General features: G+C 39.6%; 41 protein-coding genes (1 of these 41 only partly in view). 23 read left to right on the top strand and 18 right to left on the bottom strand.

The window, feature by feature from the left end:
* On the top strand, positions 1–712 hold the 3' portion of the coding sequence (gene fdhD / locus C9J45_RS06415; protein WP_107290803.1) for a formate dehydrogenase accessory sulfurtransferase FdhD. The gene continues 170 nt to the left of window position 1, outside the view; the window shows 712 of its 882 coding nt (coding positions 171–882); its start codon lies off the left edge, out of view; its stop codon occupies positions 710–712.
* Complete coding sequence (locus tag C9J45_RS06410; protein ID WP_107208196.1) at positions 712–1,623, top strand: helix-turn-helix transcriptional regulator; 912 nt, start codon at positions 712–714, stop codon at positions 1,621–1,623. The genes fdhD and C9J45_RS06410 overlap by 1 nt, the downstream gene beginning before the upstream one ends.
* 124 nt (positions 1,624–1,747) lie before the next feature.
* Here C9J45_RS06410 and C9J45_RS06405 read toward each other — a convergent pair whose 3' ends face one another.
* Entirely contained in the window at positions 1,748–2,206 is a 459-nt protein-coding gene (locus tag C9J45_RS06405) for a hypothetical protein (RefSeq protein ID WP_107260301.1), read from the bottom strand.
* Positions 2,207–2,814: 608 nt separating this feature from the next.
* Between C9J45_RS06405 and pbpG the strand changes: the two genes are divergently transcribed.
* Entirely contained in the window at positions 2,815–3,711 is an 897-nt protein-coding gene (gene pbpG / locus C9J45_RS06400) for a D-alanyl-D-alanine endopeptidase (RefSeq protein WP_107246631.1), read from the top strand.
* A gap of 418 nt (positions 3,712–4,129) precedes the next feature.
* Here pbpG and C9J45_RS06395 read toward each other — a convergent pair whose 3' ends face one another.
* Both C9J45_RS06395 and C9J45_RS06390 read right to left on the bottom strand, forming a co-directional pair.
* Positions 4,130–6,124: a cache domain-containing protein gene (locus tag C9J45_RS06395; RefSeq protein WP_107246629.1), complete on the bottom strand. Its 1,995-nt coding sequence runs from the start codon at positions 6,122–6,124 to the stop codon at positions 4,130–4,132.
* Positions 6,125–6,183: 59 nt separating this feature from the next.
* Positions 6,184–7,635, bottom strand: coding sequence for a sigma-54 dependent transcriptional regulator (locus C9J45_RS06390; RefSeq protein ID WP_107246628.1), 1,452 nt, complete (start codon positions 7,633–7,635; stop codon positions 6,184–6,186).
* A 273-nt stretch (positions 7,636–7,908) separates the two neighbouring features.
* Between C9J45_RS06390 and C9J45_RS06385 the strand changes: the two genes are divergently transcribed.
* From C9J45_RS06385 to C9J45_RS06360, 6 genes are all read left to right on the top strand, one after another.
* On the top strand, positions 7,909–8,733 hold the full coding sequence (locus C9J45_RS06385) for a substrate-binding domain-containing protein (RefSeq protein ID WP_107287408.1): 825 nt from the start codon (positions 7,909–7,911) through the stop codon (positions 8,731–8,733).
* A 128-nt stretch (positions 8,734–8,861) separates the two neighbouring features.
* Positions 8,862–9,563: an ABC transporter permease gene (locus tag C9J45_RS06380; RefSeq protein ID WP_107208190.1), complete on the top strand. Its 702-nt coding sequence runs from the start codon at positions 8,862–8,864 to the stop codon at positions 9,561–9,563.
* 15 nt (positions 9,564–9,578) lie between these two features.
* Positions 9,579–10,280 (top strand): energy-coupling factor ABC transporter ATP-binding protein, encoded by a 702-nt coding sequence (locus tag C9J45_RS06375; RefSeq protein WP_107246625.1) that lies wholly within the window; start codon positions 9,579–9,581, stop codon positions 10,278–10,280.
* Positions 10,267–10,860 carry a molybdenum cofactor guanylyltransferase MobA gene (mobA, locus tag C9J45_RS06370; RefSeq protein ID WP_107246623.1) on the top strand — a complete coding sequence of 198 codons (594 nt, stop codon included), beginning with the start codon at positions 10,267–10,269 and terminating at the stop codon, positions 10,858–10,860. Before C9J45_RS06375 ends, mobA begins: the two co-directional genes overlap by 14 nt.
* Positions 10,847–12,625: a bifunctional molybdopterin-guanine dinucleotide biosynthesis adaptor protein MobB/molybdopterin molybdotransferase MoeA gene (locus C9J45_RS06365; RefSeq protein ID WP_107292314.1), complete on the top strand. Its 1,779-nt coding sequence runs from the start codon at positions 10,847–10,849 to the stop codon at positions 12,623–12,625. Before mobA ends, C9J45_RS06365 begins: the two co-directional genes overlap by 14 nt.
* Before the next feature lie 506 nt (positions 12,626–13,131).
* Entirely contained in the window at positions 13,132–13,857 is a 726-nt protein-coding gene (locus C9J45_RS06360) for a DUF3581 domain-containing protein (RefSeq protein ID WP_107208186.1), read from the top strand.
* A 54-nt stretch (positions 13,858–13,911) separates the two neighbouring features.
* On the opposite strand, the gene C9J45_RS06355 is transcribed toward C9J45_RS06360, so the two are convergent.
* From C9J45_RS06355 to nagE, 3 genes are all read right to left on the bottom strand, one after another.
* Positions 13,912–15,240 (bottom strand): HAMP domain-containing sensor histidine kinase, encoded by a 1,329-nt coding sequence (locus tag C9J45_RS06355; protein ID WP_107208185.1) that lies wholly within the window; start codon positions 15,238–15,240, stop codon positions 13,912–13,914.
* Entirely contained in the window at positions 15,221–15,898 is a 678-nt protein-coding gene (locus C9J45_RS06350) for a response regulator transcription factor (RefSeq protein WP_107208184.1), read from the bottom strand. Before C9J45_RS06350 ends, C9J45_RS06355 begins: the two co-directional genes overlap by 20 nt.
* A gap of 183 nt (positions 15,899–16,081) precedes the next feature.
* The gene (gene nagE / locus C9J45_RS06345; protein WP_107208183.1) at positions 16,082–17,467 is read right to left on the bottom strand and encodes an N-acetylglucosamine-specific PTS transporter subunit IIBC; all 1,386 of its coding nucleotides are present in this window, start codon (positions 17,465–17,467) and stop codon (positions 16,082–16,084) included.
* Positions 17,468–17,816: 349 nt separating this feature from the next.
* Between nagE and C9J45_RS06340 the strand changes: the two genes are divergently transcribed.
* Positions 17,817–18,530 carry a phosphatase PAP2 family protein gene (locus tag C9J45_RS06340; protein ID WP_107260295.1) on the top strand — a complete coding sequence of 238 codons (714 nt, stop codon included), beginning with the start codon at positions 17,817–17,819 and terminating at the stop codon, positions 18,528–18,530.
* A gap of 47 nt (positions 18,531–18,577) precedes the next feature.
* On the opposite strand, the gene C9J45_RS06335 is transcribed toward C9J45_RS06340, so the two are convergent.
* Positions 18,578–18,937 carry a helix-turn-helix transcriptional regulator gene (locus tag C9J45_RS06335; protein ID WP_105060270.1) on the bottom strand — a complete coding sequence of 120 codons (360 nt, stop codon included), beginning with the start codon at positions 18,935–18,937 and terminating at the stop codon, positions 18,578–18,580.
* 221 nt (positions 18,938–19,158) lie between these two features.
* Here C9J45_RS06335 and C9J45_RS06330 point away from each other — a divergent pair, with 221 nt between their 5' ends.
* Positions 19,159–19,596, top strand: a complete 438-nt coding sequence (locus C9J45_RS06330) for a hypothetical protein (protein ID WP_107292313.1) — start codon at positions 19,159–19,161, stop codon at positions 19,594–19,596.
* An 81-nt stretch (positions 19,597–19,677) separates the two neighbouring features.
* On the top strand, positions 19,678–20,124 hold the full coding sequence (locus tag C9J45_RS06325; RefSeq protein WP_107292312.1) for a DUF411 domain-containing protein: 447 nt from the start codon (positions 19,678–19,680) through the stop codon (positions 20,122–20,124).
* A 120-nt stretch (positions 20,125–20,244) separates the two neighbouring features.
* Here the strand turns inward: C9J45_RS06325 and C9J45_RS06320 are convergent, their stop codons facing one another.
* Entirely contained in the window at positions 20,245–20,559 is a 315-nt protein-coding gene (locus C9J45_RS06320; RefSeq protein WP_107208179.1) for a heavy metal-binding domain-containing protein, read from the bottom strand.
* Between the two features lie 178 nt (positions 20,560–20,737).
* Here C9J45_RS06320 and C9J45_RS06315 point away from each other — a divergent pair, with 178 nt between their 5' ends.
* From C9J45_RS06315 to C9J45_RS06305, 3 genes are all read left to right on the top strand, one after another.
* Positions 20,738–21,010 carry a DUF3081 domain-containing protein gene (locus tag C9J45_RS06315; protein WP_107292311.1) on the top strand — a complete coding sequence of 91 codons (273 nt, stop codon included), beginning with the start codon at positions 20,738–20,740 and terminating at the stop codon, positions 21,008–21,010.
* 80 nt (positions 21,011–21,090) lie between these two features.
* The gene (locus C9J45_RS06310) at positions 21,091–21,579 is read left to right on the top strand and encodes a CIA30 family protein (RefSeq protein WP_107290815.1); all 489 of its coding nucleotides are present in this window, start codon (positions 21,091–21,093) and stop codon (positions 21,577–21,579) included.
* Between the two features lie 285 nt (positions 21,580–21,864).
* Positions 21,865–22,950: a methyl-accepting chemotaxis protein gene (locus C9J45_RS06305; protein WP_107292310.1), complete on the top strand. Its 1,086-nt coding sequence runs from the start codon at positions 21,865–21,867 to the stop codon at positions 22,948–22,950.
* A 174-nt stretch (positions 22,951–23,124) separates the two neighbouring features.
* On the opposite strand, the gene C9J45_RS06300 is transcribed toward C9J45_RS06305, so the two are convergent.
* Positions 23,125–24,090, bottom strand: coding sequence for a hypothetical protein (locus C9J45_RS06300; RefSeq protein WP_107208176.1), 966 nt, complete (start codon positions 24,088–24,090; stop codon positions 23,125–23,127).
* Between the two features lie 207 nt (positions 24,091–24,297).
* Between C9J45_RS06300 and C9J45_RS06295 the strand changes: the two genes are divergently transcribed.
* The 4 genes from C9J45_RS06295 to C9J45_RS06280 all read left to right on the top strand — a co-directional run bounded on the left by C9J45_RS06295 (position 24,298) and on the right by C9J45_RS06280 (position 29,530).
* Positions 24,298–25,542 (top strand): NADH:ubiquinone reductase (Na(+)-transporting) subunit B, encoded by a 1,245-nt coding sequence (locus C9J45_RS06295; protein ID WP_107208175.1) that lies wholly within the window; start codon positions 24,298–24,300, stop codon positions 25,540–25,542.
* Between the two features lie 228 nt (positions 25,543–25,770).
* Positions 25,771–26,469, top strand: a complete 699-nt coding sequence (locus C9J45_RS06290) for a DUF2786 domain-containing protein (RefSeq protein ID WP_107208174.1) — start codon at positions 25,771–25,773, stop codon at positions 26,467–26,469.
* A 296-nt stretch (positions 26,470–26,765) separates the two neighbouring features.
* Positions 26,766–28,070: an inosine/guanosine kinase gene (locus tag C9J45_RS06285; protein WP_107208173.1), complete on the top strand. Its 1,305-nt coding sequence runs from the start codon at positions 26,766–26,768 to the stop codon at positions 28,068–28,070.
* Positions 28,071–28,252: 182 nt separating this feature from the next.
* Positions 28,253–29,530 (top strand): GlyGly-CTERM sorting domain-containing protein, encoded by a 1,278-nt coding sequence (locus tag C9J45_RS06280; protein ID WP_233217649.1) that lies wholly within the window; start codon positions 28,253–28,255, stop codon positions 29,528–29,530.
* A 31-nt stretch (positions 29,531–29,561) separates the two neighbouring features.
* Here the strand turns inward: C9J45_RS06280 and C9J45_RS21735 are convergent, their stop codons facing one another.
* Positions 29,562–29,726 carry a hypothetical protein gene (locus C9J45_RS21735; RefSeq protein ID WP_233217648.1) on the bottom strand — a complete coding sequence of 55 codons (165 nt, stop codon included), beginning with the start codon at positions 29,724–29,726 and terminating at the stop codon, positions 29,562–29,564.
* 1,300 nt (positions 29,727–31,026) lie between these two features.
* Between C9J45_RS21735 and C9J45_RS06270 the strand changes: the two genes are divergently transcribed.
* Complete coding sequence (locus C9J45_RS06270) at positions 31,027–33,216, top strand: LruC domain-containing protein (RefSeq protein WP_107287414.1); 2,190 nt, start codon at positions 31,027–31,029, stop codon at positions 33,214–33,216.
* Positions 33,217–33,307: 91 nt separating this feature from the next.
* Here the strand turns inward: C9J45_RS06270 and C9J45_RS06265 are convergent, their stop codons facing one another.
* From C9J45_RS06265 to C9J45_RS06230, 8 genes are all read right to left on the bottom strand, one after another.
* Positions 33,308–33,916, bottom strand: a complete 609-nt coding sequence (locus C9J45_RS06265) for an OmpA family protein (protein ID WP_107208171.1) — start codon at positions 33,914–33,916, stop codon at positions 33,308–33,310.
* On the bottom strand, positions 33,916–35,286 hold the full coding sequence (locus tag C9J45_RS06260) for a TolC family outer membrane protein (RefSeq protein ID WP_107292309.1): 1,371 nt from the start codon (positions 35,284–35,286) through the stop codon (positions 33,916–33,918). The genes C9J45_RS06265 and C9J45_RS06260 overlap by 1 nt, the downstream gene beginning before the upstream one ends.
* A 30-nt stretch (positions 35,287–35,316) precedes the next feature.
* Complete coding sequence (locus C9J45_RS06255; protein WP_107287416.1) at positions 35,317–36,699, bottom strand: HlyD family type I secretion periplasmic adaptor subunit; 1,383 nt, start codon at positions 36,697–36,699, stop codon at positions 35,317–35,319.
* Positions 36,692–38,866 carry a type I secretion system permease/ATPase gene (locus tag C9J45_RS06250; protein ID WP_107292308.1) on the bottom strand — a complete coding sequence of 725 codons (2,175 nt, stop codon included), beginning with the start codon at positions 38,864–38,866 and terminating at the stop codon, positions 36,692–36,694. The genes C9J45_RS06255 and C9J45_RS06250 overlap by 8 nt, the downstream gene beginning before the upstream one ends.
* 64 nt (positions 38,867–38,930) lie before the next feature.
* Positions 38,931–46,649, bottom strand: coding sequence for a tandem-95 repeat protein (locus C9J45_RS06245; protein WP_107292307.1), 7,719 nt, complete (start codon positions 46,647–46,649; stop codon positions 38,931–38,933).
* Positions 46,650–46,908: 259 nt separating this feature from the next.
* Complete coding sequence (gene hrpA / locus C9J45_RS06240; RefSeq protein ID WP_107208793.1) at positions 46,909–50,823, bottom strand: ATP-dependent RNA helicase HrpA; 3,915 nt, start codon at positions 50,821–50,823, stop codon at positions 46,909–46,911.
* A gap of 217 nt (positions 50,824–51,040) precedes the next feature.
* On the bottom strand, positions 51,041–53,095 hold the full coding sequence (locus tag C9J45_RS06235; protein WP_107287420.1) for a metallophosphoesterase: 2,055 nt from the start codon (positions 53,093–53,095) through the stop codon (positions 51,041–51,043).
* A 261-nt stretch (positions 53,096–53,356) separates the two neighbouring features.
* The gene (locus tag C9J45_RS06230; RefSeq protein WP_107287421.1) at positions 53,357–54,751 is read right to left on the bottom strand and encodes an MATE family efflux transporter; all 1,395 of its coding nucleotides are present in this window, start codon (positions 54,749–54,751) and stop codon (positions 53,357–53,359) included.
* A gap of 124 nt (positions 54,752–54,875) precedes the next feature.
* On the opposite strand from C9J45_RS06230, the gene C9J45_RS06225 reads away from it, so the two are divergent.
* The 3 genes from C9J45_RS06225 to C9J45_RS06215 all read left to right on the top strand — a co-directional run bounded on the left by C9J45_RS06225 (position 54,876) and on the right by C9J45_RS06215 (position 57,415).
* On the top strand, positions 54,876–55,736 hold the full coding sequence (locus C9J45_RS06225) for an AraC family transcriptional regulator (RefSeq protein WP_107208449.1): 861 nt from the start codon (positions 54,876–54,878) through the stop codon (positions 55,734–55,736).
* A gap of 128 nt (positions 55,737–55,864) precedes the next feature.
* Positions 55,865–56,839: a zinc transporter ZntB gene (locus C9J45_RS06220; protein ID WP_107262206.1), complete on the top strand. Its 975-nt coding sequence runs from the start codon at positions 55,865–55,867 to the stop codon at positions 56,837–56,839.
* Positions 56,840–56,959: 120 nt separating this feature from the next.
* Positions 56,960–57,415, top strand: coding sequence for a TerB family tellurite resistance protein (locus tag C9J45_RS06215; protein WP_107208451.1), 456 nt, complete (start codon positions 56,960–56,962; stop codon positions 57,413–57,415).
* Positions 57,416–57,671 lie beyond the last annotated feature (256 nt).

Here is a 57,671-nt window from a genome sequence, read left to right as displayed (position 1 = left end):
ACGACCTTCTGCACTTGTGCTCGGTTATCTAAAGAACCAAGGCTTTATCGAAGATATTGATGCCATTGAATCTGTGATTATTGATTGGGATACCAATTCAGCGGCGGTGATCACCCGTGAAAATACCCATGGCTTAGAAAAGAAATTAGAGAAAAAAACCGTTACCTCTGGCTGTGGTCAAGGCACTATGTTTGGTAACGTAATGAAAAAGCTAGAAAACGTGACACTACCGCAAGTACAAATAAAACAATCTATGTTGTATGGGCTGCTTGAAGCGCTAACTCACCACAATGAAACGTACAAGGCTGCAGGTGCCGTTCATGGTTGTGCCGTTTGCCGTAATACAGAAATCTTATCGTTTGTCGAAGATGTAGGTCGCCATAACGCTGTTGATACCCTAGCCGGTGAAATGTGGCTAAAAGGCGAAACGGGCGAAGATAAGATTTTCTACACCACAGGCCGCTTAACCTCAGAGATGGTAATTAAAGTCGCACAGATGGGTATTCCCGTACTTCTATCCCGCTCTGGTGCAACACAAATGGGCTATGAGTTAGCGCAGAAGCTCGGTATTACTATGATAGCCCGCGCTAAAGGTCATCGCTTCCAAGTTTATAATGGCGGTCAGAATCTTATTCTTGATGTGAAAGGTGCTGATACCTCTCAGCAATCGAAGAAAACAGAGCAACCTTCTTCTAATAAAGAGCAAAATTAATGGCTGACTTTCCTGAATTCATGAACGCGAAACTTGTCGCAGAATATTTAGATCTTAATGAGAAGAAAGTCTATGCCCTTGCTAACGATGGCTTACTTCCAGCAACAAAAGTGACAGGGAAATGGTTATTTCCTAAAGCAATGTTGGATAAATGGCTATTAGAGTCTTGCCATAACGGTGTGTTAACCGATCGATTATTAATTGCCGGCTCAGACGATCCACTATTACAAATGGTGGTAGGTAAGATGGCTAACCAATTAGGCAGTACCGCATTAGTTGGTTATACCTCAACGGGTACACGACAAGGTTTAGCCATGTTAAGTAAAGGCCACGTTGATATGTGCGCCATTCACTGGGGAAATGCAGAAGAAGCTAGCCTGCGTCACCCTGCACTATTACAACAATACCAAGGGCATAAAAACTGGGTATTAGTCCATGCCTTTGAACGTGAACAAGGCTTAGTGGTCAGTAAAGAATTAGCAGAAGCGGTAAATTCAAAATCTATCCAACTGCCTGAATTACTATCTTCTCGCTGGCGCTGGGCACTACGTCAAGAAGGTGCAGGTAGCATGCGTGCGTTAGATGAATGGTTACACGGTCACGCTTATAATCTTTCTATGCTTAATCAATCAGATGTGTGTAACAGTGAACGTGAACTTGCCTCGTCTGTTGCTCGTGGTAAGGCTGATGTGGGCTGCGCTAGCCAAAGTACGGCGGGTGAATTTGGCTTAGGCTTTATTCCGCTATGTACCGAAGCGTTTGAATTGGTGATCCCAAAGAACATTTACTTTAGAACACTACAGCAACAATTGCTGCAAGCGATTTCAGAGGAAGATGTTCAAGCTCACGGTAAAGCACTCGGTGGTTATAACTTTGCACGTACAGGTAAACAGGTATGGAGTGCTAACTAAGTCAGCTAATAGCTAACAACATACCCTGAAAGTCGCTGGATAATAAAAAGCCCTGATAATGCATGATGATTATCAGGGCTTTTTCCATTCAGTTTAAAACCGCATCACTATTAGTTAAAAAGAATTAATAAGAACGAGTAAGCAAACCAATAATAGAAGCGTCTGTTTCACCAAAATACAAGGTCACTGACTTTGTTTCACCTTGTGCAAATTTTCCCTTTTGCTCAATTCGTGTCGGTTCAACATAGGTATTATTGCTGAAATACGCTTTGACCTGCTTAGGTTTAAGTGTAATACCGCCGCCGGAATGGTTTGTGATTACCGCTTGGATCATACGCTTTCCACCTTGACTACTATAAATGTCATAAGAGACGATTTCATAGTAACTATAAGCTGGTTTATCTTCATTATGTTTAGGCATAGGTACAGGGATCGAGCCCGATACAGTCCGAACGTAATGCATTGTATCTTGTGACTTTTCAATACTGTTTTTAATATCATTTAAATCTGAATCGTCAATTGATGCGTTAGATGATAACGACATCAGTGATACAGAAGCGATAAGTAAACAACGAGCAAGCATAGTAAGTCCAATGAATAGAATTTAATTGAAAGACCCTAACTAATTGACCGCTATTTCTCACCTTTCGTTTGTTAATTTTATGTCAATAGATATTTATATTCGTAATAGATCACATTATATCGACTCTTTATCTAGTCTAGAAATATCTGTGTTTCTTTAAGTCCTTCACACGATTGTTCAAACTTACACTTCAGACAATCTACTTAATGACTTAATCATAATTATCCTATGTTTAATTCGTATCTACTTTTTAAATAGTCACAAAAATGCAATCAAAACACCATAACCCACGAAATACGCCCTCAGAATTAAACCATTAAAATGATAAAAATTAATGAGCAGCAACAATAGTATGCAATCATAAATTAAGATTTGCTCACTCAAAACTGATAGCCATTGCCTTGTTTACAACGATCTCCTGTATTACTCAGTCACTTTTTATTTTATTGAATAATGTTTCATTACAAATATTCACTCATTGATAATTTTTGGTGCGAATAAATGGCCTATTTACATAAACATGACTTGCCTAACAGTACAGGTTAAGTCGACAATAGCGACATTAACAATACTGTTATTATTTCCCTTTGCATTTTCAAGGAGCCGTTGTGCGTAACGCTTTTATTCTGTTTTTTACTCTTGCTAGTATAAGCTTCTCTTCCGTGGCTAGCATCAACACCAGTAAGCTGGATCCTAATAAGTTACAAACGGCATCAGTCAGTAATTATGTGATAGACCTCAGTACAGGAAAGACACTGTACAAAAAAAATTCAAATGTAAAAATGCCAATTGCTTCATTAACTAAGTTAATGACAGCGATGGTAACACTGGATGCAAAACTCCCACTTAACGAAAAACTAACGTTTACTCCTACTGATAAAGAGCACATGTACAATACATATACACGTATTCGTATGGGCTCTACCCTAAGCCGTGGTGAGACAATTCATATTGCTTTAATGTCATCTGAGAACCTAGCAGCAGCAACACTTGCAGGAAACTACCCTGGCGGCTACAAGGCATTCATTAAAGCGATGAACCGAAAAGCTAAATCTTTGGGGATGACCAATACGCATTTTGTTGATAGCTCAGGCCTTGACCCTCATAACCACTCGACAGCATCAGATGTCGCTAAGATGGTACGAGCTGCTTACAAATACCCTGAAATTCGTAAGTACAGTACAACACCTGTGCATACCGCTTACTTTGGTAAACCTAATTACAAACTTGGCTACACCAATACAAACGCCTTAGCGCGTGGTAAGAAGTGGACGGTTAACTTAACCAAAACAGGTTACCTAGATGAAGCTGGTCGTTGCTTAGGTATGGTAACAACAATTGATGGTAAGAAAATCCTAATGGTTATGTTAGATTCTCAAGGCAAATTAACACCTATTGGTGATGCAGGCCGTATTAAGCAATGGCTACAAACGGGTAAAAGCAAACCAATTAGTGCTGATGCAAAATACTACCAACAACAGAAACTAAAAGAATTAACGAAATAATCATTACTGTTAATTGATATAAGTAAAAGCCAGCATATATTGCTGGCTTTTTGCATTTAAAACTATCATGAACATAGCATTAAAAACCTTCGATGTTTGTGGTGATGCTGCTTAGCCCGTAATAAGAATTTTCCTTACCAATTACCTAGCCTTTTATTTTTTAACAAAAAACGCACGCCTATAACACTCTTCAACTATGCTTAAGTTAGAGTAAATAAAAGGAGTGTCTATGCAGCATCAAGAAATGATTAATCCCACCCATCTTAGTTTAATAACTCGTATCTCTCTTACCTCTCTAGCCATTCTGGTTATTGGCTTATCGTTTATGTAATTTCTAAATAGACATATAACAAAAAGCCCCTTGGTATTTTCTCTCACTTAAATGAAAAAATACCAAGGGGCTTTTGTTGTAATGAAACTAAGACATCATCAATAAATCTAGATCATTATTTGTTGACGCTTTTTGTCTTAAATAGACAGAGAACGTTGTCCCTTTACCCACCTCAGATTCAACCGTTATCTCTCCACCAATATCTTCAATTAAACTTTGGCTAACAGAGAGACCAAGCCCAGTACCTGAACGACGAGTAGTAAAGAATGGATCAAATATTCGCTCTAAATTTTCTTTCGCAATACCACAGCCATGATCAGTTATACGAACAATTGCACCAATAGACTTCCCCTGCTCATCAATCCAATCTTCAGTTCTAATGATTAATCGCCCCTTATCGTCCATGGCATGAATACCATTCATTTGAAGGTTCACTAGCACTTGCAATAATTGGTGGCGATTAACTTCCACGCTGCATTTCGCATTTAGTTCAACAACAAAAGTAACGGATAGTTTTTTTGTGCCTGAACGTACTAAGGTTAAACTCTCTTCAACAATCTGGTTCAGGTGATGCCATGTCACTTCATTTTGTACGCCACCTTGACGACTGTATTGCAACAAACTTCGAGTAATATTACGTATACGGTCAATTTGTGCATGGATTGCATCTAACTCTTCTTGAACTTGAAGCGTATTATCCCCTAACTCAAATTGGATCAATTCCACATTACCCAAGATAACCCCTAATGGATTATTAATTTCATGGGCGATACCAGCAGTCAGTTCACCCAAGGCGGCTAATTTTTCACTCACCACCAGCTTAGATCTTGCTTGATTCAGCAATTTAATATGTTGCTCTAGTTCTTCAGTTTTATGATGTAAACTATGCGTACGTTGCTCAACCTTTTCTTCTAATTCCACTGCAGCCTGCTTTATCACTTGATTACGCTGTTCAAGCTGATCCAGCATGGTATCAAACTGATTCCCCAAAATTTGCAGTTCGTGATCAGGGTAAACATCTAATTTACCTACTCGACGCTCAAATCCCATCTGTACTAATTTGGCTACCTGATAAATTTTTTCAATCGGTAAAAACAGATCACGAGAGCCCCGATAAACGACAAAACCAGAGATAATCAGCACCAAAATAATACCAATGCCAAGCTCAATAATATTCGTTAAAAAGGTTCTGATCAGTGGCCATTGTAAATAGCCCGCATAAAGCATACCAATCACTTTACCGTTTATATCGCGTAACGGTTCATAAGCAGAAACATACCAACTGTCATAGACATAAGCTCTATCAACCCAGGTTTTTCCAAACGTAATCACTTCACGGCTCACTTCATCTGATACCCGAGTACCAACCGCTCGCCCAACCAGATTTTTACTATCTAATGGTACATTCGTACTAATACGAACATCATTCATAAAAATAGTAACAGTGCCAATACTGCCCGTCGGTAACGTATCAGACGCAAAAACTAAATCACGAATTCGATCAACCAGTTCCGTACTATTATTGAGTAATATACCGCCATCAAGAATCCATTGAAGATGCCCTTTATCATTAAAAATAGGGATCAAACTTCGACTCACTAACCCCTTCTGCTCTATCTTATGTTCTTTGAGCAATGGCACTTGCGCACGAGCAGGTAAATCACTATTCAATGCAGCTAGTGCTCTACGATCTAGTACCTGAAAAAATGTTTGCACTTTTCCTTCGAGTAAAAAACGGCGCTCTTGCTTAGAGAACTCGCCTAATGCTGATGCAGGATGAAGCACGATAAAATCCAGATTATATTGCTGGTTTTCAGTGCGTACCCAGTGACTTAAAGAGGATTCATCAAAACGTAAACGATATTGGAAATCGTAAGAGTCAGCCATTGACTGCAATTTCATACGCTGCTCTTTTTGTAATAATTCCATACTATGATGAGCAACAGCTAAATCCGCTCTTACGTTCATTAACGCATTTTGCCAAGTGTAAGTGACTGTCCAATAAAAAGTTAAGGCAATTAACGCAATTAATGTGATGATAATAGGTACAGACGTTAGGACTAATAGACGATAACGAACCATAGTTCGAAACCGCCTTAGCCATAACAATATAAAAGCTTTAGGATGCATTAATGCTTTGGTTATTCGCATGATGCCGACTCTTCAGCCCATTCTTTATATTTACGCTCTAACGTTTTACGCGCTACACCAAGCTGACGAGCTGCCGCAGACTTATTACCCTCGTTTGAATCTACTACCTGCATAATATGTGCTTTTTCGACATCTTTTAACGTCCAATCTACTGGGTAACAATATTGCTCTTGTTCACCATCGTGACACTGACATGGTCGCTTCTCATCACTCCTCAATACGATCGACGTTTTCTCGGGCGATGGTATTACAGGTACATCCCCATTTAATTCCTGCCAATATTCAGAAGGTGATTTACCCAATAAAATACAACGTTCCATCATATTACGTAATTCACGAATATTACCCGGCCATTGATAAGCTTGCATTGCTAGAATATCTTCATGTGCCCAATTAATTGGCTTCATTCCTAAATCTTTCGAAAGCTGCTGTGTAAAGTGGTGAGCTAACGCTGGAATATCTTCTATACGTTCACGTAATGCGGGTAATTCAATGGTGAGCACATTTAAGCGATAGTACAAATCTTGACGAAAGCGCCCTTCTTCTACTTCTTTTTTCAAATTCCTATTCGTTGCTGCCACAATACGCACATCAACATTCACTTCTCGCTCAGCACCTACAGGTCGTATTGCTTTTTGCTCAAGCGCGCGTAATAACGAAGATTGCATGGATAACGGCATTTCACCAATTTCATCTAAAAACAGTGTGCCGTTATTTGCTACCCGAAATAGACCATCACGCCCTTTTTTAGCACCTGTGAATGCACCAGAAACATGACCAAACAGTTCACTTTCCAGTAAATCAGGTGCAATCGCGCCACAGTTAAGAGGTACAAATGGTCCGGTACGTTTACTTAACTGATGAAGGGCACGCGCCACCAGCTCTTTACCGGTTCCAGATTCCCCTTCAACCAATACCGCGGCAATTGATGGTGCTAATTGAGTGATCAGTTTTTTCATTTTTTGCGTGCTTGCTGCATCCCCGATAATATCAACGGGATAACTGCGCTCTACATCGCGTTGGAGTGCAAAGTTTTGACGTTCGACTAATCGACGTTCAATACAACGGCTTACTGACTGCATCATTTGTTCTAAATTGAACGGCTTTAAGATGAAATCTGACGCCCCCGCGCGTAGTGCTTGAATCGCCATGTCTAAATCTGCATAGCCTGTCATAAAGATAACATCGCTACGGCGTGTATTTGGATCAAACGCTTCATGCCATTCAATGCCTGAACGCCCTGGTAGATTTATATCTACTATTAATAAATCAAAGTGGCAGCGTTTTCTTATTTCTTCCGCTTCTTCAATACTGCCTGCAGTATCAACCTGAGCAAACTTTTTACTTAATGCTTTTTTTAAGATGGCACGCATTCCCGGCTCATCATCGACAACCAATACAGAAACAGCAGTCCAAGGTGTATTTAATTCAAGATCAGACATAAAGGGACATTATTACCCATAAAAAAGATGCGACATTTTGTCTCACCATGAAGATAAAAGTCAAAATAGATTTGAAGCAGAATAATGACGCAGCGCAAAAAACAAAAAATAGCAGTTTATAATCAAAGTATTATGAAATAAATATTCACATATTTTAAATCCTATCGCTTCTGGCATTTTATTTGCTTATAGGCGCATAAGCTATTTATTGGGACGAAAGGTCTCAAATTGTCTCTTTTTATTTGACGTTGAATCTGTAAATCAAGGAACCTTATGAATTTTTTTAAAACGAGTTTAGTTGTTTTAAGCTTAGCCGCAGCAAGCCTTAGCCATGCTGCAACCGATAACAAGGAAAACAAAACAATTCGTTTAGCAACGACAACCAGTACTTACCACTCAGGGCTTCTTGACTACCTTTTACCAGCGTTTAAAAAAGACACGGGCTACACTGTTGAAGTTCTAGCTGCGGGTACAGGCAAAGCATTGCGCATGGGCGAAAATGGTGATGTTGATTTAGTCATGACTCACGCCCCTAAAGCAGAGGCCAAATTTGTTGATGGTGGTTTCGGTATCCTTCCTCGCAAGCTAATGCACAACGACTTCGTACTTGTTGGTCCAAAGGCAGATCCTGCAAAGATCAAAGGTGATAAAGACGTTGCTAATGCACTGGTTAACATTGCCGAAACAGATGCTGTGTTTGTTTCTCGTGGTGATGATTCTGGTACCAATAAAAAAGAACTTAACCTTTGGGCACAGACAAAAATGGAACCAAACTTCGGTGGTTACAAAGCGGTTGGTCAAGGTATGGGGCCTACATTAAACATGGCGTCTGAATTACAAGCGTATACTTTAACTGACCGTGGTACATGGCTTGCTTACCAAAATAAACTGCACCTAGAAATCATGGTTCAGGGTGACAAACGTCTATTTAACCCATACCAAGTGATCTTAGTGAACCCTAGCCGTTACCCTGACATTAACTACCAAGGTGCAAAAACATTCAGCGATTGGTTAGTTAACGCTAAAGCACAAAAAATGATTAACGATTACCAACGTCATGGTGAACAACTATTTGTTGCAGATGCGATTACGCAATAAACAATCAACTTTATTTGATTTTATAGCATTTTGCGCCGAACACTTCCTCTTATCTAATTAACACTTCTGTTATAATAAAATAAGGCCATGTTCGGCGTAACCAATTAAATATTAGAAATAAAATAACAATGAATATTTGGCAAACAACGCAACAAGCAATCCAACTTTTGTTTAGTGGAGATAGTTCGCTATGGGGCATTGTTGGTGTTTCTTTTTCAGTTTCTCTGTTAGCCATTGCTATTGTATTAATTCCCTCTTTATTGGTTGCTTTCGCCCTTGCTTATGGCAAATTTCCAGGTCGATGGCTAATCCTTTCTTTTGTTAATACACTGCAATCCGTTCCTACTGTTGTTATTGGCTTATTGTTGTATATGTTGCTATCGCGTTCAGGGCCTTTAGGTGACTGGCAAATGCTGTTTACACAGCGAGCGATGATTCTTGGGCAAATATTAATTTGTTTTCCAATCTTGATATCTATGATGCATGCCGCCTTCCAAAATAGTGACCGTCGCGCATGGGAAACCGCTATTTCATTAGGTGCAAGCTACCCTCGCGCGCTAATGAGCCTTATGTGGGAAAGTCGTTTTCCACTATTAGCTGCCATTGTTGCGTCTTTTAGTCGCATCATCACTGAGGTGGGTTGCTCAATGATGGTGGGTGGCAACATCTTAAATTCAACCAGAAATATTCCGACAGCCATTGCATTGGAAAGCTCTAAAGGTGCGTTTGCACAAGGTGTCGCCTTGGGAATGGTCTTATTACTTCTCGCTCTCGGACTAAACTTTATTTTATCGTTCTCTCGTGGCAAAGCCCACTTGCGTACGAACTAAGCTGAGGGTATTGATATGATGCATATTTCAATTGAGGCAACAGATCTTTCTGTTCGCTTTAAACATCGTCTACTTTTCCATATTCCTCAGTTAAAGTTAGAGCCGCAAGATGCGATTTATCTTACTGGTGATAACGGTGTTGGAAAAACAACGCTATTAAAAGTACTCGCAGGATTACAAAAGCCGACCACTGGAAAAATTAATACTCAACACCATTGGTTAAGTCGTTTGTTTGGAGGCTGTTATCAAAATGGCATTATCTACATGCATCAAACCCCTTATATGTTTGATGGAACAGTGTTTGATAATGTTTGTTATGGCTTAAAATATATTGTTAGAGATCGCCAACAACGCCGTAATGAAGCCATTAATGCCTTAAGAATGGTTGGCTTAGAAACCCTTGCCGATGAACATGTCTCGGTATTATCGGGCGGCGAACGACAACGTGTAGCAATGGCACGTGCATGGGTATTAAAACCAAGTGTATTATTGATGGACGAATCCAGTGCAAGTATGGATAAAGAATCCATCAGCCGACAAGTTGTATTAGCAAAAGATTTATTAGAGCGAGGCTCTAGCCTTGTCATCACTAGCCACCAACATAATGAGCTAACCGACTTATGTCGTCGCCAGTGGACAATCAATGATACAAAATTAATTGAGCGTGCAGATTTGCAGCTTGTTAAAAAAGATAAGGATAACTATGCCTACGCCTGAGCAAACTCAGTGGGTTATTTTGGCTGGTGGACAAGCCAGTCGCATGGGAGGCAATGATAAAGGTTTAATTAAATTGGCTGATAAGCCATTAATTCAACATGTTATCGATACGCTGCGCCCACAAACATCACATGTCACCATCAATGCAAACCGCAACCATGAACGTTATGCTGAATTTGGTGAAGTCTTTGGGGATACCATTAAAGACTACCCCGGCCCTTTGGGGGGGATGCATGCCGCACTTTCTCATATCGATAACGACTGGATCGGTTTTGTGCCTTGTGATTGCCCACAGCTTCCACATGATTTAGTCGCAAGAATGGCAAACGCTTGTACAGAAGAAACCGATATTGCTGTTGCTCATAATGGTGAGCATATTCAACCGGTAGTCACACTTGTTCACCGCCGCATTTTACCTAAGCTTGAAGCCTTTCTCGCTAATGGTGATAGAAAAATCATTCTGCTTTACCGTCAATGTAATATGATCACGGTTGATTTTAGTGATCAAGCCGATGCTTTTGTAAACCTTAATACCCCTGAAGAACTCTCTCAATTTGGAGTGCTACATGAGTCAAATTAACGCTTCTTTACCGCTACTTGGTTTCGCTGCATTTAGCGGTACAGGTAAAACCACTTTACTTGAAGCAATGTTGCCTAAACTTGTAGAGCGAGGACTTCGTGTAGCTGTGGTAAAACACGCTCACCATAATTTTGATATCGACCAAGAAGGCAAAGACAGCTACCGCCTTCGTAAAGCAGGCGCAAGCCAAATGTTGATTTCTTCTCGCTACCGTCGCGCACTGGTGACAGAAACACCAGAAGAAGAAGCACAACTTCCCTATTTACTCAGCCAACTAGATCAAACCCAATTAGATCTCATTTTGGTGGAAGGTTTTAAAAAGCTCGATTTCCCTAAGATTGAATTACACCGCAAAGAAGTCGGCAAACCTTGGCTACACCCAGAAGATAACAACATTATTGCTATCGCTGCGAACATCCCTGCTGAAAGTACACTGCCACAAATGGATATCAATAATCTTGATCAACTGACTGACTTTGTTATTGATTACGTGAAAAACAGTGCGTTCACTGAAGCGCAAACATTAAGCTGTAGCGATATCAATCCAGCAGGTATGTTATCGGTTACTCAAGGTCGAGAAAAAATTCTTGAACAGATTAAGCCATTACATATCAGCGAATCTGTGAGTCTACATCAAGCGCTAGGGCAAATTGTCGCACAAGATATTTTATCGCCAGTCAATGTCCCCCAACATACTAATTCTGCAATGGATGGTTATGCTATTGCTGGTGATGATATAGGGCGTGACAGCTATCAGGTTGTTGGTCAAGTACTTGCTGGTCATAGTTACGATGAGCCACTACATCATGGTGAAGCTGTTCGTATCATGACAGGCGCACCTATTCCGCAAGGTGCGGATACCGTCATTATGCGTGAACAAGCAACCCAAAAAGGTGACACGGTCACGTTTGATAAAGCAATGGGTAACATTAAAGCTGGTCAAAACGTACGTCAAGCAGGTGAAGATCTGGCATTAGGTCAAATTGCCGTTGCTGCAGGAACAACCATCACAGCGCCAGAGCTTGGTATGGTAGCGTCACTGGGTATTGATAAAATCATAATCAACAAACCTATCCGGGTTGCAATTTTTTCTACCGGTGATGAAGTTCAGCAACCGGGTGACGCACAGAAACAAAACTGCATCTATGACTCAAACCGCTATACATTATATGCCCTACTCACTCACTTAGGCTGTGAAGTCGTTGATCTCGGTATTATTGATGATAACGAAGCATCGCTTGAAAAAACGTTAATACAAGCGAGCACGAAAGCTGATTTGATCTTATCTTCTGGTGGTGTATCTGTCGGCGATGCGGACTATATAAAAAGCGTGTTAGAGAAGTTAGGTCGAATTAACTTTTGGCGTATTAATATGCGTCCAGGTCGTCCGCTTGCTTTTGGAACCATTGGTAACGTGCCATTCTTTGGCCTACCGGGTAATCCTGTCGCGGTAATAGTTGCGTTCTTACAATTTGTTGAACCAGCAATTAGAAAACAGCAAGGCATTATCAATTGGCAGCCGAAAACGCATCAAGCTATCGCGATTGAAAAACTTCGCTCTCGTCTAGGACGTACTGAGTATACTCGCGGTATTTCGAGTTTTGATGCTAATGGCCGTTTAGTGGTGAAAAGTACAGGCTCGCAAGGTTCTGGCATACTTCGTTCGATGAGCGAAGCAAATTGCTTAATTGAAATAGCACCAGAGCAAGTAAATGCAGAAATCGGTGATAAGGTTACCATCATTCCATTAGATATACGCATGTAACGTTTCAGCTCTCCATGATAAAAAAGCCAAGCTACTTAAAGTATCTTGGCTTTTTTATTTTTATATGTAGCTTCCATGCTACCTTTTTATTTCCCATCTTCTACACGTTAGAAGTCGACACAAACCTTTCGTTATATGTTAAGTTGTAACAAAAGGTTTCTTTATTCTCTAGATAAATGATAATACCGAATAATTTATCGATATACACGACAATCATAGATTTACTGGGTAAAACATTAAAAAAATAGCGGTTAAGTATATTATGCAATCAAGATTATATGTTTTATTGAAATTTTCATAAAATACTGTAAACATTTCTATATAATTAAACTAGAACAAATATGGCATTGTATACTATTCACAATCATTGAATATCAATGGTGAATAGAAGCACTTGCATTTACACATAAGTTAAGAACAACTCGTTTTTCATCTGGCTAGACCATTACACAACATTTTATGTTGTAGAATAGGCGCAGTCTCTATTTTAGGTATTCATACGTAACATGTTTTTAGATACATACTATTCAGATAAAAGTGGTCAGTTTTCTTTTACTCGTGAACAAGCAAGTGATTTTGCAAAACGAATTGCGGGTGACTTCAACCCTATTCACGATCCAGATAATAAGCGCTTTTGTGTTCCTGGTGATCTACTTTTTTCTGTCTTACTTGCCAATGTTGGTATCAGCCAAAAAATGCGTGTGACGTTTGCAGGTATGATAAATGAGAGTACAGAACTGAGTATTTTAGCCGAATCCGATACCGATTTATCATTAATCGATAGCAAAGGTAAGGAATTTCTTCATCTTGCACGTTCTGGTGAAATTACCCATAACCAAGATTTAATTGCTCAAATAACTAAAAGTTACGTTCAATTTTCAGGAATGAATTTTCCTCATATCATGGTGCCTTTGATGAAATCTAAAGACATGATGATCAACCCTGCTCGACCATTAGTTATTTACGAAAGCATGGAACTTGAGTTCTGCCGACTAGATTTAACAGCACCCCATGTAGAGCTAACAAGTTCAAATATTGATGTTGATGGCAAACGTGGCAGCGTAACGCTGAATTTCTGTTTTAAAGAAAATGGAGAGATTGTGGGTACTGGGCGTAAGCGTATGCTGATGAGTGGCTTAAAGCCTTATTGCCAAGATGGTATCGATGATTTGGTTTCTCGTTTCAACGCAAAAAAAGAACACTACAATAATCTTCAAACAGAAAAAGTTTAAACAGAAGAAATCATATTTTGTATTTCAAAAAGCCCGCCATTAGCGGGCTTTTTCTTAATGATCATTTATTCTATGATCATGTTTTAAAGGAAAATATAATCGTGCTCGTAAACCAGGATTATTATCACTAAACACCAAATCGCCACCATGACGTTTCATCACCGCTTCAACAAGCGATAATCCTAAACCAAAACCTTGATGCGTCCTGCTTTTATCAGCACGGTACATCGGCTCTTTAATGCGTCCTTTATCTTCATCGGATACGCCAATTCCATTATCAATCACTACCACACCAAAATGATCGACGACAACATCAATACTTCCTTCATCAGGTGTATATTTAATCGCGTTTTCAACCACATTATAAATGGCACGAAAGAGTAAACTAGGTTCACCTTTTACATGGTATGGCTCGTCCTCACGAAATGATAAAACTTGTTTCTTTTCATCCGAAATAGGCAATAGAAAATCAACAACATCTTGGCAAACTTGAGATAGACTTACCCATTGCTTATCAATTTTATGTTTCCCCGTGTTGATATGAGAAATTTCCAACATCCCATTGAACATGCTAAGGAGTACTTCCAAATCATCATGGCAAGCTTCTAAGTCTTTGGTAAACGGTGTCGTATCTTTTTCGAGTAAGCTTTCAAGCCGAAGTTTCATTCTTGCAATTGGTGTACGCAAATCGTGCGCCATACCAACCGAGAGTTCCTTTAATGACTCTTCTTTTTTCTCGACTTGTTCAATAAGAAAATTAAGGTGGATAGTCAGTACATCAAATTCATCATCATTTTTACTGACTGGGAGTTTCACCCCTTTTTCGCCAAGGCTAACTCGGTTCATACCATGGTTAACACGCTCTAATTTCCTTAAAATAGAAATTGCAAATAATAGAGCGCCCGCAAGCATCAAAATCACGGGAACCACAATGCCTGAAACTAACATTGGTGTCATGTTTTCTCGGTATGAGCGCATTATTTCAGGATTAACACTAATAATAAGCATCTTATTATTAGGTAAATTTAATGTCTTTTGAAGGTGATTAACACTAAGCTCGGTATCTGATAATACTGCTGGATACGATAGCGTAGTATTCATCTCTGGTCTGTTGATAATCCTATATTCAAGCTCATTTTGGATTTGCTGATGCTCTTTAACAAGATCAGGAATCGCATTAATATGACCTTTTTGAACCATACGCTCAAACAATGTCATTTCAATATTTAACTCTTTTGTTAACTGTTTATTGTAAATAGTTTCTGAATTAACATAAACTTGGTTAATAAACAGTATAAATATAATAGCAACACAACAAATAAAATAGAGTAGAACTTTAAGAATACTCGAACGCGATAACCGATCAGAGCCTGCGTAAGACATAACCTGCACCTCGTACGGTATGGATCAAACTGGGCTCACCACCTTCTTCTAATTTTTTTCGTAAGTTTGCGATATGTACATCGATAACATTGGTTTTAGGATCGAAGTGGTAGCTCCATACCGACTCAAATAAGCTCATACGCGAAACCACACTTTCAGCATGCTCCATTAAATATTGCAGAAGTAAGAACTCTTTTTGCTGCAAATTTAATACGCGAGATCCGCGCCATACCCGATGAGATTTAATATCAAGTCGTAAATCGTCATAGCTATATTCAGATGAAATATTCACACTAGACTGATGGCGCTTCACTAATATATTGGCACGAGCAATTAGCTCAGCTAAAGCAAAAGGTTTCGTTAAATAATCATCACTGCCTGCCGTTAAACCAGCTACACGGTCTTCTACACTATCCATGGCACTTAAGATTAAGATGGGGGTTTCATTTTCTGTTGCTCGTAATGCTGCAAGTACTTTTAAACCATCAAGTATCGGTAACATTCGATCTAAAATAATCAGTTGATACTCACAACTTGTTGCCATCATTAATCCTTGATGACCATCCTCTGCTTCATCAACCACAAAGCCATGCTCTCGCAATCCTTGCGCAATAAATTCACGCGTAGTGACATCATCTTCAATAACGAGAACTTTCATTTAATACCTAATCATTTCTTCTCACCGCTTATTTTCGCATTATATACATAAGAGATATAATTTTCAGGTAACAGGATCATGGCTTTACTTTTTAAAGACAAAAAAACGGCCTACCAAAAGGTAGGCCGCTTAACGTGATCATAGGGGGAATTATGAAATCACGAATTTCTTAATGCTAACGTCTTAAAGTGACTTCATCTGGTTAGCAATAATTTCAGCTTGGGGGCCAAGGATGACTTGAAGGTTATTAGAACCTACATTTACTACACCTTTAGCACCAAGTTGTTTAAGTTTTGTGTCATCGATAACTGAACGATCAACAATACCTAAGCGTAAGCGTGTGATACAAGCTGAAATATCAGTTAAGTTATCTTTACCACCTAATGCTGCTAGGTAAGCTTTTGCTAAATCTGCTTTGCTTGCAGCATCGTCTTCTGGGTTAGAGTTTTCAGCCGGCGTATCTTCACGACCTGGTGTTTTAAGATTAAACATCTTAATTACAGTAACGAAGATTACGAAGTAGATTGCGCCTACCACAAGACCCATTGGGATAATTTCCCATGAGTTGTGCGCAGCAGGTGCGTTGTAGTTCAAGATGTAATCAATTAAGCCTGAAGAGAAGCTAAATGCCATGTGGATATTCAGGTAAGACGCCACAACAATACTCACACCCATTAAAATAGCGTGTACTAGGTATAATGCTGGAGCTAGGAACATGAACATGAATTCGATTGGCTCTGTGATACCAGTTAAGAATGCAGTTAGTGCAACACTTAACAACATACCACCAACCACTTTCTTGTTTTCTTTCTTCGCTGTTACATAGAATGCAAGCGCAGCACTTGGCAAACCAAACATAACAACTGGGAAGAAACCACTTAGGATGCGTCCTGCTGTTGGGTCACCAGCAAAGAAGCGAGAGATTTCACCTGTTACTACATGGCCATCCGCAGCTGTGTAGCTACCGAATACAAACCAAACCATGCTGTTTAAGATATGGTGTAAACCAAGTGGAATTAATAGACGGTTAGCAACACCGTAAACGAACTCACCAGGTACGCCACTTGTTAGGATCCATTGACCAAGATGGTTAATACCATCTTGAATTGGAGGCCAAATAATGCTGAATGCGTAAGCAAGTACTAAAGCAACTAAACCCGTTACTATAGGCACAAAACGCTTTCCGCCAAAGAAGCCTAAGAACTCAGGTAATTTGATTGCATGGAAGCGGTTATATAGAAGACCGGCGCAAACACCAATAATGATACCGCCAGCAACACCTGGATCAACATCTGGGTTTAACGTTTTAAGTGCCGCCATCAGGATGAAATAACCTACGGCAGATGCAATCGCTGCTGCTGCTGAATTATCTTTCGAAAATCCGGCCCCCACACCCATTGCGAAAAGTAATGCAAGATTGGTAAATACAGCCTGACCACCCGCTGCAATAAAAGGAATATTTAATAGATCAGGTTGTCCAATACGCAGCAAAATACCGGCAATCGGTAAAACTGCAATAGGAAACATAATTGCGTTTCCTAGCTTTTGGAAATGTCCGAGAATGCTCATCCTCTTCTCCACGTTAAAAGTTAAAAGTTAAAATTAAAGTAAATTGTTTTAATAACTTAATGATACGCATTGATTCTTAATTGGAATTAAGCAAAAGATTAAGGATTCTTAATGTTTGCTTCTAAAAGCACAATTATGAGTGATAGACATCACAGTTTTATAAATTCTCCAGTTTTTCACGTTTAACATGAAAAGAATCAATAGCAAATAATCATAGCTATATAGCATTACACATTCTCTTTGCCGCAAAATTTGGCCGTCTTTGTGAAAATAAAATATCATTTCTATGGCACTTTCTTTAGAATTTGATGTCAACCTACTCATACCCTATTACTGATTGACTTTAACCATGATGTCTTTTATCTCTCAAAAACTTGTTAACTATCTAGCATTAGCTTTTTTTGCATTAGCACTTTTCATTGCTATCTCTATATTCCCAGTACCTCTGTTAAGCGATCCCATTAATAATGCGGCTGGCTTATCATTTTCTTTATTAACGGATACGGCAGGTAAACCCTTCTTCCTTATCACAACCGTATTGCTGTGTTTATTACCGGTATTTTTCCGTTTACCTAAAAAACAAATCATTAAGTTGTGGATTCAATTTGCTATTTTGTTGGTACTAAGTTTTGGCGCGAAAACAATCTTAAAGCATGAAACCGCGATCCCTCGTCCTTATACCTATGAACTACAGCGTTTAAACTTAGTCACATCACCTGAAAACTTTTATCAGCTGAATAAAAGCGAAAGAAAAAACGTTGTTAAAAAAGCATCTACCTATATTAGTAAATGGCGCATTCGTAGTTGGGAAGCTGAAACAAACTATTCATTTCCATCAGGACACACAATCTTTGCTGCAATTTGCGTTCTGTTTTGGGGCGGCTTTTTACTACGTACTCGCCACTATTTATTAGCTGGTGGACTTGTAACATGGGCCGTGGGTGTGGGTATTAGCCGTTTATGGCTAGGTATGCATTTCCCATCAGACGTAATGGGCTCCATCTTATCTGCAGCAGTGTTATATTTATTTATACCCGAATGGCGAGTAGATTCTGAGAAATAATAAAAAGGGCTCGCAAGAGCCCTCTTTTACATCCACACAATATTAATTTACTGTACAGGTGTCGCTTTGTGTTCGTATTCAACAATCAATTGATTGCCCGAATACGTTACGTTAGTAATTTCACCATCAAAAATAAACGTATTTTTAATAGATGAATTAGCGCTTTGTCCTGAAGCCATTTGCTCTCGCAGTGACGGTAAAATCAAGATAGGGTCAACATTTAATAGACGACAAAACTCATTGACGAACTGTTGCTCAATCGGTTTAGATCCCCGTAAAATATCTGAAAACTCCAACTGGGTTAAGCCTAGCTTTTTAGCCATTTCAATCTGAGTTATACGCATTTTTGCTTTGTAACTCATCCATGTGTCATGCAAAATTTGACGATCTTTTTCTGTATACAACATAATTAGCCCTAACAGCGCATTTTTATTTTAAAATAGAGTCATTTCCTCTAGTTAGAATAGTTTACGCCTAATTACTAGGTATTAATGTCAAAACCGCGTTAAGCTCTGCTTCGATAACACAGCTCGTTACAACCTCGTTATTGTACTTACATGATGTTCATATATACTTGTTAATAATTAATATTTATAAGCTAATGTTATGTAAGGAATGCTGCTTTTATATGATCACGTTGTGTCGTCGTTCAATCCTCACACTCTTTATCATTTTCAGTGTTTTTACTAACGCTGTGATTGCACGCACCATTAGCTTTGATCAAATACCTCAAACACACTGCCTTCAAATGACAACACCATTAAAAGAAGCAGCCCATCCAGATCAATGCTGCGATGAAATTATGCCTATGTTGTCAACGAACATCACGACGCTTTCCTCTTGTGGAATGAGCGATATCGATGATATATCACTGGCTCACAACGATACTGTTAAAGAAAAATCATCATGCTGTAATGACGATGATTGCAAGAGCAAACAAACACAAGCAGCACTGTTAACTTTGTTTGCGTTTTCTGCAGTTGTTAATGACGTGCAATTATATGCAAGTCAAACACACGCACCTATTTATTTTAGTGAAGCACAACTAAGGCCTCCTCTCGTTTAACGAAATAACTAATCGGCATTTGCCACCACTTTATTTTGTTATTTAGCGCGACAATATTCGCGCAACTTGAAGGACTTACAGATGAAAATTTCACATATCTTTGCTGCTACATGCTTATTTGTTACCTCATTGGCTCAAGCAAGTACACCTATTACTGGCACTAACTACCAGTCACCTTACTGTGGTTGTTGTAAAGAATGGGTTAAGCACATGGAAGACAATGGCTTTAAATTAGATATGGTGTACGAAGAAAACTTAACGCCTATTAAAATTAAATTAGGTTTACGTCCTGAATATGCGTCATGCCACACTGCACAAATTGAAGGTTACACTTTTGAAGGACATATTCCAGCAACTGAAATTAAGCGTTTCTTAGAAAGTAAGCCTGAGCGTATGATTGGCCTTGCTGTAGGTGGTATGCCAATGGGTTCACCTGGTATGGAATATGGCGATCAAAAAGACGCCTATGACGTGTTAGCATTTGATAAGGATGGCAACACCATGGTTTGGTCACGCTACAACCAGTAATCGATTTTAGCGATGCATGAAAAGCCCGTACTTGTGACGGGCTTTTTAATGTATCGCATACAGAAACTATACATTCTTACCGTAAGATTCAAATGAATTACTGCATCACAACAGATAACACTATTTTAATTTAACGGCTGTACCAAAAGCCATAATTTCAGATGCGGCATCAGTGACAGAGCTAGTGGTATATCTCACGCCAACAATAGCATCAGCACCAAGTTTATCAGCTTCTGCAATTAGACGCTCTGTCGCAAGCGCGCGTGCTTCCATTAGCATTTCTGTATACCCTTTCAATTCGCCACCCACAATGCTCTTTAAGCTTGCCATAATATCTCTGCCGACATGTTTTGACTGAACAACACTTCCAGTGACCACGCCCAGCAAGGACTCTATTTCACGTCCAGATATTGTTTCCGTTGTTGTGTAAATCATATGGCCTCTGCCGTTGCGTTAGAAACAGTGATAAATGAGAACCTATCACAATAACACCCTCACTCATATGTTATTAAAATGGTAATGATGCATTAGGTGATCAATGCATATGATTAAATCGTAACTCTTTTAATAAGATAACTACACTCAGTTAATATCTACATTGTTGGAGTGATAAATGGAAAGTCAACTTACTATTAAAGAATTTCTTAGAGTATTTGATCATATTCGCTCAATCGGTACCCCCCTAGATAGCAAATACTTGTTGGAAGATATATACGCATGGCATGACTATGACGGTTACACCTGCTGGCTAAATTTTCGAGATGTAACGGTCACATTGATGTTTCATGGTTCGCTAAAAGTTGAATACGAGAAACATGCAAACTATGTAGACTTCACTAAGCGTTGTTTATCACTGATTGCCAATAACACGCAAACGGTCAAATAGGTGTTAGTATGAATTTATTATCTATTATCATCACTATCGCCACGATTATTTCTTCTAAAGCATGGAGTTCAGAATTAAAAATGATGGATTTTACCAGTCCGAAAGAATACGAACGTTGGTCTGCCGTAAACGACAACGTGATGGGTGGTATTTCTACTGGGCAATTCACCTATGATGGCAGCGTAAGTCAATTTACTGGTGAGCTATCATTAGATAACAATGGCGGATTTAGCTCGGTAAATAGAACAGTAGCACCATTAACTAATAACATTAACGCTGTGAATCTGACTTATATTGGTGATGGTAGAACATATCAATTACGGTTTACGACGAGGAAAGATGGTTACCCTATTAACTACAAACATGAATTCGAAACGATTAAAGGGCAACAACAAAGCAAAACTTTTAACTTTAATGACTTTAAAGCTGTGTTTAGAGGAAGGTTACTGATTGGCGCGCCCGAACTTGTCGCACAAGATATCAAACAAATTGGCTTTTTAATTGCTGATAAAACACCACTCCCTTTCGTCTTGAAAGTTCAGAGTATTGAATTTCTTAATTTTAAATAAAACTCACTAACACATAATAATATAGGGATTTTATTAGCCAGTCTTCGCTAAATGGTTTATGAAGATGTTTCACTTGTTCTACTTATAAAGCCTTTACAACCACTTATTTGATTATTAACGGGTAACAACTTATCATTTCGTTTTTTATTCACAATCTTTAAATATTTGTAACAAGTCACGGTATAAGTGCCGTATTTCTCAGATAATATTATTAATACTCAGTATTACTTTCACTATGGAAGATCGATTGTATTTCACGGCTGTATAAATAAAGGTTTGATAACAATGTTTGGACGAAAACGAATAGAAACAGAAAATAAAGCGCTAAAGCAAGAGTTAGCAGACCTTAAAGAAAAGTATCAAGCTGATATCACCGCCTTAGAAGAAAAACTTCAACAAACTCAACAATTAGTTCAATCGGCTAAGCAGGATAACCATAAAAGTGATGAGTTATTGTCGTGCAGTTTAAAAGGTGGCGACATGCTTACAACGATCCGTAATGAGATGGTTGAAAGTGCTCAATCTATGGAACACGAAAACCATCAGCTACAACAACTAGACGAAATGTTTGCACAAACCCATCAGGCACTTTCACGCCTTGATACTCGTGCGGTTAACATCAGCTCTCAGGCCACTCAAAGTACAGACTCTGTAAAAATACTCGATACCACCGCCACTTCTATTTCTCACCTTGTATCAACGATTAAAGAAATTTCTGACCAAACGAATTTGTTAGCCCTCAATGCCGCTATTGAAGCTGCTCGTGCGGGTGAAGCTGGGCGTGGTTTTGCGGTTGTAGCCGATGAAGTTAGAAATTTAGCAGGCAAAGCAAGCGAAGCCAGCGAGCAGATTGACACTCTTGTTAGCCAAGTACTTACGCAAGTGAATGAGATAAAATCATCGATTGATGAAAACCAGTCCTGTGCTGAAGAAGTATCAGCTTCTTCTGCTCAAATCGGTACCATTGTTAATGAAGTGGTTGGCCAATCTGAACATATGCAGCGTGTTATTCATATTGCATCAACGCGTGCTTTTTTAGATACGGTAAAACTTGATCATGCCATCTGGAAAAATAATATTTACAGCTTCCTGCAGCGTGGTGCATTTAATGAAGTTATTAATAGCCACTCGGAGTGTCGTTTAGGTCAATGGTACTACCATGGTGAAGGTAAAGCATTTAGCCATTTAAGAAGCTATGCATTAATGGAAGAGCCTCATAAAGCGGTTCATGAAATGGGTCGTGAAGCGATGTGCCAAGCGAAATCGGGCAATATGTCAGAAGTAGTAACGGCAATAAACGCTATGGAAGAAGCAAGTAAAAAAGTAGTTCTCCAAATCGACAATTTAATGCACGAAATAACACAAAGCTAGTTGATTAGGTTATTTTAATTGCACTCTTGTGTTTATATCGAGTGCTAAAGATCACCTCAAATATAAACGGTGTATAGTTTTTTTACATGCTATACACCGTTGTTCAGATAGGTTTAAGAGCGCAACAATGCCCTCTCACCATTACAGCACTTTGATGGGAAATCATTTACTCAGTTAAGATTCAAATAGCTGCTTATTTGGATCAGAATTAACGACCCACTCAGGATCAATCTCTCGCTGCTCAAGGTAAATCTGTAAGCCATTAAAATACGTAAAGGCTGTTAATTCAGATTCTTTATTAAAATGCTCAAAAAACGCCTCTTCTTGTTCTGCTAATAATTGCAAGGTGGTTGCACCATGCTCTAGCGCCCATTGAATGGCATAAGGTGAAATCATCGTTCGATGTAAGATCAGCTCTTTGATCTCCGAAATAGCGACTTTTTTGTTTTTACAACAAGTACTGCTAGATTCAATCTGCTTGTTGGCTTTTTCTTCCGCTAACAATGCTCGTAAACTCGCTAAACTTGCCGCAATTTCAGCACTTGAATAACCGTAGCTTGTTTTACAAAAACGTAAGGCATACGCCATTTTATCGCGTCCGACTAACTCAATGACCTGTTCCAAATAGGGTTGTGGGATCGCATATGCCGTCGCCAGCTGGATCACGGCATGATTTAAACTTGTATATACAATGCCATCAAATTCAAACTGGAACGCTGTTGTTAGCCCTTCAACAGGAATACCATCAATACTTACCGCCCATCCACGGTAATTGACTCGCTCTTTGGCAATTTCAAACATTGCCCATGCGCTTTCACGAAAACCTTCAAGTGCTTTGCCTTCAAATTCACACTCTTCAAGCTCTTGCTTAGTCCAATTAACACCAATCTGTAAATGCTTTTGATACTTCTTATGCAGTTTCTCTTTTACTTTATCGCGTAAAATATCAAGGCCACTTGCTTTAATTTCTTTCGTAAAACCAAAGCACTCTTGGCAACAAGGCACCATGATAGGTGCAGATTGGCCATCATAATTAGGCTTTGCCATAAACGCATGGCTTTCATAATAAGGTTCGCCACAAAACCAACAGGTATGACGAAACTCAAAAGGCACATCAATCGACACATAATCGGTCGTCATATGGGAGTACTCATTGTTGTGGTAATCGTTGAAGTTGACATGATCTCAACCTTGTATGGCTATTTATACTTAAAGTCGCTGTTTATGGCTAATCTGATTTTATCTTTCATTAGATATAGAGGTGTTAGATATAAAGAAAGGCGTTTACTTGCTCAAAAAGCGATCTATTTTAGCGATCGCTCGTAATACATCATAGGAGGGTGTGTTATGAGTCTTAAACGTTATTTAGATAAGCTATCACCAAAGTTCAAACCTGGTGGACAATACCAAACCTTTTATCCCTTGTTTGAGGCGGTTGAAACTATTTTCTATACCCCTGGACAGGTCAACAAAGGTATTACTCATGTTAGAGATAGCATTGATTTAAAACGCATTATGATCATGGTTTGGTTAGCTGTTTTTCCCGCCATGATTTGGGGTATGTACAACATAGGGCAACAATCTAGTCATGCGTTATTATATGGACTTGATGCGACAGCGGCGCAACAAGCATTGGATTCCTCATGGCGACTTAGCTGGATATGGGGTTCTCTTGACGCCGTTCAGCATTCAAGTTGGATCAGCGATCTCTTAGTTGGTGCTAGCTACTTTTTCCCTGTTTACCTGACTGTATTTATTGTTGGTGGATTCTGGGAAGTATTGTTTGCCATTATTCGGCGGCATGAAGTGAATGAAGGCTTCTTCGTCACCTCAATTTTATTTGCGCTTATTCTTCCTCCGACTATTCCACTTTGGCAAGCGGCGCTAGGTATTACCTTTGGTATTGTTGTCGCAAAAGAGATCTTTGGTGGTACGGGTCGAAACTTCTTAAATCCAGCACTCGCTGGTCGTGCTTTTTTATACTTCGCCTACCCTGCAAATATGTCTGGAGGCGCTGTTTGGGTTGCAGCAGATGGTTATTCAGGGGCGACACCACTCAGTCAGTGGTATGAAGGTGGACAAAATGCACTGACGAATAATATGACGGGGCAACCTATCTCATGGTTTGATGCTTTCATTGGTAATATTCCCGGTTCAATGGGGGAAGTCTCAACCCTATTTATCGCGCTAACAGGCGTCATCTTAATCTTTATGCGAATCGCATCGTGGCGAATTGTACTAGGTGTTTTCATCGGCCTCGCAGGGAGTTCCTTACTACTTAACACCATTGGTTCAAATACTAATTACATGTTCTCAATGCCCTTCTATTGGCACTTTGTTATTGGAGGTGTCGCTTTTGGTACTTTCTTTATGGCAACCGATCCAGTTTCTGCCGCATTTACCAATAAAGGGAAATGGGCATACGGCATTTTAATTGGTGTGATGACCATATTCATTCGCGTGCTAAATCCTGCTTATCCCGAAGGTATCATGCTCGCTATTTTATTTGCCAACTTGTTTGCGCCACTGTTCGATTTTATGACCAAAACAGGAAATATTAAACGCCGTGCTAAACGGGCGGCATTAAAATAGACCCCTTCACTGATACCCTTATCAACTATCTGATTACACGATAATCTTTCGTTTCGTGTAATCAGATAATAAGAAAAATATATCAACAGAAATTATCGTTACAGTATGTTGTTATGATAAAGATTAGGTTCTTAGTATTAATTGTCGTTATTAATAGCCGTTACGCTTGATGTAATAGCAACTAAAGCGGTAAAATACGTGCCCTGTTTTAAATCGTGAGTATGTTGAATGTCTGAACAAAAGCGAAAGGCGCTAAAGAAAATAGCAAAATGCCTTGAGTTAGGTAACTCGGCTAACGTTAATGAAGCCGCGCAAGCTATTCGTATGGCCCATCGCCTCATGCTCAAATATGGTCTTGAGAAAGACGATATTGAATTCATCAAAATGGGCAAAACAAAATCTCAAACCTTACTTCCAACTGATATAAGCGCACAGATATTAAAAATTATCCGTGGTATTAACCGTCGATTTGGCGTGGAATGTGTACTAACTAATTATAAAGGTTTAAAAAAAGCGGAATTCATCGGTATGGCTGAGCGCGCAATTTTCGCTGCTTTTGCTTTTGATGTTGTATATCGTGAAATGAACCAACAAACGGGACAATTTAGAAACAGTTTTGCCGGTTCTGGCACTAGCACACAGGAAGTCACACGACGTGTAAACTCTTTCCTAGCAGGTTGGCTTGAAGGTGCATTGGAAAAACTGCCGGAGTTAACGACAGACGATGACCATGATCAACGTATGGCGAACTACATTGATAAACAATTTGAAAACCTTGATCGTGAAACGTTTAAAAAACAGCTACAAGAAGCAATGAAAGCACTCACCGATGATTATGAAAAAGGCATGAAAAAAGGCCGTTCCATTTCGGTTAGCCGCCCTGTCGGTGGTAAATCAGCACAAGAAGAATTAAAAAGACTTAACTGATTCTATCCTTTTCTCGTAAAAAAGCTGCTAATGTGGCTTTTTTATAACTTTTTAATTTATAAATTACCATAATCGCTAATATAGCTACCATTTCACGCCTATCACAAATCGATGTACATCGCTGATAAATAGCTTAAAAGCATAGTTATTAGCCTCTTTTTATCTAACTTTATTTGACTCGTTTAAAAAAACAGCAAAAGAACAACTATAAACACGATATTTCAAAGAAATGAGATTCCAGTCGCGTTTTTATGTTAGAATAAATCAAAATCCCTTAATTCCATAGCCATCAAGACATGAAATTTCCTGGTCAACGTAAGTCAAAACATTACTTTCCTGTCAATGCCCGCGATCCATTAATTGTTCAAATTCAACAAGACAATCCATTAGCAAAATCACATCTAATTGGTGTAGGTCAAACCATAGTTGATATTGAAGCTCGCGTTGACGATGACTTCTTAGCCAGACATGCTCTTACTAAGGGACAATCTGTCGTTCTTGATGAAGATAAAGCTGAACTGCTTTATAAAGAATTAAAAGATCGTAAGCTTATCAGCCACGAATACCCTGGCGATACCATTGGTAATACATTGCACAACTACTCTGTATTAGCTGATGATAAGTCAATTCTGCTTGGTGTAATGAGCCAAGATCTAAAAATCGGTTCATACGCCTACCGCTATTTATGTAACACCTCTAGCCGTATGGATTTAGATTACCTGCAGCCTGTAAATGGCCCTATCGGTCGTTGTTACACGCTTATCAGTGAAGATGGTGAACGTACTTTCGCGATTAACGAAGGTCAAATGAACCAACTTCGTCCAGAGAGTATTCCTGAATCTGCATTCAAAAAAGCCTCTGCATTGGTGCTATCAACTTACCTTGTTCGTGGTAAGCCAACAGATCCAATGAAAGATGCGGCACTGAAAGCTATCGAATACGCGAAAAAGTATAATGTGCCAGTCGTACTGACGATGGGGACTAAATACGTTATCGAAGATAAGCGCGAATGGTGGATTGAGTTTCTAAAAGAGCACGTCACCTGTGTTGCGATGAACGAAGAAGAAGCTGAAGCACTAACCGGTGAAACAGATCCACTGACGGCTGCCGATAAAGCACTTGATTGGGTTGATATGGTTTTGTGTACTGCCGGTCCTGCGGGTTTATACATGGCGGGTTACACCGAAGATTCATTAAAGCGTGAATCATCACTGCCGCTTCTGCCGGGTAAGATCCCAGAATTCAATAAATACGAATTCAGCCGCCCAATGGCAAAAAGTGCATGTGAAAACCCAATTCGTGTTTACTCTCACATTGCCCCTTACCTTGGTGGCCCTGTTGAGATCAAAAACACAAACGGTGCGGGTGATGCTGCGCTTTCTGCACTTCTACACGATATGTCTGCTAACCGTTTCCATAAGGTTAATGTACCTAATTCTGCGAAACACACTGCGAATTTCTTGTCGTATTCGTCTTTCTCTCAGATTTGCCAGTACTCTAACCGTGTTAGTTATGAAGTATTGATCCAACACGCACCTCGCCTATCTCATGGCCTACCAGAGCGTGAAGACTGTTTAGAAGAAGCATACTGGGAACGTTAATTCCAATTTGTAATAGTTTAAAAAAGGGGCTAATTAGCTCCTTTTTTGTTATTTGTATTTAACTCAATGTGATAAGTGCATCGCAAAATTTTGCCACTTCATTGAAAGTTAATATTTTGTTAATTAGGCTTGAATTTTTCGATTACTTTATAAAGTTGCAGTCTATATTGTTAAGGAAAACAATGAATAAAATATTAATCGTGTCGTTATCGGCTTTATTAAGTGCCCCCACATTCGCAGGAATGCAACCATTCTCAGCAAACAATCTTCCTGAAAATTGGCCGAATTATGAAATCCAAAATTACAACGCCCAAGTTGAAAATGGTTACGACGGCCCACTGAGTAACATTCTTGTTATTTACGATCCAAGCATCAAACCTGAGCAGTTAAATCGATATTTGATGCAGCAAACCGCCATTGCGAATAAAGCTCACGACATCAACAACATCGAATACCGCCGTAACATTGTTGCCGCCATTCCTATGAAATTGGAAGGCGATAATGTGGCAGAAGTTGCTGATAGTTTTTCATTTGGTGATTTTGATGAGATACGCCGCAAATACGGTGCCTCAGTCGTCTCACTTGTAATCAACAGCAACCTTGCTGACCGTCAGTGTGGTGTGCAAACCAGTTACCACACCGTCAGCGTATTTAACGAAGCCTGCTCTCTCCCAACGTTGCTTGCGCACGAGTGGGGACACGTTGACCGTCTAGGTCATGAGTACGAGCACACACAATCACATTTTGAAGATGACAACTACGCATGGCGCTGTAGCGGCAAACCGACCATCATGAGTGCCGACCTCAATTACAATCAGTTTGATTTGAATGAGTTCTATTCGGATCCCAACGTAACAAGAGGTGGCGAAGCGTGTGGTACAGTAACCGCGAACAATGCGAAAGTATTACTCGAAACAATTAGCCAAGTGAGAACGGCAGATTGGGCGCAAGTACCACCTTTAGCAAAAATTGGTAACGTCACTATTGCTCTGGATGAAAACCAATCGTCAGAATTTGAGAAAGTTATCACGGTGACACGTGATGGTGACTTGTCTCAAGCTGCTTCGATTGAGGTTTACTCCGATGCGGTCACCGCTGTGCCAGCAACCGATTATCAAGAGCTGGCAAAGCGTGTTGAGTTTGCACCGAACGAAACCACAAAAACGGTATCTCTACAACTTGTCAATCCAGCACCTACTGATGCGATTTGTGATGATGGTGAAAGAACGTTAAAACTTGGTACACGATGGGGAGAGAAACTTGGCTCATCTAACCAACTCGATTTTACCGTTAAAACGCCTGAAGACACGCTAGCTAGTTGTGCGAAAGACAAAGAGCCAGAACCAACACCGACACCAGCACCAGATAATGGAAATGACGGCGGCGGCGGCGGCGGCGGTAGCACAGGTCTATTGAGTCTATTTGGCCTTGCACTATTGCTCTTCAGACGTCGTAATTAATTTTTTAATTACAACAAGCCGTTCCTAACCATTAGGAACGGCTTGCCACGTATAGACCATAACCATTTACATCAACAAGTTGCTGTTTACTATGCACAAAGACGCCACTACCTCGCCCTATTTCTCTATTTTCGGCATCATAAACCGCCGCTTCAACAATCAACTGAGATTTATTTTGGTTTACCAGCTTCCCCACTGACCGCATTGTCCCTTCTGAAATCAATCGAGTTAAATAAGTCGTAAACGATGTTGTTAATACAAACACTTCGGTTTCTAGTAAGCTTGCGGTAAAAAAAGCATTTTAATAGTGCTTTAATACTATTTGCTTTCATCTATTTTTAATAAATGCTAATAAACCCTTATAAATCGCATTACATATACGCTTATCAGACACTGGATATGGCGTTCCGACAGTAGAAAAATTAATAGAACTTCACGTTATTTTATTTAAAATTAAGAAAACGTCTTTAACTAGATAAACACAGGTGATTTGTATTTCCTGTATTTAATCACTTTAAGTAGTAATATAGTAACCAGTGCTTTCATATGAAAAATATTCTAATTTTTTAACATTTTATATAACTTTTTTACTACTGGTAATCAAAGTTATATTTTAATGTTTAATTTAATAAATAACTTAGCCTTTATAAACGAGATAACAAAATATTAGGGGTAATAATTTAAATTAATTACGAATACTATTTTAAAAACCTTGCCAATTCCAATATTGATGATGCGTAGATATGCCTACACTTTAGCTCGCCATAGCTTGTTTTTTATTTACATTGCGCTCGTTCAACATAAATAAGAGAGGAAAAATAAAAAACACCAATCAATCGACCAATCAACCAATCAACCAATCAACCAATCAACCAATCAACCAATTGAAACCATTTAATAAATGATGAAAGCCTATGAATGATCGCGCAACAGAAAAATAATATTTAGTTTCTTTTTATGATGTTACAACAACGTTTTTTCTTCAGAACAGTCTGAATGCTTTCAATTAGTTGAAAGTCACATACGATGATGATGTTATTGTTTAGAAAAAGAAGCTGTTATACGACAATTTTCTACGTTCTTTTTATCTTACTTTCTTGATACTTCTATTAACCAATTCTAAACTTTATATTAGAGTGCAATTTAAATCATATAATTATTAAATGTGCATTCCTGTATTTTTACTAGACAAACAAAGCAATCGCTTATGATAGAGATCATAAGTTAAATATGAAACAATTCTTATATTTTATTTTTACTTAGAAGTATATATATGAATACATTAATGTCTAATTTATATTTTCAATCTTAGAATCATTATGATTTCTTTACCCTATTAGATCATAACTAGATTATTCGAAAATTTAATTAACAGATAAATCATATAATTACCCGACTGCTTTTTTAAATATTTATTGGCTTGATACTTGTAAATTTTTCAATGATGAAAGGCTCAATTACTTCCATTAATATTTTTAACTGAGTGAGGCAAAGATATGAAGTGTTTAAAACACTCTTTACTAGCATGCTCGTTAGCCTTAGTTTCAACCTCGGCCCACAGCATCATACCGCATGCATTCACTGACAATGGTGGCTGCCCTAGTAATGCTTTTTTGTTTCAAGGTAATCCAACTGTAGTGTACCAAATGGATTTATCTTCTGGATTTTATCGCCCATCGAAAACGATGGCATCTCAAGTTAATGCTGTCGGATTTAACGTAACAGACAGTTATATTTACGGATACGACGTAAATAATGAAGAAATTGTCCGTATAAATCAGCTTTTTGATTTCGAAAGTATTCCCGTCACAGGTATTGACACCACCATGCCCTATCCAACTGGTGACGTTTATAATAATAAATATTATATATACAGACAGGGTGTAGGTATGTACGAGATAGATCTAACGACTTTATCTGTTACTCTCGTCATGACACCCAGTAGTGCCACATTAAACCTTCATGATATGGCTTTTCATCCCGATTCATCTGGAAGACTATTTACTGTTGATAGCGACAATAAAAAGCTTTATGAAATAACTAACTTTACTACACCCAATAGTGCATCGTTTGTTGAAATTGGTGGGATCAATGTTCCAGAAAACGGTGGTTTTGGTGCGCAGTATTTCGATTCAAATGGTTTCCTCTACCTAAGCCGTAACGATGATGGCGCCATTTATAGAATTGATTTAAGTGATTTATCGAGTTTTACATCAAATGCCGTTTTTTATTCTGATGGTCCGACTTCAACGTTGAACGATGGCGCTAGGTGTTCAACGTCTGCCATAGTTGCTGAAAATACAGATTTTGGTGATGCTCCTGATACATACAAAACATCCCTTTCTACTAACGGCGCTCGTCACTACAATATTTCAGGCGTCAATTATTATTTTGGTTCCAACATTGATACAGAAGGCGATGCTTTTGTTTCACCGAATTCAGATGATGCCAATAGTGTTGCTGATGAAGACGGTATTTCGTTTCCGGCAAACTTTAGACAAGGTTCTGACGGTTTAGTTAACGTGACTATTGGTGGCTCAGCAAATGGTTTTATCAATGCATGGTTTGATTGGAATAATAATGGTGTATTTGATGAGGCAACAGAACATGCGATTGATGATGAGTTATTAACCGCTGGAGATGGAACAACACCAGCAAGTCATGTTCTGAAAATTAGAGTGCCTGACGATGCAGCCACTGGACAAATATGGGCTCGTTTTCGTATTTCCAAAAATGCAGGTTTATTATCTTATGGGGGGACCTCTTACGGTGAAGTAGAAGATCACCAAGTAACTATTGATTCCCAACCCGTTACCCATAACTGGTACCCATCCTCAGGCTCTTGGGTAACATTGGCATATGAGGATGACTGGCCGCAAGAAGGCGATTTCGACTTTAATGATGTCGTTATATATTACCGCGTTGATAAAGTAACGAACTCTGTAGGTGAAGTTCTCCGCTATGATATATACGGAAATTTAAGAGCATACGGTGCAGACTTTGCGAATGGTTTCGCTATAAAATTTGATGGTATTCCCGTTTCTGCCGTAGATGCGGACAGAACTAAGTTAGTGATTAATGGATCAACCTTACACCCTAAACAGATATTAGAATCGGGCACAACTGATGCGGTTGCGATTATTTCAAATAATCTCCTTACAGAAATACCGACCCCAACCTGTTCAGGATTCTTAGGAACTTTTTACAGAGTATGGACGGGGTGTAATTCCGATGCCGCTGATTTATTCCAATTTGAAGCAAGCATACCTTTCATAACGCCATTAGCATCATCGAGTGTTCCCAGCATGCCTTTGAACCCATTTCTATTTGGTACGCCAGGTATTGATCATGGCGAAGGTACGCGTGCAACTGATGGCCGTGCAATTGAGATTCATCTGAAAAATACAGACGTTTCAAGTAAGGCAAATACTGCTTATTTTGCAACTGAACATGATGATTCTGCCTATGTTGATAGCGACTGCCCTGGTATTAACTGTGATACCTATCATACTTCAAACGGTATTCCATGGGCTATCGTAGTTGATGGGACATGGGATCACCCTAGCGAAGGGATAAACATACTTGAAGCCTACCCTGATCTTCAAAGTTTCTCTGTATCTGGCGGTAGTACTAATACGGACTGGTATCTTCGTGCGAACTCAGATATTACTAAGCTCTTCGAGTAAATCTATTCGTAAGCGATGAATATAAATAAGCCGACAGTGCTTTCACACTGTCGGCTTTTACTGTAGCTCGTTAATTGTTTATCTGTGGCACTTATTCATCATCTACCGAATAAATATTCCACTTCATATCAATTGTTTTATCTGTGCCTGATACCGCTGCGATAACACGTCTATTTCGCTCTGCAGCAATCTCTGTTTCACTATCATCAATAGGCTTGGTGTAACCATAACCTATTGCTTGTAGACGATTAGGGTCAATAAAGAATGTATCTTTCAACATATCAACCACAGCTTCAGCACGAGCCTGAGACAGTGCCATATTCAACTCATAGCTACCGCTCTTGCTACAATGCCCTTCAATCGTCACAGACGAGTCAGGGTACTGATGCATAAAATTAGCAATAGCCTCTATTTCACGCTGATACACGGGTTTAATAACGGCTGAATTATTAGCAAAATTTAATTTAAGCTCTACACGCTCAGAAATTTCTTTCTCTTTTCCACAGCCAACATTATTAACAAATGAGCCTGGCACACTGTTTGGGCATTGATCGCGTGCTTCAATCACACCATCACCATCTAAGTCACGTAGATCGTATTGCTGTGTCGTTGTTTGTGATTCAGAACCGTCGGATGAAGCACAACCGCTAATCATTGTAGACATAATGACTAACGAACTTAATAGTATGTTTTTTTTCATTATTCACTCTCTCCTTGACGAGTTGCTTCACTGTTCCAGTTCTCAGGCGTTGTTACACGTAGTGATGAGATTAGCTGCCCTGTTGCATGTAATATGCGGTATTGTGAAACAAGCTCATCAAACTCAGCGCGTAAATAACTTTTTCGCGCTTCAAACAATTCGTTTTCAGAATCTAACAAGTCTAATAATGAACGTTGGCCTAATTTAAATTGCTGCTCATACGCTGATTGGGTTTCTTTCGAAGCCTCAACATGTGTACGGATAAAGTCTCGTTGCTTAGCCAAAAAGGTATTAGCATTCCAAGCGAGTGTTGTTCCATCTCTTACATCGCGTGATGTATTTTGATGAACACTTTTTGCTTCATCAATTTTGTATGCGGCTTCACGAACTCGAGACGTGTCTTTGCCACCATTAAAGAGGTTATAACGTAACTGAATCCCTGCCTGTAACTCTTTATCTTCCCCTTCAAGCGCATTTTCATAATCAAACTTTTCATCTGACCATTTACCACCAAGCTCCAAAGTGACTTCAGGATAATAATTAGATTTTAAAGCCTCTCTCTCTGAACGCGCTGCATTAATATCACTGTTGGATGATTTCAATATCGGATTATTTTTTTGTGCTATTTCAATCGCTTGTTCTAATGATGATGGAAGTTTGTCTTGATCGGCCATTGGCACAATTACATTCTCTGGCGATTCATTAACCACTCGAATAAATTCACTTCGTGCATCAGCGAGATTATTTTGTGCTGACATTAAATTAGAATTAGCACGTGCTAAACGCCCTTTACTTTGAGATAAATCAGCGCTTGAACCTAAGCCAGATTCTGTTTTCTCTTTTATTTGGTCAAACAAAAGCTGATGCTTTTCAACATTGTTTTCTGCTAACTTAACTACCTGCTCTTCTACTAAGTAGTTAATGTAGACTTTTGCCACCGAAAGCGCGATATCTTCCGCTGTAGCAAAAAGCTTTAGTTGATCCGCTTTAGCTTCAAAATCTAAACGTGATAATTCATGTCCTGTTAAAAAGCCATTAAATAATACTTGTCGGATACTAATTCCAACTTCTGGTGATTCTGAATCAACCATATCTTCTGTTTGTAATCGACTCTGAGGAGTTGAGCTTTGCTTAAAACCATAACTCGCCGTCAAATCAACAGTCGGTAAATAGTCACCAAACACTTGATTACCTTGCTCCTCTCGGGCTTTAAATTGACTTAAAGCCTGCTGTAACTGAGGGTTAGTATCTAAAGTAACCGCAACAGCTTGCTCTAATGTTTGGCTCATGGCTGACACTGGATATAACGATGAAACAATGGCTGTTGTAATCAAACTCTTCTTAATACAATCGCGTATTCCATAACGCATAAATGAATATCCTTCTCTTATTTTTATGGTTTAGCGCTCTCTAAGCGCCATTTCCTTAGCTCTTAAAATCGGGTTAAGTATGTATTCTAAAACTGTTCTTTTTCCTGTAATTACATCAACAGATGTCAACATACCGGGAATAATTGGCAAAGGTGTCTGATCTGATTTCATTAAATGTGAGTGTGTTGTGCGAACCTTTACTAAGTAATAACTATTGCCCTCTTCATCTTGCGAGGTATCTGCACTAATATTCACAACAGAGCCTTCAAGCCCGCCGTAACGAGTAAAGTCATACGCTGTTACTTTTACAACAGCCGGTAACCCAGGATGTAAAAATGCAATATCTTTAGGCTGGATCTTTGCTTCAATTAATAAGTTATCTTCCGTTGGTACGATATCTAATATGGCTTCACCAGGTTTAACCACGCCACCAATGGTTGTTATATTGATACTTTTAATTGTGCCATTTACGGGTGAATGTAATATCGCTTTATCTACTTTATCCTGCGAGCCAACCTGCGCTTCGGTTAAACGTGAAAGTTTGGCTGTCATTTCATTAAGTTGAGCTCGTACATCTTTTTGATAATTCAACACGGCTTCACGTCGCTTTAAAATAGATTCATCTAAAGCGGCTTTTAGCTTCGGTTGTTCAGCATAAAGTGCCGAAAGTTCACCTTTGGTTTCATTGACTTTACGCTCTAACTGCAACAGTTCAACTTCCGAGACAATGCCCTTTTTCGCTAAAGGCTTTGTCATGACTAATTCTTTATTAATCAGTTTTAAGCTACTTTTCAGGGTGCGAATTCGAGATGATAATGCGTAACTTTCCTGTTGCTGTTGAACAATTTGACGAGCAAGGATCGCCAATTGATTTTGAAGTTCTTCTAACCGCCCTTGATATTCATCCTGCTGGCGAGCGATGAGTTCAGGCTCTTTTTGTGCAAGTTCTTGGGAGAAAACAAGCGGCTCGATATTGATCTTAATCCGTTCTTTCCAGTCTTTAATATCATCATCAATTACAATGCTTTTCAGTTCTTGCCGAAAACGGGCAATATTCGTGTTTAAGCTATCTTCTTCGTCTTCTTGCTGAGCTAAATCAGAACGAAAACGAGTATCATCAATACGTACAAGGGGTTGACCTTTTTTAACTGTCATTCCTTCTTCCACGTATAGCGCTTGCAACAGACCGCCATCGTAACTTTGAATTACTTGTACTTGTGATGATGGAATAACCTTACCAGAGCCTCTAGTGACAAGTTCCAATTGAGCAAAAAAAGCCCAAATAAAGAAACATATCAACATAAAAAACAGTGCCCATACCATATAACGATGCTTTCTTGGCGAATCAATCATCATCGCGTTGTAGACATCATCCATCATCTCTTGATCTTGGTCGGAAAAAGGCTTATTCATTCCGGCCTCCCGATACACCTTGCTGTAACTGTTTCAATACTTTTTCACGTTGATCATCTAAAACGATCTTACCGTTATCAACGACGATAATGCGATCCACAAGCGGTAGTAATGACATTTTATGGGTGATAATTAGCAAGGTTCGATTTATGGCAACATGCTGCATTGAATGCATAAAACGCTTCTCTGCATGTGCATCCATACTTGCTGTTGGCTCATCCATTAATAAAATTGGAGGATCATTTAATATCGCCTGAGCTAGTGCGACTGCTTGACGCTGCCCTCTCGATAATGCGTTTCCTAACTCTCCAACTTGTTTATCTAAACCTTCTGAATCGCTATCCGTAAAGCTGCTAACACCTGAGAGTTGAATTGCACGCAACAACTGATGTTCAGTGACTTGTCTCGTTCCAAACATAATATTGTCACGAATAGTGCCATGAATAAGCGTGATATCTTGTGGCATGTAACCAATATTTCTTCGTAAATCTGCGGGGTGAATTTGTTCACGATCAATGCCATCAAAGCGTAAACTTCCTTCTGTTGGGCAATATAGCCCCGCTAATAACTTCGCTAATGACGTTTTACCTGAACCATTTTTACCAAGAATCGCGATTTTCTCATCCGGTTTAATTGAAAAGTTCGCAGAGTCAATCGTGCATTTTTTCTGATTCGGATACGAAAATTGGACATTTTCTGCCTTAATAGCTCCTTTCATTCTATGGCGACTGATCAAATGTGCTTTGTCTTCAAATTCACTTTCTTCTTGCATCAGTTGATCTAATTGACGCAGAGAACTTGACGTTTGATTGGCTCTTGTTAATAAATTTGCTAACTGAGCCATAGGAGAAACAACACGACTTGATAGCATGACAGCAGCGATAATCCCACCCATGGATATATCGACCGTTGATACACGATAAACGCCTAAAACCACAACACCAATAGCCGTTAACTGAGTAATAAAGGTGGCAAAATACGAAACAGAGTTAGAGATTTTTTTAACTTTTAACTGCCAATTAGCAGTATGTGCGATCATCTGTTGCCAGTGCCGTTGTATCATCCCTTCTGCACTATTTGATTTAATCGCCTCTATCGCCGTTAAACTTTCAATTAAATGTCCATGTTTTAACGCTGAAAACTTATTAGACTCCTCAACGGCTATTTTTAATTTAGGTTGAACCAGTAATGTATAACCAATAATTAATAAGCCCGCAATTAATGGAATAACAGCAAGGTCGCCAGCAACAAAATAAATAACTAATAAAAATAATAAAGCAAAAGGTAAATCAATTAATGTCGTTATCGTTGCTGACGTCAACATGTCACGAATATTATCAAATTCACCTAATTGTTTTGCCATTCCACCAACTGAAGATGGACGTTTTGATAATGGAATTCCAATCACTTTTTCAAATAAACGAGATGAAACAACAATATCAATTTTCTTCCCAGCTAAATCGATTAAATACCCTCTAATATGACGCATTAAAAAATCAAATATAAAAGCAACGACAGCACCGCTGGCTAAAACCCATAATGATTCAAATGCTAAATTAGGTACAATTTTATCGTACACATTCATCATAAATAAGGGAGAGATTAAAGCAAAAACATTCACTAATATCGAAGCAATTAATACGTCTCGATAAATAGGGCTGGCTTCTTTAATCATATTCCATAACCAGTGACCGTAACTAACATGTTGATGAACATCAACACTTTGGTCACCTCGGTATTGCTTCTTAATAAAGAAGCAATACCCCGTATAGCAACTTTCTAGCTCTTCTAATGAAATTTCAGATTCGCCACCATTATCAGAAAATTGAATCACAGCAAGGTTATTTACTTGATCTATTTCCCTTAAAATACATGCTTGCTTATCTTTTAAAAGTAAAACACAAGGCAAAACAAGCGGCGTTATATCTGACAACAATTTACGTAATAATTTTGCGGTTAAACCTGCTCTTGCTGCTGCCTGAGGAAATATATCAGGCGTGACTAAAGCACTTTCAAGAGGAAGCCCTGCAATTAACGCATCTCCAGAACAAGGGTTTCCATAATATTCAGACAAAATAACAAGACTATCCAATAATGGATCATCCGTTGTTTTTAATGAAGCAGGAATACTCCAATATTCCTGCTTATTTTCAGCTGTGGATATCATGAATTATACGTCCTTGTTACTTTTTATTACTACGAACAGGAATATCCATTTTCTCTATTCATATTTAATTATCATCTTGCTGTGGTGGTAATGTCATTGGCTTATCAATCGAAATACTATCAAGCATCTGAGTATTTAAAATGATTTCACCATTATCATTACTTAATAAGTTATTGGTGATAACACCAAGCTTATCTTTCAAGCTGTTTGAATCGATATCTTCAAGAATAATGTTTACTGACTTATCATTCCCAGTTTTGATAGTAATAACGCTATCATCATTATTTTGACTAATCGATAAGAAGTCATCTAACGTTTCTGCGGTTGCATCTTTTAATAAATCGCTGAGGTTTAATTTATCTTCCGCTAAATCAAAATCTCGAATGGTATCTATATCGCTAATAGACTCACTTTTACTCCAAGTAAATGTATCAGCACCGATCCCGCCATTAAGAAGATCATTGCCTTGACCACCAATTAGAAGATCATCGCCCTCACCGCCATTTAATGTATCGTTACCCTCACCACTCGAAAGTTTATCATTACCTAGCAAGCCATTAAGAATATCAATACCGGTACTACCGACAAGGTCATTATCAACATCCGAGCCATTGACAATGTTATTATCAAATAACACGCTATCAGAGCCAGAATTTTCACTGCTACTACTATTTTCTTTACCAGTAGCCGTTACCGTTAACTCAATTGAATCTGCTGATTCTGCTGGTACGGTAATTTGTAAACCAGGAAGTGAAACTTGCGTATCCGTGTTTTGCCATAATCCCGTTAGTTCAATCTCACCAGCAGCATTGGCAATACCGAGAACGGTTGTACCATCCGCGCTAATTACTTTGGTATCTTTAGGTAATCCTGACAATAATATTTGGCTAATTGACTCGCTACCATCTGTATCCGTTAGCATAACGTTAATATCTAACGTATACGTGTAAGTTGGTTGCTCTTTGATCCAGCTATCACCATCCCAGTAGTATGTGCCATCAGCAAATTGAAGGCGTTCAATGTCGTAGAGATCATCTGAGCCTTCTCGTGCATATACATTTTCGCCACTTGTTACTCGTTTATCTGTTACTTCAAAAAATATCGATGATCCTGAGGTTTCGACAGGTTTAGTAATATCGTAATCAGAGAAATTTCCAGCATATACTGCTGTATCAACTCCTGCGGCACCATATAGTGAATCATCCCCTTGCTCACCCATTAAAATATCATTACCGGCACCAGCAGTTAATGTGTCGTTAACTAGACCTGTTATTGGGCTACCATCAATCGTTGAATTACCTATAATCCCATCTTCACCGACCAAAATGTTATCGCCAGTTGATTGAATAACAATATGATCGCTGAGCTCCATTCCTCTATAAGCTAAACTTTCAGTCGATAATGTATTTTCATATGGAGTATCAACCTTCTGTGTTAACGTTCTTGCTTTATCACCGTACTCTTTAACAACTGTTTCCCAATCGACATAGTTCTTTCCACCTTCATATTTACCGCCAGTATTGTAAACAGGAGTACCTAATAAATTCACGGTGACAAGAATTGGATCTGCAATAGCAACAACGTCTAGTTTAACAGTGATGGTATCAGTGCCACCTTTGCCGTCACTGACTTCAACCTTAAAGTTATCTTCACCATGGAAATTAGTCTTAGGTGTGTATTCCCATGAGCCATCCGTATTGACGGTAACTGTGCCATTGGTTGGATTTGTTAGTGAGGTGAACGTTAAGCTATCACCATCAACATCGGTCGCGGACAGTTGACCGCTCACTGCCACTTCTTCATCGGTAGTGACGGTAATGTCACTGCCTAATGGATCATTGTTATCATCAACCAATACTGGCGCATCGTTGATTGGATTAACTTTGATAATCACGGTTATGGTATCGGTGCCACCTTTACCGTCACTGACTTCTACATTAAAGCTATCATCACCGTTAAAGTCACTGTTTGGTGTGTAAGTCCATGTGCCGTCAGTATTAACCGTCACTTGACCATTTGTCGGGTTAGAACTTTGCGTGAACATTAAGCTATCGCCATCAACATCTGTTGCTGACAGTTGACCGCTCACTGCCACTTCTTCATCAGTAGTGACGGTTATGTCACTGCCCAATGGATCATTGTTATCATCAACCAGTACTGGCGCATCATTGATTGGATTCACGGTCACATTTACAGTAATAGTATCTGTACCACCGTTACCGTCACTGACTTCCACCTTAAAGCTATCATCACCATGGAAATTAGTCTTAGGGGTGTATTCCCATGTACCGTCAGTATTCACGACGACGGTGCCATTGGTTGGATTGGTCGATGAAGTGAAGGTTAAGCTATCACCATCAACATCTGTCGCTGACAGTTGACCGCTCACTGCCACTTCTTCATCGGTCGTGACGGTAATATCACTACCTAATGGATCATTGTTATCATCAACCAGTACTGGTGCATCATTGATTGGCTTCACGGTCACATTAACTGTGATGGTGTCAGTGCCGCCGTTGCCGTCACTGACTTCAACGTTAAAGCTATCATCACCATTAAAGTCACTGTTTGGTGTGTAAGTCCATGTGCCATCAGTATTAACCGTCACTTGACCATTTGTCGGGTTAGAACTTTGCGTGAAGGTTAAGCTATCACCATCAACATCTGTCGCGGACAGTTGACCGCTCACTGCGACTTCTTCATCGGTCGTGACGGTAATATCACTGCCTAATGGATCATTGTTGTCATCAACCAGTACTGGCGCATCATTGATTGGCTTCACGGTCACATTAACGGTGATGGTGTCAGTGCCACCGTTGCCGTCACTGACTTCAACCTTAAAGCTATCATCACCATGGAAATTAGTCTTAGGGGTGTATTCCCATGTACCGTCAGTATTCACGACGACGGTGCCATTGGTTGGATTGGTCGATGAAGTGAAGATTAAGCTATCACCATCAACATCTGTCGCGGACAGTTGACCGCTCACAGCGACTTCTTCATCAGTCGTGACAGTAATGTCACTACCCAGTGGATCATTGTTATCATCAACCAATACTGGTGCATCATTGACTGGATTCACAGTCACATTAACAGTGATCGTATCGGTGCCGCCGTTGCCGTCACTGACGATAACATCAAATTTGTCGCTACCATTAAAATCATTGTTTGGTGTGTAAGTCCACGTGCCATCAGTGTTAACCGTCACTGTGCCATTGGTTGGATTCGTCGATGAAGCGAAGGTTAAGCTATCACCATCAACATCGGTCGCGGACAGTTGACCGCTCACGGCGACTTCTTCATCAGTAGTGACGGTTATGTCACTGCCTAATGGATCATTGTTATCATCAACCAATACTGGTGCATCATTGACTGGATTCACGGTTACATTAACAGTGATGGTGTCAGTACCACCCTTGCCGTCACTGACTTCAACCTTAAAGCTATCTTCACCGTTAAAATCATTGTTTGGTGTGTAAGTCCACGTGCCATCCGTATTGACGGTCACTGTGCCATTGGTCGGGTTAGAACTTTGCGTGAAGGTTAAGTTATCACCATCAACATCGGTCGCGGACAGTTGACCGCTCACTGCGACTTCTTCATCAGTCGTAACGGTAATGTCACTGCCCAGTGGATCATTGTTGTCATCAACCAATACTGGCGCATCATTGATTGGATTCACGGTCACATTAACAGTAATAGTATCTGTACCGCCGTTGCCGTCACTGACCTCAACGTTAAAGCTATCATCACCGTTAAAATCATTGTTTGGTGTGTAAGTCCACGTGCCATCAGTGTTAACCGTCACTTGACCATTGGTCGGGTTAGAACTTTGCGTGAAGGTTAAGCTATCACCATCAACATCTGTTGCTGACAGTTTGCCGCTCACTGCCACTTCTTCATCTGTCGTGACGGCAATGTCTGTGCCTAATGGATCATTGTTATCATCAACCAGTACTGGTGCATCATTGATTGGATTCACGGTCACATTTACAGTGATGGTATCGGTGCCACCCTTGCCGTCACTGACGATAACATCAAATTTGTCGCTACCATTAAAGTCGCTGTTTGGTGTGTAAGTCCACGTGCCGTCAGTATTCACGACGACGGTGCCATTGGTTGGGTTGGTCGATGAAGTGAAGGTTAAGCTATCACCATCAACATCGGTCGCGGACAGTTGACCGCTCACGGCGACTTCTTCATCTGTCGTGACAGTAATGTCACTGCCTAATGGATCATTGTTATCATCAACCAATACTGGTGCATCATTGACTGGATTCACGGTTACATTAACTGTGATGGTGTCAGTGCCGCCGTTGCCGTCACTGACTTCAACCTTAAAGCTATCATCACCATTAAAGTCACTGTTTGGTGTGTAAGTCCATGTGCCATCCGTATTGACGGTCACTGTGCCATTGGTTGGATTAGAACTTTGCGTGAAGGTTAAGCTATCACCATCAACATCGGTCGCGGTCAGTTTGCCGCTCACTGCCACTTCTTCATCGGTCGTAACGGTAATGTCACTGCCCAGTGGATCATTGTTATCATCAACCAGTACTGGCGCATCATTGATTGGCTTCACGGTCACATTAACTGTGATGGTGTCAGTGCCGCCGTTGCCGTCACTGACTTCAACCTTAAAGCTATCATCACCATGGAAATTAGTCTTAGGTGTGTAAGTCCACGTACCGTCAGTGTTAACCGTCACTTGACCATTGGTCGGGTTAGAACTTTGCGTGAAGGTTAAGTTATCACCGTCAACATCGGTCGCGGACAGTTGACCGCTCACTGCGACTTCTTCATCTGTCGTGACGGTAATGTCACTGCCCAGTGGATCATTGTTATCATCAACCAATACTGGCGCATCATTGATTGGATTAACTTTGACATTAACGGTGATGGTGTCGGTACCACCTTTACCATCACTGACTTCAACGTTAAAGCTATCATCACCGTTAAAATCATTGTTTGGTGTGTAAGTCCACGTACCGTCAGTGTTAACCGTCACTTGACCATTTGTCGGGTTAGAACTTTGCGTGAAGGTTAAGTTATCGCCGTCAACATCGGTTGCGGACAGTTGACCGCTCACTGCGACTTCTTCATCGGTCGTGACAGTAATGTCACTGCCCAGTGGATCATTGTTATCATCAACCAGTACTGGCGCATCATTGATTGGCTTCACGGTCACATTAACTGTGATGGTGTCAGTGCCGCCGTTGCCGTCACTGACTTCAACCTTAAAGCTATCATCACCATTAAAGTCACTGTTTGGTGTGTAAGTCCATGTGCCATCCGTATTGACGGTCACTGTGCCATTGGTTGGATTAGAACTTTGCGTGAAGGTTAAGCTATCACCATCAACATCGGTCGCGGTCAGTTTGCCGCTCACTGCCACTTCTTCATCGGTCGTAACGGTAATGTCACTGCCCAGTGGATTATTGTTGTCATCAACCAATACTGGCGCATCATTGATTGGATTCACGGTCACATTAACAGTAATAGTATCTGTACCGCCTTTGCCGTCTCTGACGATAACATCAAATTTGTCGCTACCATTAAAGTCGCTGTTTGGTGTGTAAGTCCACGTGCCATCAGTGTTGATAGTAACTGTACCGTTCGTTGGATTCGTCGATGAAGTGAAGGTTAAGCTATCACCATCTGCATCTGCCGCAGACAGTTGACCGCTCACTGCGACTTCTTCATCGGTCGTAACGGTAATGTCACTGCCCAGTGGATTATTGTTGTCATCAACCAATACTGGCGCATCATTGATTGGATTAACTTTGATATTCACGGTGATGGTGTCGGTACCACCTTTACCATCACTGACTTCAACCTTAAAGCTATCATCACCGTGGAAATTAGTCTTAGGTGTGTAAGTCCATGTGCCATCAGTGTTAACCGTCACTTGACCATTTGACGGGTTAGAACTTTGCGTGAAGGTTAAGCTATCGCCATCAACATCGGTCGCGAACAGTTGACCGCTCACTGCGACTTCTTCATCAGTCGTGACGGCAATGTCTGTGCCCAGTGGATCATTGTTATCATCAACCAATACTGGTGCATCATTGACTGGATTCACGGTTACATTAACAGTGATGGTGTCAGTGCCACCTTGGCCGTCACTGACTTCAACCTTAAAGCTATCATCACCATTAAAGTCACTGTTTGGTGTGTAAGTCCATGTGCCGTCAGTATTAACCGTCACTTGACCATTTGTCGGGTTAGAACTTTGCGTGAAGGTTAAGCTATCACCATCAACATCTGTCGCAGACAGTTGACCGCTCACGGCGACTTCTTCATCAGTCGTGACAGTAATGTCACTACCCAGTGGATTATTGTTGTCATCAACCAATACTGGCGCATCATTGATTGGATTAACTTTGACATTAACGGTGATGGTGTCGGTACCACCTTTACCATCACTGACTTCAACCTTAAAGCTATCTTCACCGTGGAAATTAGTCTTAGGGGTGTAAGTCCACGTGCCGTCAATATTAACCGTCACTTGACCATTGGTCGGGTTAGAACTTTGCGAGAAGGTTAAGTTATCGCCATCAACATCTGTCGCAGACAGTTGACCGCTCACTGCGACTTCTTCATCTGTCGTAACAGTAATGTCACTGCCTAATGGATCATTGTTATCATCAACCAATACTGGCGCATCATTGATTGGATTAACTTTGACATTCACGGTGATGGTGTCGGTACCACCTTTACCATCACTGACTTCAACGTTAAAGCTATCATCACCGTTAAAATCATTGTTTGGTGTGTAAGTCCACGTACCGTCAGTGTTAACCGTCACTTGACCATTGGTCGGGTTAGAACTTTGCGTGAAGGTTAAGCTATCACCATCAACATCGGTTGCTGACAGTTGACCACTCACTGCCACTTCTTCATCAGTCTCAACACCAATGTCTGTGCCCAGTGGATCATTGTTATCATCAACCAATACTGGCGCATCATTGATTGGCTTCACGGTCACATTAACAGTAATAGTATCTGTACCGCCGTTGCCGTCACTGACTTCCACCTTAAAGCTATCATCACCGTTAAAGTCATTGTTTGGTGTGTAAGTCCATGTGCCGTCAGTGTTAACCGTCACTTGACCATTGGTCGGGTTAGAACTTTGCGTGAAGGTTAAGCTATCACCATCCGCATCGGTCGCGGACAGTTGACCGCTTACTGCGACTTCTTCATCGGTGCTTACCGTAATACTCTCACCTTCTGGCGCACCGTTTTCATCGACAATAATAGGCTTGCTGTTTATTGATATATTCGATTTACCGTCATCTTGAGGAGATTGCTGCTCTAGTGGTTTTGAAGGACTATAAAAATCATTACCATCATTGTAAGGAGAGGCAGGAGGACGAGGACTGGTATCACGACTATCATATCCAGACTCAGCTATGATTTCTTTTGCGTTTCTTTCAATGCTATTAAAACTAAAACCACCACTATTACTAATGTTTTGAAGACCAGCTGCAGTAGCTTCCGCAATAAGGGTTGGATCCTCTCCAGAAGCAATTAAAGCCTGAAGGTTGGCTATCTCATCAGGAAGATCTTCTTCTACACTATTAGAATTAACATTAGAAAATACGACTTGTGTTCCATCTGACTGCTCCAAACTCACATTTGCATAATTAGGCAATATTAATACATCGCCAACTGACAACATGAGCTGTTCAGTAACAACCTTGTTACCCATTTCATTACTCAATTCAACATTGCCAGAAAATGACAATACTTTACTTTCTTGAACGACCGCAAAAGATTTCATGGAATAAACAATCCTTGTTTAGTTACAAAATCAGATAGATATAGCTCTAGTGGTATTATCACCTGATGGTAATTGGCACAAAAACAATTTAATAAGTTCACACTTATTTTATATATCATATGGTGTCATTTTTTTGTCACCACCTCAACAAATTTGCATGTTAATTATTAATGACATAATAAATACTGTTTTTTATGCATAAAAAAGCCGATAATGTTATGTACATTATCGGCTCTTTATTATTTCGCTATTAACTAAATCAACATTCGTTAATTGCGTTTCGTACACGCTTGTCTGATACAGGGTATGGCGTACCCAACTGCTGAGCAAAGTAACTAACACGTAGCTCTTCAATCATCCATCGGATCTCTTTTACTTTATCAGGTACTGGCTGCCCTTTCGGGATCTTATTCAATAGCTCTTTGTACTCATTAACTACTGATTCAATCTTCAGAATATGCACACGATCTTTGTTTGGATCGATTGGCAGTTTTTCCATTCGACGCTCAATGGCACGCATGTAACGCAGAATATCAGGCAGACGTTTCCACCCACATTCTGTTGCAAAACCTTTGAAGATCAAGCTTTCAATTTGTGCTTTGATATCAGACATCGCAAATGCCATGCTTAAATCAATACGCCCTTTCAAACGCTTACTGATGTTAAATGCTGTGGTTAAGATTTCTTCTACTTGTTTGGCAATATCAACCACGGTGTCACCAAGCTCAGCACGAACAAACTCTTTCAACGCTTCAAATGATTCAGGCTGCCATGCTAATCCGCCTTTCTCTTCAATTAGCTTATCAACACCACAAGCAATACAATCATCAATCAGATCAAGTACACGACCATACGGATTAAAGTACAAACCTAGCTTCGATTTGTTTGGCAAGTTTGAATGAAGGTACTTAATTGGCGATGGTACGTTAAGTAAAATCAAACGACGTTGACCCGCCTGCATCGCATTGTTTTGCTGCTCTTCAGTTTCAAACAGTTTGATACCAACAGAATCTTTGTTATCCACCAGCGCAGGATAAGCTTTTACTTCAAAGCCACCGCGTTTCTGTTGGTAACGTTCAGGTAGCGTACCAAAACTCCAGGTTTTCAAACCATCTTGCTCAATATCATCATCAGCAACTTGTGACAAAGTTTCTTGAACCTTCTCTTTTAAGTTGTCTTTCAGACCATAGATATCTTTGCTCTCACGTAACTTACGATTGCGGTGATCAACAGCACGATAAGTGATCTTCAAGTGATCAGGGATCTGATCTAAATTCCAATCTTCACGCACAATTGTGACGCCACTCATACGCTTCAATTCTTTTTCTAGTGAATCTAGCAATGGTGCTTCCATTGGCTTAACACGTGCTAAGAACGCATCAGCGTAGTTTGGTGCAGGCACAAAGTTACGACGTAACGGTTTTGGTAATGATTTGATTAATGCAACAACCAACTCATGACGTAAACCTGGAATTTGCCAGTCAAAGCCGTCAGGTTGAACTTGGTTTAAGATAGCCAATGGCACGTGAACGGTGACACCATCGTTATCTTCACCCGGTTCAAACTGGTAGCTCAGTTTTAGCTTCAAGTTACCTTGATGCCAGAAGTTTGGATAATCTAGATCAGTGACATGACTTGCATCGCCACGGAATAACATCTCACGCTCAAAGTTCAATAACTCAGGATCTTCTTTCGATGCTTTCTTCCACCATGAATCAAAGTGGCGACCTGACGTTACTTTCAAATCAATACGCTGATCGTAGAAATTAAACAGCTCGTCATCATCGATCAGAATGTCACGACGACGTGATTTATGCTCAAGTTCTTCAACTTCGCGCAATAGCTTACGGTTTTGTTGATAGAACTTATGGCGCGTATCCCAATCCCCTTCAACCAATGCTGAGCGGATAAAGATTTCACGTGATAACGTTGGATCAATATTGCCGTAGTTAACTTTACGTTTGGCAACCACAGGAATGCCATACAGCGTAACTTTTTCAAACGCATGAACGGCAGCTGACTTCTTCTCCCAATGCGGTTCGCTATAACTACGTTTAATCAAGTGACCTGCTAATGGTTCAACCCACTCCGGCTGAATTTTTGCGCCAATTCGCCCCCATAAACGTGACGTTTCCACCAGCTCCGCAACCATCACCCACTTTGGCTGTTTCTTGAAAATGCCAGAGCCAGGGAAGATATTAAAGCGAGCGTTACGCGCACCTTGGTATTCATTTTTCTCTTGGTCTTTCATACCAATATGCGAAAGCAATCCGCTTAATAGCGAAATATGAATACTGTCATAGCTTGCTTCGTTGCCATTCATTTTCAACTCAAGCTCTTTAATCACTTGGTTGACTTGGAAATAGATATCTTGCCACTCACGAATGCGTAAGTAGTTTAAGTATTCTTTCTTACATAAACGACGGAATTGATTACTAGAAAGCTCTTTTTGTTGCTCTTGGACGTAATTCCATAAATTAACGAACGCAACAAAGTCAGAATCTTTGTCGTTAAATCGGCGATGTTTCTCATCAGACTGTTGCTGTTTATCTGATGGACGCTCACGTGGATCTTGAATAGATAAAGCCGATGCAATGATCATCACTTCACGTAATGCACCATGCTTAGGCGCTTCAAGTACCATACGAGCTAAACGCGGATCAATAGGAAGACGCGCTAATTGGCGACCCATTGGTGATAAACGTTTACGAGGATCTGTGGCTTTAGAGTTAATCGCACCTAACTCTTCCAATAATCGAATACCGTCTTGAATATTACGATTATCGGGCGCTTCTACAAATGGGAAAGCTTGGATATCACCCAAACCAATCGCGGTCATTTGAAGAATAACTGACGCTAAGTTAGTACGTAGAATTTCAGGATCGGTAAATTCTGGGCGCGATAAAAAATCTTCCTCAGAATATAGACGAATACAGATACCTTCTTGAACACGACCACAACGCCCCATACGCTGATTAGCACTAGCTTGTGATATAGCTTCAATCGGAAGACGCTGTACTTTAGTACGGTAACTATAGCGACTAATTCGGGCTGTACCCGGATCAATAACGTATTTAATACCCGGAACAGTCAGTGAGGTTTCCGCTACGTTTGTTGAAAGTACAATACGGCGACCAGAGTGAGATTGGAATACTCTATTTTGCTCACCCGCCGATAGACGTGCGTACAAAGGTAGAATTTCAGTATGGCGTAATTTACGTTTTTCTAACGCATCTGCAGTATCACGAATTTCACGCTCACCGTTTAAGAAGATCAGGATATCACCCTCACCCTCATCACACAGTTCATCGACCGCATCAAAAATTGCATCTAACTGATCACGATCGGTATCATCACCGTCTTCAACCACAGGGCGGTAGCGAACTTCTACTGGGTACGTACGACCTGACACTTCAATAATAGGTGCGTTATTAAAGTGCTTAGAAAAACGCTCAGGATCGATGGTTGCTGAAGTAATTATGACTTTTAAATCTGGGCGCTTTGGTAATAACTCACGCAAATAACCCATGATGAAATCAATATTTAAGCTACGTTCGTGCGCTTCATCGATAATGATAGTGTCATATTGACTTAAGAAACGATCGTGTTGAATTTCAGCCAGTAAAATACCGTCTGTCATTAACTTTACGTGGCTATGCTCTGAGACCTGATCGTTAAATCGGACTTTATAACCTACGTGAGAGCCCATTTCACATTCCATTTCTTCTGCAATACGAGAAGCAACAGAGCGCGCAGCCAGACGACGAGGCTGAGTGTGGCCGATCATACCGTGGGTACCACGACCGATTTCTAAACAGATTTTAGGTAGCTGAGTAGTTTTACCTGAACCCGTCTCACCCGCCACAATAACCACTTGGTTATTTAAGATCGCTTCAGCGATATCATCTTTCTTCTGGCTTACGGGTAACTGTGCTGGGTATATGATTTTTGGACGCTGAGTACGGCGACGTTCCACCGTTTGCATTGATTTCGCAATCTCTAATGCAATTTCGTCAAATACAGCGTGCTTGGATTTTTCGTTTTTAATTCTTGATGCGCCTTGTACACGTTTGTGTAGACGAAAACGATCGCGCATCATGCAATCTTTAATAGCAGACTTTAATGTTTTTTCGTTATTCAACACGTCTGCTTGAGTTTGATTCGACTGACTCAATTTAATTCCTGTCTTTCAATGACTAATGGATACCGAGAACATCATGATGACAACTCGCTTAGTATCACTTGGCGATTCGAAATTTTTGTTAATTCTATCACAATTAAAGCGGCGTGAGAGCAGGTTAAAAGACAATTACTGGGATGTAATGATGCGATATAGAACATGATGTGTAATGAATAAAAAAATAAAGCCGACTCTAAAGGTCGGCTATTGATTACGCTTTAATTCTAAGTGGATTCTCATTTGATAAATCCAACACTTCCCCTCGCGATGGGAAAACCCTGAAGTGCGTTGTTGGCTCTGTAATTCTGAACATGTGGAAAATTCTAGCCAGTGCCGCCAAACGTAATTTTAAGTTTGATAAATTATCTTTATTCTCATCAAACTCTTCATGAGAACCTGCTTCAGGATCAGCCTCAATATAGTCTTGAGAATAATCATGATTTTCGAGGTTATTGTCGATATCACAACGACCAAAAAGCTCTGCAACAACGCTGTAGCCAACAACCTTATCTAAACCAATGTCTTGTAATGCAAGCTCATCACCGTTTCGAATATGTAGCATTGCATTACAGTAATCTGTAAAAATAGCCTGATTTAATTGCTGACGGCTGTAGTTCATATTGATTAAGTGCTGATTGACGTCTTCAATTGCGTTATTAACACTCACTTGTTCTAGCCCCGCTCCCACCAATAAATCAATAACTTTAGTATCATTGGTATCTGGGTTGATGTTGTCTACAAGCGTTGAAAGTACCGTTCCTGATAAATCATCATCAATCACGCTTAAAACCATTAGCCAATATATTGGAAACGTTGACTGGTAAAGATGGCGCATATCCCAGCCCCAATCATCAGACTTATCATTAACAGTTAAGCAAATCAGGTGTTGATACATTAACTCTCGGTAAGAAGACACCTCAAGCATCGATTTCCAATGTGTATCTAAACCTTTAGCTGTACGCCAGCTTATTTCATTTTCATAATGATTAAATAAAGAATCAAATTCAGGCACATCTTCAATGACTTTGGTTTCTATTTCGAAGTCGTCGGGACCATAACAGGTGATTTTTTTATACGCTGGAATATAAGCAGCTAATGACGGTGCCTGAACATTAACTAAGGTTTGTCCATTACGACCAACATATTTAGCGGTATCGTTAATATGAATATGCCCAGCAAAATGCAGCTTTAAACCACAATCAATGAGCTCTTCAGTAGTTTCTGATGTTGGGACTCGCTTGTGGTTATACGATGAGTCAGCGAACAAATAATAAAAATCGTCAGCGCTGTAGTTTAAATATTCAATAGCAGGGTAATGTGAAAAAACGAGTAATGTTTTTCCTTGCTCATCTGCTCGCTTAATAACATCTTTTAACCAAGTTAATACCTGCGGTTTTTGAACTTTACCATCTTCATACCCTTTTGCATCATGATCCCACTGACTTCCCAGCGGATCCAAAGGTACATGAGTGTTCATGTCTACAGAGCAAATCCAAAAACCTTCTATTGGTTCGACGAGATAACTAGAGTCAGGACATTCTACTGTATAGGCTCCATCAGCAGATATTGCTTGATATACACGATCTTCAAGTTTGTTCGATTTCCATGGCGTTTCATAATAGTGATAATGCGGCTGAGATTGAAAACCAAATCGACCTAATTTTTCCATTAATGGTGTGAAACCTAGAGATTGCATTTTCGGGCTATAGAGTACATCGTCAACTTCATCACTAGGAATAAAGCTTTCAACATCGCCCTGATTGCTGGTTACTTTTACACCAGCACCATCTGATCGTAAGAAGGTCTTATCACAATTTTCACCATAGGGTGTAGTAGGATCGTGATTGCCATGAGTTAAGAAGAACTCCAATCCATATTCGTCACTATATTGTTCAAGTACTTTTTTCAAGCCATCAACATGGGCTTCTTGTCCATCATCAGAAAAATCGCCAACAAGAATAACGAACTTAATGCCCTCTGCAACAATGTCATCTAATGTCGCTTTGAAGACAAAGTAGTTTTCATTAAACATACGAGTAGAACCAACTGAGTCTTGCATCGTTCTAATACAAACTTCGTTATTGTTGAAGTCAAAATCACCATGAATATCATGAAAATGGACATCACCAAGTAAAGCAATTCTATGTGTTTGATCAGTCTGGTTATTATTACTTTGCATTTTACAACCAGGTAATACCGTTGTTGATGTCGCAGCAACACTTGCTGAACTTAATAAAAACTGACGTCTTGATAATTGGTAACTCATATACAACCTTGGTTAATACCCTAAAAAATGGATGGATATTAAGAAGCTGTTATTTCATTTCTATTATTTAAAAATGACAGATTTATTAAATACTTACACGTGGCGATATTCTACCTGCAAATTTTACTTGTGTAATAAGCAACAAAATATATTTAATATTGATATTCTTAGGCGAGTTGATTACAAATAAAAAAAGCTAGACAATCTCTGTCTAACCCTTTTTATGCAAACTTAAATCCATCGCTATGTATTGTTTTATTTTTATGCTGTCATAGAAGAGGATTCTACGTCATCATTAATAAGGTTTTTTAACCACTTACGACCATAAATCCGATAAGTTGTCAGTCCAACTTTCACGACTTCTTCTGCCAATATAGCCACAAGCACCCAATGTAATGGCCAGCCTAAAACAATACCCGTGAGTATGGCTAAAGGAATACCTATTGCCCATTGGCCAAATAAATCAATAAAAATACTGTATTTAATGTCGCCACCGCTACGTAATACCCCTCCAATACCCACCATATTGAACACTTTTAGGAACATACCTAACGCCATCACTAAAGTAACATTCAGCGACATTTCAAGGTTCGGTGCTTGAGCCTTTGCCAACCATTCTCCAACAAGCCCACTCGATAGCCAAATAGACACACCTAACACAAAAGCAATAGACACACTTAAAGCTAGAAAGAACCACGACTGATGAAACGCTCGTTGATAATTTTCAGCGCCTAATTCGTGTCCCAAAATCGTTGATGCGGCAACCGCAAAACCAATAAAGGCAGAAATTAATACCGCTTCTATCGGCGATAATAAGCTAATGATGGCAAGCTCTGTTACACCTAATTTGGCAAAAATAACGCTATAAACCAGTATTCCCATCGCCCATGCACCGTCATGAACAATCATAGGCCAAGCGACATTAAAATAACGTTTCCTTGCTTTGGCGTTACTTGCTGGCTCTATATCTTCCTGTATTGGTAATACTTTTTTATAGGTTTTATAAGTAATAAATAGCAAAATAACTGTTTGTGCACCACGCGAAATCGTTGTCCCCAGCGCGGCACCAGCAACCCCCATTTCAGGAAAACCATATAATCCGAAAATTAATAGCGCATTAAGTACGCCATTAATAATGACAGCCACCAGCCCAACATACGTAGGCATTTTAGCTTCGCCTACTGCACGTAAAGCAGATTCAAGCGGTACGACAATGGCTGTAAAAATAATGCTCCAGCCGCAGACATATAAATAATCTCGTGCATAGTGAATAAAGTCGGCTTGATCATTAACCAAAGAAACAATTTGCTCTGGAAAAACACGGTATGCAACAGCAAAAGGCAATGTTAAAAAGATTGCACATACCCAAGATTGCAATAACGTACGTCTCACCCCTTCCATTTTCCCTGCGCCAAAATATTGAGCCGCGAGAACACCAACAGCTCCACTGACGCCAACAACAAGCAATAAATTAAAGAAAAATATGCGGTTACCAATACCAACAGCGGCAACTTGTGACTCACCGAGTTTAGAGACCATGATGACATCGACTAAACCAAGTAATGAAAACAACATAGATTGCATTGATACTGGCAACGCTAGACGCCATGTTTTTTGCCAAAAAGTTTTATCTGCTGAGTATCGCCAGTGTTGCATGACCGCCACCTAATTAATGTTATCTTACTGTGAAGCTGATCATACCTATGTTTACTCAAACACGTTTATTCTAAGCAATCAAAAAGCTTTGCTAGACTATCATTTTTTAATTTCGGAGCTCTGAATGGGGTATATTGATACTTTTACTATTTCGCCAAAATGCCAATCTATTATTATTGATCAAGTACAATCGATTGAACTTGAAAAGCAAAAAATTCTTCAATGTGGCATCAATTATGGCAAAGAGGCATTCAGTATTTATCGAAGAAACCCAGACATGTATATGCTGCTATACACAACGGGTGGAAAAGGGTTATTGAAAACACCAGACAGTGAATGGGCATTAGAAACCGGCAGTGTTATTTATGTACCGCCCAGTTATGAGAATGGCTTTGTCATCCACCCAGATGATAATCCTGATCTTATTTGGGATGTCGCATGGGTTATGCTTGAAAAACATAAGCGTTGGGATGAGAGCTTACCTCATGATATTACCTATCAAGATTCACAATCAGGCTCATTACTATTTAAGACTATCATTTGCTTAAGCGAATCTTTAAGTTTCAACTATCCATTGGGCGATGCGCTATGTAAAAGTATTACCGAACAGATTTGTTTATTAGTGAATACCCAAACCGCCTCTCACTCTCCTAAAGCACTTACCCGTTTAGAACATGTTTACCAGCAAACGAAAAGTCAGTTACATCACCCATGGCAAGTCTCCGATCTGGCCGCCTTATATCCATGCTCTGAGCCGCATTTTCATCGATTATGTCAACAGTATTACCAACAATCTCCCATTGCCTATTTAACTCAAATTCGAATGGAACATGCTGCTGGGCTACTGACTACCACCAATTGGCCAATTCAACATATTAGTGATTTATGCGGTTATCCAAACCCAACCAATTTTAGTACCCGATTTAAAAATTGGAGTAGTTTTACCCCTCGACAATTTCGAACGCAGTTTCAGCCTCAGCTTTAAAACCCCTATTCCTTTGTCGTGATTAAATAATTTTTCTCTCGAAGGCGATATCAGTTAAGCTAGTAAATAAATAAAGTGATAATAAAGCTTGTTAGATAATATACCTTTAACGATGAAAGGATCACCAGATGCAAAACTGCTTTACATATAGTTATCAACTTGATGCGAGTAATGGCGCTTCGCCTCTCTCACTTGATCAAATAAATAACTGGAGCAGTAATGATGGGCTAATGTGGGTGCATTTAAACTATACCGATGAAGAAGCACTAGCATGGATAAAAAATAGTCATTTGCCAGATGTAGAAAAAGAAGCCCTTACGACTCAGCGTATTCGCCCTCGATTAAATCAAACGAAAGAAGGTTTTTTCCTATCATTACGAGGAATAGATTTAGATTCTGATAATCAGTTTGATCCTCCATCAGAAATGGTCTCTATTCGAGGTTACTATACACACAACACCATTGTTACCACCTCAGATCGTCCTGTCAGAGCACTTGATCGTGTCGCGGCACATATAAATGGCGGCTTTGGGCCCAAAACCATTGGTGCATTCATTCTCTGTCTTTGCGATCACCTTACGAGCCATAAAATAGAAGTAATTGATTCCCTCGATGACAAGTTAACCCAGCTTGAAGATCAGGTGATGAATAATAGTGATGACGACCTCCGTAATAATATTGCACAATTAAGACGAGAGACCGTTTATCTTCGTCGCTATGTCACTCCACAACGTGATGCCATCGCTAAATTACTCACTATTGATACTCCACTGCTCTCACTATCAGACAAACAAAAAATACATGAAGTAAATGAAAAGCTACTCCATGTAATCGATGACTTAAACGCCATTCGTGAACGTGCTAATGTGACACAAGAAGAATTAATGAGCTTACAATCTGAAGCATTAAACCAACGTTTATATTTTCTGTCTTTAATTACCACTATCTTTTTACCACTCGGTTTTTTAACCGGTTTACTGGGTGTTAATTTAGGAGGTATTCCTGGCTCACAAAATCATTGGGCATTTTATATATTCTGTAGCCTGTTATTCGGTGTATTAATACTTCAACTTATCCTTTTTTATCGTAGAAAATGGATATAAAAAACTAAAATAGATAAATTGGTTACATATGTGTAATCCAATATTTTTATTTTTAATGTTGATTTATTATAGGTATTATTAATATTATTAACTTAAACTGAAAAAATAATAAGGACAATAATGTTCAAATCGCTACGTACACTATTTCGACAACTGACGAATGATCCTAATAGTAATAAAGCCGTTGATACTCCAACGCTTCATTTAGCTATGGCTTCTTTATTATGTGAAGTAGCTATTGCCGACCATGAGAAGGATCCAAGAGAAGAGCAAGCTAAAATTCAGCTTCTAATGAAATTACTTGAAGTTGATGAAATCACATCAAAACAACTACTTGATAAAGCTCAACTACAAGCAGAGGCGTCTGTTTCTCTTTATGATTTTACTAATAAATTACGTTCACTTGAGCAACCAGAACGCTATCAATTAGTTGAAGCAATGTGGCAAGTTGCCTACGCTGATGGTGTGATAGACCCACAAGAAGAGGCTGTCATTCGCCAAGTTTCTGATTTAATATATTTAGATCATTCTGCATTTATAAAAGCCAAAATCAGCGCTAAAAATACTGCAAGCTAACCTATTTAAGAGCTATAACTATAGCTCTTTTTTTATTACCCCTTTCTTGATAGTTTTAATATCAAGACCTATCCTATGTATAGAGTGCAAAGTTAAACATATACTAATTTTTATGCACCTTTATATATTTTACTAGACAATTAAAGCAATCATTTAATAGGCAAATTTTAATAACACTATTATGTTATTAACATAGCGGCATTGATGGATAATATAACCATTTATGCTTTTTATTTAGAAAGAAAGACAGGTTTGA

It is taken from the genome of Photobacterium sp. GB-1 (assembly GCF_003026165.1).
Taxonomy (GTDB): Bacteria; Pseudomonadota; Gammaproteobacteria; order Enterobacterales; family Vibrionaceae; genus Photobacterium.
The sequence above is the reverse complement of the archived record's forward strand: the minus strand, read 5'-3'. Positions and strand labels throughout refer to the sequence as shown.

What these genes read in the sequence shown, in the direction of transcription:
- C9J45_RS06290 (WP_107208174.1), top strand. Translation starts at nt 25,771, where the DNA reads ATGTCTGAACAAAAGCGAAAGGCGCTAAAGAAAATAGCAAAATGCCTT.
- C9J45_RS06215 (WP_107208451.1), top strand. Translation starts at nt 56,960, where the DNA reads ATGTTCAAATCGCTACGTACACTATTTCGACAACTGACGAATGATCCT.
- C9J45_RS06355 (WP_107208185.1), bottom strand. Translation starts at nt 15,240, where the DNA reads ATGTCTTACGCAGGCTCTGATCGGTTATCGCGTTCGAGTATTCTTAAA.
- C9J45_RS06385 (WP_107287408.1), top strand. Translation starts at nt 7,909, where the DNA reads ATGAATTTTTTTAAAACGAGTTTAGTTGTTTTAAGCTTAGCCGCAGCA.
- C9J45_RS06325 (WP_107292312.1), top strand. Translation starts at nt 19,678, where the DNA reads ATGAAAATTTCACATATCTTTGCTGCTACATGCTTATTTGTTACCTCA.
- C9J45_RS06405 (WP_107260301.1), bottom strand. Translation starts at nt 2,206, where the DNA reads ATGCTTGCTCGTTGTTTACTTATCGCTTCTGTATCACTGATGTCGTTA.
- C9J45_RS06305 (WP_107292310.1), top strand. Translation starts at nt 21,865, where the DNA reads ATGTTTGGACGAAAACGAATAGAAACAGAAAATAAAGCGCTAAAGCAA.
- C9J45_RS06335 (WP_105060270.1), bottom strand. Translation starts at nt 18,937, where the DNA reads ATGTTGTATACAGAAAAAGATCGTCAAATTTTGCATGACACATGGATG.
- C9J45_RS06265 (WP_107208171.1), bottom strand. Translation starts at nt 33,916, where the DNA reads ATGAAAAAAAACATACTATTAAGTTCGTTAGTCATTATGTCTACAATG.
- C9J45_RS06285 (WP_107208173.1), top strand. Translation starts at nt 26,766, where the DNA reads ATGAAATTTCCTGGTCAACGTAAGTCAAAACATTACTTTCCTGTCAAT.
- C9J45_RS06395 (WP_107246629.1), bottom strand. Translation starts at nt 6,124, where the DNA reads ATGGTTCGTTATCGTCTATTAGTCCTAACGTCTGTACCTATTATCATC.
- C9J45_RS06270 (WP_107287414.1), top strand. Translation starts at nt 31,027, where the DNA reads ATGAAGTGTTTAAAACACTCTTTACTAGCATGCTCGTTAGCCTTAGTT.
- C9J45_RS06225 (WP_107208449.1), top strand. Translation starts at nt 54,876, where the DNA reads ATGGGGTATATTGATACTTTTACTATTTCGCCAAAATGCCAATCTATT.
- C9J45_RS06250 (WP_107292308.1), bottom strand. Translation starts at nt 38,866, where the DNA reads ATGATATCCACAGCTGAAAATAAGCAGGAATATTGGAGTATTCCTGCT.
- C9J45_RS06235 (WP_107287420.1), bottom strand. Translation starts at nt 53,095, where the DNA reads ATGAGTTACCAATTATCAAGACGTCAGTTTTTATTAAGTTCAGCAAGT.
- C9J45_RS06410 (WP_107208196.1), top strand. Translation starts at nt 712, where the DNA reads ATGGCTGACTTTCCTGAATTCATGAACGCGAAACTTGTCGCAGAATAT.
- C9J45_RS06310 (WP_107290815.1), top strand. Translation starts at nt 21,091, where the DNA reads ATGATGGATTTTACCAGTCCGAAAGAATACGAACGTTGGTCTGCCGTA.
- C9J45_RS06375 (WP_107246625.1), top strand. Translation starts at nt 9,579, where the DNA reads ATGATGCATATTTCAATTGAGGCAACAGATCTTTCTGTTCGCTTTAAA.
- C9J45_RS06245 (WP_107292307.1), bottom strand. Translation starts at nt 46,649, where the DNA reads ATGAAATCTTTTGCGGTCGTTCAAGAAAGTAAAGTATTGTCATTTTCT.
- C9J45_RS06315 (WP_107292311.1), top strand. Translation starts at nt 20,738, where the DNA reads ATGGAAAGTCAACTTACTATTAAAGAATTTCTTAGAGTATTTGATCAT.
- C9J45_RS06255 (WP_107287416.1), bottom strand. Translation starts at nt 36,699, where the DNA reads ATGAATAAGCCTTTTTCCGACCAAGATCAAGAGATGATGGATGATGTC.
- mobA (WP_107246623.1), top strand. Translation starts at nt 10,267, where the DNA reads ATGCCTACGCCTGAGCAAACTCAGTGGGTTATTTTGGCTGGTGGACAA.
- nagE (WP_107208183.1), bottom strand. Translation starts at nt 17,467, where the DNA reads ATGAGCATTCTCGGACATTTCCAAAAGCTAGGAAACGCAATTATGTTT.
- C9J45_RS06380 (WP_107208190.1), top strand. Translation starts at nt 8,862, where the DNA reads ATGAATATTTGGCAAACAACGCAACAAGCAATCCAACTTTTGTTTAGT.
- C9J45_RS06295 (WP_107208175.1), top strand. Translation starts at nt 24,298, where the DNA reads ATGAGTCTTAAACGTTATTTAGATAAGCTATCACCAAAGTTCAAACCT.
- C9J45_RS06390 (WP_107246628.1), bottom strand. Translation starts at nt 7,635, where the DNA reads ATGTCTGATCTTGAATTAAATACACCTTGGACTGCTGTTTCTGTATTG.
- C9J45_RS06360 (WP_107208186.1), top strand. Translation starts at nt 13,132, where the DNA reads ATGTTTTTAGATACATACTATTCAGATAAAAGTGGTCAGTTTTCTTTT.
- C9J45_RS06330 (WP_107292313.1), top strand. Translation starts at nt 19,159, where the DNA reads ATGATCACGTTGTGTCGTCGTTCAATCCTCACACTCTTTATCATTTTC.
- C9J45_RS06340 (WP_107260295.1), top strand. Translation starts at nt 17,817, where the DNA reads ATGATGTCTTTTATCTCTCAAAAACTTGTTAACTATCTAGCATTAGCT.
- C9J45_RS06230 (WP_107287421.1), bottom strand. Translation starts at nt 54,751, where the DNA reads ATGCAACACTGGCGATACTCAGCAGATAAAACTTTTTGGCAAAAAACA.
- C9J45_RS06300 (WP_107208176.1), bottom strand. Translation starts at nt 24,090, where the DNA reads ATGACGACCGATTATGTGTCGATTGATGTGCCTTTTGAGTTTCGTCAT.
- C9J45_RS06320 (WP_107208179.1), bottom strand. Translation starts at nt 20,559, where the DNA reads ATGATTTACACAACAACGGAAACAATATCTGGACGTGAAATAGAGTCC.
- C9J45_RS06260 (WP_107292309.1), bottom strand. Translation starts at nt 35,286, where the DNA reads ATGCGTTATGGAATACGCGATTGTATTAAGAAGAGTTTGATTACAACA.
- C9J45_RS06350 (WP_107208184.1), bottom strand. Translation starts at nt 15,898, where the DNA reads ATGAAAGTTCTCGTTATTGAAGATGATGTCACTACGCGTGAATTTATT.
- C9J45_RS06220 (WP_107262206.1), top strand. Translation starts at nt 55,865, where the DNA reads ATGCAAAACTGCTTTACATATAGTTATCAACTTGATGCGAGTAATGGC.
- C9J45_RS06280 (WP_233217649.1), top strand. Translation starts at nt 28,253, where the DNA reads ATGAATAAAATATTAATCGTGTCGTTATCGGCTTTATTAAGTGCCCCC.
- C9J45_RS06365 (WP_107292314.1), top strand. Translation starts at nt 10,847, where the DNA reads ATGAGTCAAATTAACGCTTCTTTACCGCTACTTGGTTTCGCTGCATTT.